This is a genomic window from Aphanizomenon flos-aquae FACHB-1287 (genome assembly GCF_014698755.1).
GTDB lineage: Bacteria > Cyanobacteriota > Cyanobacteriia > Cyanobacteriales > Nostocaceae > Dolichospermum > Dolichospermum flosaquae.
This window is the reverse complement of record NZ_JACJTO010000010.1, coordinates 57,672-112,091: the sequence shown is the minus strand read 5'-3', so window position 1 is coordinate 112,091 and position 54,420 is coordinate 57,672. Positions and strand designations below refer to the sequence as shown.

At 36.2% G+C, this 54,420-nt stretch carries 43 protein-coding genes and 2 pseudogenes (1 of these 45 cut by a window edge); 23 read left to right on the top strand and 22 right to left on the bottom strand.

All coding sequences use genetic code 11. From position 1 onward, the window contains the following. Nucleotides 1-939: RNA-guided endonuclease InsQ/TnpB family protein (locus H6G44_RS07335; protein WP_190595361.1), on the top strand; the 939-nt coding region annotated here is incomplete at its 5' end. Between the two features lie 47 nt (nucleotides 940-986). On the opposite strand, the gene H6G44_RS07330 is transcribed toward H6G44_RS07335, so the two are convergent. Further along, nucleotides 987-4,076 (bottom strand): PAS domain S-box protein, encoded by a 3,090-nt coding sequence (locus tag H6G44_RS07330; RefSeq protein ID WP_190385649.1) that lies wholly within the window; start codon nucleotides 4,074-4,076, stop codon nucleotides 987-989. Nucleotides 4,077-4,639: 563 nt separating this feature from the next. On the opposite strand from H6G44_RS07330, the gene H6G44_RS07325 reads away from it, so the two are divergent. Then, nucleotides 4,640-7,168, top strand: a complete 2,529-nt coding sequence (locus H6G44_RS07325) for a substrate-binding domain-containing protein (protein ID WP_190385648.1) — start codon at nucleotides 4,640-4,642, stop codon at nucleotides 7,166-7,168. Nucleotides 7,169-7,260: 92 nt separating this feature from the next. On the opposite strand, the gene recJ is transcribed toward H6G44_RS07325, so the two are convergent. The 4 genes from recJ to def all read right to left on the bottom strand — a co-directional run bounded on the left by recJ (nucleotide 7,261) and on the right by def (nucleotide 11,437). Continuing rightward, nucleotides 7,261-9,573: a single-stranded-DNA-specific exonuclease RecJ gene (recJ, locus tag H6G44_RS07320; RefSeq protein ID WP_190385647.1), complete on the bottom strand. Its 2,313-nt coding sequence runs from the start codon at nucleotides 9,571-9,573 to the stop codon at nucleotides 7,261-7,263. 43 nt (nucleotides 9,574-9,616) lie between these two features. After that, a complete protein-coding gene (locus H6G44_RS07315) occupies nucleotides 9,617-10,423 on the bottom strand; it encodes a PD-(D/E)XK nuclease family protein (RefSeq protein WP_190385646.1) in 807 nt (268 codons plus the stop codon). Between the two features lie 234 nt (nucleotides 10,424-10,657). Beyond that, nucleotides 10,658-10,861 carry a hypothetical protein gene (locus H6G44_RS07310; RefSeq protein ID WP_190385645.1) on the bottom strand — a complete coding sequence of 68 codons (204 nt, stop codon included), beginning with the start codon at nucleotides 10,859-10,861 and terminating at the stop codon, nucleotides 10,658-10,660. A gap of 12 nt (nucleotides 10,862-10,873) precedes the next feature. Beyond that, on the bottom strand, nucleotides 10,874-11,437 hold the full coding sequence (def, locus tag H6G44_RS07305) for a peptide deformylase (RefSeq protein WP_190385655.1): 564 nt from the start codon (nucleotides 11,435-11,437) through the stop codon (nucleotides 10,874-10,876). Nucleotides 11,438-11,538: 101 nt separating this feature from the next. On the opposite strand from def, the gene H6G44_RS07300 reads away from it, so the two are divergent. Further along, complete coding sequence (locus H6G44_RS07300; RefSeq protein ID WP_190385644.1) at nucleotides 11,539-12,201, top strand: methyltransferase type 11; 663 nt, start codon at nucleotides 11,539-11,541, stop codon at nucleotides 12,199-12,201. Between the two features lie 184 nt (nucleotides 12,202-12,385). Here the strand turns inward: H6G44_RS07300 and aat are convergent, their stop codons facing one another. Beyond that, on the bottom strand, nucleotides 12,386-12,961 hold the full coding sequence (aat, locus tag H6G44_RS07295) for a leucyl/phenylalanyl-tRNA--protein transferase (protein WP_190385654.1): 576 nt from the start codon (nucleotides 12,959-12,961) through the stop codon (nucleotides 12,386-12,388). Between the two features lie 54 nt (nucleotides 12,962-13,015). On the opposite strand from aat, the gene H6G44_RS07290 reads away from it, so the two are divergent. Then, complete coding sequence (locus H6G44_RS07290) at nucleotides 13,016-13,345, top strand: hypothetical protein (protein ID WP_190385643.1); 330 nt, start codon at nucleotides 13,016-13,018, stop codon at nucleotides 13,343-13,345. 98 nt (nucleotides 13,346-13,443) lie between these two features. Here H6G44_RS07290 and rpsN read toward each other — a convergent pair whose 3' ends face one another. The 4 genes from rpsN to ileS form a co-directional block, all read right to left on the bottom strand. Beyond that, complete coding sequence (gene rpsN, locus H6G44_RS07285) at nucleotides 13,444-13,746, bottom strand: 30S ribosomal protein S14 (RefSeq protein WP_027404105.1); 303 nt, start codon at nucleotides 13,744-13,746, stop codon at nucleotides 13,444-13,446. Between the two features lie 229 nt (nucleotides 13,747-13,975). Then, complete coding sequence (gene ppsA, locus H6G44_RS07280) at nucleotides 13,976-17,593, bottom strand: phosphoenolpyruvate synthase (RefSeq protein WP_190385642.1); 3,618 nt, start codon at nucleotides 17,591-17,593, stop codon at nucleotides 13,976-13,978. A gap of 236 nt (nucleotides 17,594-17,829) precedes the next feature. Further along, nucleotides 17,830-18,435, bottom strand: coding sequence for a Uma2 family endonuclease (locus H6G44_RS07275; RefSeq protein WP_190385641.1), 606 nt, complete (start codon nucleotides 18,433-18,435; stop codon nucleotides 17,830-17,832). Nucleotides 18,436-18,505: 70 nt separating this feature from the next. After that, complete coding sequence (gene ileS, locus H6G44_RS07270; protein WP_190385640.1) at nucleotides 18,506-21,415, bottom strand: isoleucine--tRNA ligase; 2,910 nt, start codon at nucleotides 21,413-21,415, stop codon at nucleotides 18,506-18,508. Nucleotides 21,416-21,575: 160 nt separating this feature from the next. Between ileS and H6G44_RS20220 the strand changes: the two genes are divergently transcribed. The 3 genes from H6G44_RS20220 to H6G44_RS07260 are packed head-to-tail and all read left to right on the top strand — an operon-like array spanning nucleotide 21,576 to nucleotide 22,595. Continuing rightward, nucleotides 21,576-22,109, top strand: a complete 534-nt coding sequence (locus H6G44_RS20220) for a hypothetical protein (protein WP_242031665.1) — start codon at nucleotides 21,576-21,578, stop codon at nucleotides 22,107-22,109. Beyond that, nucleotides 22,100-22,321 carry a DUF6883 domain-containing protein gene (locus tag H6G44_RS07265; RefSeq protein WP_338078969.1) on the top strand — a complete coding sequence of 74 codons (222 nt, stop codon included), beginning with the start codon at nucleotides 22,100-22,102 and terminating at the stop codon, nucleotides 22,319-22,321. Before H6G44_RS20220 ends, H6G44_RS07265 begins: the two co-directional genes overlap by 10 nt. Before the next feature lie 22 nt (nucleotides 22,322-22,343). Next, complete coding sequence (locus H6G44_RS07260) at nucleotides 22,344-22,595, top strand: DUF4926 domain-containing protein (RefSeq protein WP_168635317.1); 252 nt, start codon at nucleotides 22,344-22,346, stop codon at nucleotides 22,593-22,595. A 43-nt stretch (nucleotides 22,596-22,638) separates the two neighbouring features. On the opposite strand, the gene H6G44_RS07255 is transcribed toward H6G44_RS07260, so the two are convergent. The 6 genes and pseudogenes from H6G44_RS07255 to H6G44_RS07230 form a co-directional block, all read right to left on the bottom strand. After that, a complete protein-coding gene (locus H6G44_RS07255; RefSeq protein ID WP_190385639.1) occupies nucleotides 22,639-23,964 on the bottom strand; it encodes a hypothetical protein in 1,326 nt (441 codons plus the stop codon). Between the two features lie 132 nt (nucleotides 23,965-24,096). Continuing rightward, nucleotides 24,097-24,550, bottom strand: a pseudogene (locus H6G44_RS20805) (REP-associated tyrosine transposase). Then, nucleotides 24,543-25,181, bottom strand: a complete 639-nt coding sequence (locus H6G44_RS07245) for a DUF4435 domain-containing protein (RefSeq protein ID WP_190385638.1) — start codon at nucleotides 25,179-25,181, stop codon at nucleotides 24,543-24,545. Before H6G44_RS07245 ends, H6G44_RS20805 begins: the two are co-directional and overlap by 8 nt. 7 nt (nucleotides 25,182-25,188) lie before the next feature. Further along, nucleotides 25,189-26,541, bottom strand: coding sequence for an AAA family ATPase (locus H6G44_RS07240; RefSeq protein WP_190385637.1), 1,353 nt, complete (start codon nucleotides 26,539-26,541; stop codon nucleotides 25,189-25,191). A gap of 174 nt (nucleotides 26,542-26,715) precedes the next feature. Next, nucleotides 26,716-27,159, bottom strand: a pseudogene (locus H6G44_RS07235) (REP-associated tyrosine transposase); the annotation flags it as partial. Nucleotides 27,160-27,393: 234 nt separating this feature from the next. Continuing rightward, the gene (locus H6G44_RS07230; protein ID WP_190385636.1) at nucleotides 27,394-28,170 is read right to left on the bottom strand and encodes a DUF5131 family protein; all 777 of its coding nucleotides are present in this window, start codon (nucleotides 28,168-28,170) and stop codon (nucleotides 27,394-27,396) included. A 140-nt stretch (nucleotides 28,171-28,310) separates the two neighbouring features. On the opposite strand from H6G44_RS07230, the gene H6G44_RS07225 reads away from it, so the two are divergent. The 3 genes from H6G44_RS07225 (at nucleotide 28,311) to H6G44_RS07215 (ending at nucleotide 30,725) form a co-directional block, all read left to right on the top strand. Continuing rightward, on the top strand, nucleotides 28,311-28,508 hold the full coding sequence (locus tag H6G44_RS07225) for a DUF4926 domain-containing protein (protein ID WP_190385635.1): 198 nt from the start codon (nucleotides 28,311-28,313) through the stop codon (nucleotides 28,506-28,508). A 251-nt stretch (nucleotides 28,509-28,759) separates the two neighbouring features. Further along, entirely contained in the window at nucleotides 28,760-29,869 is a 1,110-nt protein-coding gene (locus H6G44_RS07220; RefSeq protein WP_190385634.1) for a glycosyltransferase family 4 protein, read from the top strand. 88 nt (nucleotides 29,870-29,957) lie between these two features. Next, the gene (locus tag H6G44_RS07215) at nucleotides 29,958-30,725 is read left to right on the top strand and encodes a Uma2 family endonuclease (protein ID WP_375379336.1); all 768 of its coding nucleotides are present in this window, start codon (nucleotides 29,958-29,960) and stop codon (nucleotides 30,723-30,725) included. A gap of 73 nt (nucleotides 30,726-30,798) precedes the next feature. On the opposite strand, the gene H6G44_RS07210 is transcribed toward H6G44_RS07215, so the two are convergent. From H6G44_RS07210 to mfd, 4 genes are all read right to left on the bottom strand, one after another. After that, nucleotides 30,799-34,644: a DUF2157 domain-containing protein gene (locus H6G44_RS07210; protein WP_190385632.1), complete on the bottom strand. Its 3,846-nt coding sequence runs from the start codon at nucleotides 34,642-34,644 to the stop codon at nucleotides 30,799-30,801. Between the two features lie 143 nt (nucleotides 34,645-34,787). Continuing rightward, nucleotides 34,788-35,348 (bottom strand): hypothetical protein, encoded by a 561-nt coding sequence (locus H6G44_RS07205; RefSeq protein WP_190385631.1) that lies wholly within the window; start codon nucleotides 35,346-35,348, stop codon nucleotides 34,788-34,790. Further along, nucleotides 35,348-36,739, bottom strand: a complete 1,392-nt coding sequence (locus tag H6G44_RS07200) for an AAA family ATPase (RefSeq protein ID WP_190385630.1) — start codon at nucleotides 36,737-36,739, stop codon at nucleotides 35,348-35,350. The genes H6G44_RS07205 and H6G44_RS07200 overlap by 1 nt, the downstream gene beginning before the upstream one ends. A gap of 604 nt (nucleotides 36,740-37,343) precedes the next feature. Next, the gene (gene mfd, locus H6G44_RS07195; RefSeq protein ID WP_190385629.1) at nucleotides 37,344-40,808 is read right to left on the bottom strand and encodes a transcription-repair coupling factor; all 3,465 of its coding nucleotides are present in this window, start codon (nucleotides 40,806-40,808) and stop codon (nucleotides 37,344-37,346) included. 278 nt (nucleotides 40,809-41,086) lie between these two features. On the opposite strand from mfd, the gene H6G44_RS07190 reads away from it, so the two are divergent. The 10 genes from H6G44_RS07190 (at nucleotide 41,087) to H6G44_RS07145 (ending at nucleotide 49,011) form a co-directional block, all read left to right on the top strand. Then, nucleotides 41,087-41,737 carry a hypothetical protein gene (locus tag H6G44_RS07190; RefSeq protein WP_190385628.1) on the top strand — a complete coding sequence of 217 codons (651 nt, stop codon included), beginning with the start codon at nucleotides 41,087-41,089 and terminating at the stop codon, nucleotides 41,735-41,737. Nucleotides 41,738-41,911: 174 nt separating this feature from the next. Further along, nucleotides 41,912-42,232, top strand: coding sequence for a type II toxin-antitoxin system RelE family toxin (locus tag H6G44_RS07185; RefSeq protein ID WP_190385627.1), 321 nt, complete (start codon nucleotides 41,912-41,914; stop codon nucleotides 42,230-42,232). A 3-nt stretch (nucleotides 42,233-42,235) separates the two neighbouring features. Next, complete coding sequence (locus H6G44_RS07180; protein ID WP_190385626.1) at nucleotides 42,236-42,916, top strand: Shedu immune nuclease family protein; 681 nt, start codon at nucleotides 42,236-42,238, stop codon at nucleotides 42,914-42,916. Between the two features lie 107 nt (nucleotides 42,917-43,023). Then, complete coding sequence (gene sixA, locus H6G44_RS07175; RefSeq protein WP_190385625.1) at nucleotides 43,024-43,518, top strand: phosphohistidine phosphatase SixA; 495 nt, start codon at nucleotides 43,024-43,026, stop codon at nucleotides 43,516-43,518. Between the two features lie 87 nt (nucleotides 43,519-43,605). Then, nucleotides 43,606-44,742 (top strand): citrate synthase, encoded by a 1,137-nt coding sequence (locus tag H6G44_RS07170; protein WP_190385624.1) that lies wholly within the window; start codon nucleotides 43,606-43,608, stop codon nucleotides 44,740-44,742. Between the two features lie 493 nt (nucleotides 44,743-45,235). Then, nucleotides 45,236-46,354: an NADH-quinone oxidoreductase subunit NuoH gene (nuoH, locus tag H6G44_RS07165; protein WP_190385623.1), complete on the top strand. Its 1,119-nt coding sequence runs from the start codon at nucleotides 45,236-45,238 to the stop codon at nucleotides 46,352-46,354. Between the two features lie 87 nt (nucleotides 46,355-46,441). Beyond that, nucleotides 46,442-47,026 (top strand): NAD(P)H-quinone oxidoreductase subunit I, encoded by a 585-nt coding sequence (gene ndhI, locus H6G44_RS07160; protein ID WP_190385622.1) that lies wholly within the window; start codon nucleotides 46,442-46,444, stop codon nucleotides 47,024-47,026. Nucleotides 47,027-47,126: 100 nt separating this feature from the next. Then, on the top strand, nucleotides 47,127-47,738 hold the full coding sequence (locus H6G44_RS07155; RefSeq protein ID WP_190385621.1) for an NADH-quinone oxidoreductase subunit J: 612 nt from the start codon (nucleotides 47,127-47,129) through the stop codon (nucleotides 47,736-47,738). A gap of 40 nt (nucleotides 47,739-47,778) precedes the next feature. Beyond that, entirely contained in the window at nucleotides 47,779-48,084 is a 306-nt protein-coding gene (nuoK, locus tag H6G44_RS07150) for an NADH-quinone oxidoreductase subunit NuoK (RefSeq protein ID WP_015080280.1), read from the top strand. Nucleotides 48,085-48,090: 6 nt separating this feature from the next. Continuing rightward, on the top strand, nucleotides 48,091-49,011 hold the full coding sequence (locus H6G44_RS07145; protein ID WP_190385620.1) for an NAD(+) kinase: 921 nt from the start codon (nucleotides 48,091-48,093) through the stop codon (nucleotides 49,009-49,011). Between the two features lie 380 nt (nucleotides 49,012-49,391). On the opposite strand, the gene gntT is transcribed toward H6G44_RS07145, so the two are convergent. Beyond that, entirely contained in the window at nucleotides 49,392-50,738 is a 1,347-nt protein-coding gene (gntT, locus tag H6G44_RS07140; protein ID WP_190385619.1) for a guanitoxin biosynthesis MATE family efflux transporter GntT, read from the bottom strand. A 197-nt stretch (nucleotides 50,739-50,935) separates the two neighbouring features. Further along, a complete protein-coding gene (locus tag H6G44_RS07135) occupies nucleotides 50,936-51,121 on the bottom strand; it encodes a hypothetical protein (protein ID WP_190385618.1) in 186 nt (61 codons plus the stop codon). Nucleotides 51,122-51,726: 605 nt separating this feature from the next. Between H6G44_RS07135 and gshA the strand changes: the two genes are divergently transcribed. From gshA to H6G44_RS07120, 3 genes are all read left to right on the top strand, one after another. Further along, nucleotides 51,727-52,866, top strand: coding sequence for a glutamate--cysteine ligase (gene gshA, locus H6G44_RS07130; protein ID WP_190385617.1), 1,140 nt, complete (start codon nucleotides 51,727-51,729; stop codon nucleotides 52,864-52,866). A gap of 214 nt (nucleotides 52,867-53,080) precedes the next feature. Further along, the gene (locus tag H6G44_RS07125; RefSeq protein WP_190385616.1) at nucleotides 53,081-53,542 is read left to right on the top strand and encodes a tRNA (cytidine(34)-2'-O)-methyltransferase; all 462 of its coding nucleotides are present in this window, start codon (nucleotides 53,081-53,083) and stop codon (nucleotides 53,540-53,542) included. A 776-nt stretch (nucleotides 53,543-54,318) separates the two neighbouring features. After that, nucleotides 54,319-54,420, top strand: partial view of a peptidoglycan DD-metalloendopeptidase family protein gene (locus H6G44_RS07120; RefSeq protein WP_190385615.1) — the 5' end (the start) only. Its footprint extends 2,202 nt past the window's final position; the window shows 102 of its 2,304 coding nt (coding positions 1-102); its start codon is at nucleotides 54,319-54,321; its stop codon lies off the right edge, out of view.

Below are 54,420 nucleotides of genomic sequence, written 5' to 3'. Positions count from 1 at the left end.
GCCTATAAAAACTTTTTTAATTCTTGTAAAGGTAAAAGAAAAGGTAAAAAAATTGGTAGCCCTAAGTTTAAAAAGAAAACAAATCAGCAGTCAGCACGATTTAGAATTGGTGGCTTTTCAATTAAAGGAGGTAAAGTTTATCTAGCCAAAATTGGTAACGTTAGCCCGATTTGGTCAAGAGATTTACCCTTTGCTCCTAGCTCTGTCGCAGTAATAAAGGATTGTGCTAACCGTTATTTTCTCAGTTTTGTAGTAGAAGTTGAACCCGTTAATATTGATGCTAAAAACCAAAGTATCGGTATTGATTTGGGGATAAAAACTTTTGCTGTCATGAGTAATGGAGAAAAAGCCCAAAGTCCCGATTACTCAAAACTAGACAGGAAGATTCATAAACTCCAGAAAAAACTAGCAAGGCAACTAAAAGACTCACAACGAAGAAATAAAACCCGAATTAAAATTGCGAAACTACATAATCGAATCACCGATACCCGGAAAGACTTTTTGCATAAACTATCCGCCAAAATAATTAGCGAGAATGAAGTTATTGTTTTGGAAGATTTGAATGTATCGGGTATGGTTAAAAATCGCAAACTTGCTAGGGCGATTAGTCTTCAGGGCTGGAGAGAGTTTCGGACTTTATGTGAAGCTAAATCGCAAAAATTCAACAGGGATTTTCGTGTTATTAGTAGATGGGAACCGACTAGCCAAATTTGCTCTGAATGTGGCTACAAATGGGGGAAACTTGATTTAAAAATTCGGTCGGTTAAGTGCCTAAATTGTGGGACTGAACACGACCGAGATGAAAACGCCGCAAAAAATATAAATAAAGTCGGGATAGGGTATTGCCACGACTCTAAACGGGCGCAGAGACAGAGTAAGACTACCTCGGTAGCATCAGTCTGTGAAGCGTCAAGAATCACCTCGCCTTCAGGTAGGTGAGTATGTCAACTTACTTATCACCCCCTTAACAACTGACCACTAACAACTCACTTGAGAGCAAAATTTAATGCTTCTAATAATTCTTGATTGGTGTAGGGCTTGGATAAAATCCCTAAAACTTGATTTTCGTTATTTGTTTCCAGTATATTATTGATATTGCGTCCACTACAAGCAATTACTCGTACTTGAGGATTGATTTTTTTCAAGTTGGAGATAGCACAACTTCCATTCATTTCTGGCATCATCATATCTATTAATACTACACTGATATCATCTTGGTGTCGGGCATACATAGCGATCGCTTCCATACCATTTTTAGCAGTAATAGTTTGATAATTGTAGTTTTCCAAAATAGTTTTCGTAACTTCCAGAACTTGGGGTTCATCATCGACGACTAAAATTAGTTCTCCATGACCTGGACACGTTACCCCACAATCAGGTTTTAAAGTGATAATTTCTTGATTTACTGATGGTAAAAACACTTTAAATTGACTACCTTTCCCCAATTCACTATCAACGTTAATAAACCCCTTATGACTTTTAATAGTTCCTATTACTGTTGATAGTCCTAAACCTGTTCCTTGACCAATATCCTTAGTAGTAAAAAATGGCTCAAATATTTTCTCTAACGTTTGGGGTGACATTCCTGTACCCGTATCTGCAACCGTAATCACAATATAATTCCCAACTTTAGCATTATGATTTAGTGGAATCATCTCCTCATGAATATACAAATTTTCCGCAGAAATAGAGATATATCCACCATTAGGCATAGCATGACCAGCATTAACCACCAAATTTATTAATACCTGTTCCAGTTGGCTTTTGTCACCATATACTGTCCATAATTTTGGCGGTAAATGGGTAGAAAATTGGATAGATTGGGGAAGTAAAAATGTTTCTTTAGCTATCTGAATAGTATCCCTAATTAAATCATTAATTTGGATAATCGTATATTTAATTTCCACTCCTTTAGCAAAGGATAACAGTTGTTTAACTAAAGTTGCCCCTTTTTTTGCATTATCTTCAATAGTCGTCAGCATTTGTAGATAATTATCTTTGTCTAAAAAATTATTACCTTTAAGTAATTTAGATTTAAGTAATTGAGCATATCCTAAAATTGGTGTTAAGTTATTATTAATATTGTGAGCAACACCACCGGCTAAAGTACCAATACTTTCCATCTTTTGAGCGCGGACAAACTGCTCTTCCAATCGTTTTTTCTCTGTAATATCAGTGTCTACCGTGAGAATGGATTTAGGTCGTCCGTCAGCATCTAACATTAATGTCCAGCGACTTTGAACAATAATTACCCGATTTGATTGTGTCAGTTTATATAACTCACCCTGCCAAGTTCCTGATATTACTACATTTTTCAGAGGAATTATTTCTTGTTCACAGGAAGTGGAATTATAAAAAATATCCTTAGGATTCTTCTCTAAAACTTCCTCACGTTTCCAACCATATATCCTTTCTGCACCCTGATTCCAAAAAAGGATTTTGGCTTGAAAATCTCGGACAAAAATCCCATCAGTAGCAATGTCTAGAAGAGCAGCTTGTTCATATATTTTCTGTTCATTTTGTTTGCGTTCAGAGATATCTCTGGTAGTGCCAATCATTCGGATTGGCTGACCATTTTCATTATAGTAAACTTTTCCTCTAGAACTCAACCAACGTAGACTAAGATCACGACATACTACCTTATACTCACAGACAAAATCAACTTTTTTCTCAATAGATTGACTTACACAGTTTTGAAAATGCTGACGGTCTTCGGGATAGATTAAATTTAGAAACTCTTGAATAGGAGGACAGGGAGAATTAAGAGGTAAATCATAGATTAGACCCAGAGTAGCAGACCAGAGGATTATTCCTGTTTGGATATCCCAATCCCAGATGCCAATGTTACCTGCTTCTAGTGCTAAGTTAAGTCGGGCTTCACTTTCTTGTAAAGACGCTTGAATATATTCCCGTTCAATGATTTCATGTTGTAATTGTTGATTAGCAATCACCAATTCTGCCGTGCGTTCCTTTACCCGAGATTCCAAGATATCGCTATCTTGACGGAGTGCTGCTTCCAATTTTTTCCTATCGCTAATATCAGTGATTGACCACAATAATCCAATCTGTTCACCATCATGATTAGATATAGGATTCACCCTAATACTAGCAGGAAATAGTTGACTCTTGCGAGGCTGAAAATCCATTTCCCATTCCTGTAATTTCTGCAATTTGCTCAACCGAGATACAAACTGAGAACGGTATTTTTCAGCAATAAACACTACTAATGGCTTGCCAATTAGGTGATCTTGACGCACAAATAATAATGATCCAGCCCCATGATTGGCCTGCTGAATTACACCCAAACTATCAGTTAATAAATAACCATTAGGTGCAAATTCAAATAAATTTTGATAACGCAGCCGCTCCGCTTCAGTAATTTCTCGAGAAAATTGCAGTTGTTCATTTTGTTGACGCAGTTCTTCCTCCGCAATTTGCAATTCTTCTAAAGTTTCCTGAAGTCCTTGATTAAGTTTTAAATCATCATCAACCTGTATTCTTGTCCATTTTTGTAAATGATTATGAGTTTGCCGACGAATTACTTCTAATTCTTGATTAATTGGTCTATTTTCTGTGTTGAACTCTGGCAAATTCTCCTGCAATGCCTCAATTATACCCACCATTCTTTCTACATTTAAGGCTGATAATAAGTTGCTTTTAGTAACAATACCGATTAAATTACCTTGATCATCTACTATTGGTAAATGCTCAAGACAATGCTGCTGTAAGAGTGCAACCACTGTTAAAATATGCTCAGATGTTTTGTGATTAATAGTAATTAGTGGCTGAGTCATCACTTCAGACATTTTCACCGCTGATAGGTTGATATTTAAGGCAATTACCCTCAATACATCTTTAATCGTAAATATTCCTTGTAATTGCCTTCCCTTGACCACTAAAATATAGTCGTTTGGGTCTTGATTTGGATTATTAACTGCAGCTGTTTGATTCATCAAGTTAATAGCATCAGTTACATAACTGTCAGGACTAATCGTTAAGGGAGAATAATTAATAATTTGAAGTAAATTAGGTAAATTAATTAATTTTTCGTCGAATCCATTGGTTAATGCGTCCAATTCTTTCCTCTCATCAGTTTAACTATATTGTACTTAATTAGATTGTCCTTAATTAGATTGTAGACTCAAAACTTTATATATGAAATTTTAATTTTATTCTCACCATTTATTCATGATTATTCATCAATTTTGAACGCGGAGATACAAGTGATTAAAACTTACCCTTTTTTGCTATTTTTACCCAAGGTTTAATACTGATATTTTATATCCTACATTACCCACTTCATTTTGTAGTATGCAAATATTCCTAGGATATTATCGTACACAAAAATACATACATTATCAAGTATTTTTAGTATTAATACTTAATTATTGAATATTTGTTGACAATAATTATTGAAAAAGGCAATACTAAATTATAAAGTACAGAATATCGGTTGCTAAACCCCTAGCTTCCTCCTGCTTCTTGCTGCTGCTTTTTTTCCCGACTCCTTTTTTATTTTCATCACTTGTGTTATTACAGATAAAAACAACTCACCCTGTATAATCCACCTGTCTTACCAATCAAAACAATATTTTGAATATTGGCAAGTAGTTCATTTATATTACTAAATCAGAAATCTATGTGGCAACAACAACAAAAAGATACTGTAATTGTCAAACTGTCCCTATTAATGGCTATAGCTACCAGTTCAATTGTAGCAAATTGCTTGATTTCCTCACCCATTCAAGCAGAATCCAAAAACAGGACACCAGATTTTACCTTACCGGAAAAAGTAGAAACCGGGACTGTGGTTAAAATTGAAGGTTCTCGTAACTCCGAGCTTGTTAACCAAACCCTGAAAAAAGACTTTGAACAGCAGTTTACAGGAACTAAGGTAGAAATTTCTATCAATGACAATCAAGAGTCCATAAAAGCGGTTTTAGATGGTAAAAGGGATTTGGCCTCCCTTGGTCGGGAACTCACCGCAGAAGAGAAATCAGAAGGTTTGAAACAGGTATTAGTTCACCGAGAAAAAATTGCCATCATTGTTGGGATAAATAACCCCTTCTATGGTAGCTTAACTACTGAAAAATTTGCCAAGATTTTCCAAGGAGAAATTACAGATTGGTCAGAATTGGGAAACACCCAAGGTAAAATTAGATTTATAGATCGTCCTTCTAATAGCGATATTCGCAATTCATTTAGTCAATATCCAGCATTTAAATCTGGCCAATTGCTGACAGGTGTTAATGCTGTGCAAATACCAGAAGATAACACAATTAATATTATCAAAGAATTAGGTAAAGATGGCATTAGCTACGCCTTGGCAAATCAAATTTCTAAATTGCCAGATGTGCGGGTATTAAAAGTACAAGACCACTTACCAAATAATTCTGAATATCCTTTTTATCAGTCTTTTGTTTACGTTTATAAAGAAAATCCTAGCCCCAAGGTGAGAGATTTTCTAGGCTTTATTTTAGCTAAACCCGGAAAAGATTCTATCAAAGCTGCCAAAGAAGCAGAAGCGGTTGCAGTTGCGGTTAGATCAATACAAACTGTTTCTAGACCTATTGCTAATGCTTCCACAGGTGATTCTGCGGTTTCTGAAGGTCCTCTAACAATGCCCACAACCTTAGTTACACCCCAACCTGGAGGGGAAATACAATTGGTAAATTTCTTTAATAATCCCTCCATGATTACCAAAAACACAAGGTTTTTATTGCTACTGCCTTTGTTTGTTATTGCAGGATTAAGCAGTTTTTTACCATTGTTGTGGAGAAGAAAAAAGCGCTTATCTAAAGAAGTGCAATCATTCTCAAATTCAGAAACCGATTCTATACCAGATAAAATTATTACTCTGCCAGATTCCGGGGTATTCGCATCAATTATAAATAACAATGGCAACAGTAATGGTAATAGTACAAATCACTATCAAAAAAATAACCCCCAGGAAATTACAGCTATCAGTAATATCGCCGTTATCGACGCGCCACAGACAAATTCCCCTAGAAATCAAATTACTGAGCTATCTGAGCTATCTGAAATTGATTTAGATGATGAATTAGTCTGGAATACAGAAGACCCTGTAATTGTCGTTAATAGTTACTTTCCTCAAATTCCGAATATTCATCAATACACAATTGATGTAAATATTAACACAGACGAATTTACTGATACTTCCTTAGATCTAGCAGAAACACCTGCAACTAGACCTCATGCTATTACATCTCTCTCAGAATTGCTGGGTATCGCTCCCACACCAGTGAAATCAGAAGATTTAAATGCCATCCTTAAACCAGTCAAGAACCCACCACAAAATCAAGATTTATCATCTAACTTACCATCTGAGTTAGGAGAGGCTTTAAACGCCATTACTAGCCCAATTACCGCGAAAACAGTGGTAACAGAAGAGGAAATATCTCCTACTCCATTGTATCCCCTGGACATAAATGAAGCCATAGCTACTGAGTTAGATGTAGAAACAGTGGTAACAGAAGAGGAAATATCCCTTACTCCATTGTATCCCCCAGACATAAATGAAGCCATAGCTACTGAGTTAGATGTAGAAATAGAAACTGGGACTAATATTTATCCGGTCAATGTGACTGGAAATACTAGAATTATCCTCACACCCCGCACTCCGAAATGGGCTTGGCTGTCTTGGTATATTTCTAATGACCATCAACAAATATTACATAATCAAGGATTTAGCATTTTAGCAGTTAGACTGTATGATGTTACTAACCTTGATCTTAGTTATCAGCGTCCTCGGTTCTTGCAACAATACGAATGTGAAACCGCAACATCTAATCGTTATGTGCCTATTCCCAGTGGGGAACGGGACTACATGACAGAAATTGGTTATGTAAATCATGATAATCAGTGGTTGTGTTTAGCGCGTTCTGGTATAGTTCGCATTTTCAGTCGTCCCACTACAGATTTCTGGGTTATTGTTGATACAGAATTGGTTCTTCATGGTGCGACGGAAGAAGGTGCAAATATTAGTATTAATGGTCAAAAAGTCAAAGTCAATCCTGATGGTACATTTAAGTTAACAGTTCCCTTTGTTGATAACTTAGTGGATTATCAGATAACAGCAACTTCTGCGAATATAGAACATACTAAAACCATTGATAAGAAGTTTTTCCAAGAAGAGTACGAGGGTTAAAAACTAGATTGGGGCTTTACAGAACCAAACTAATGATTTTTAACATTGGGTTTTGGGGTTATTTGCGTCAATTTAAACCACGAAAACTACTATTATTTATTCATCATAGCAATGATAATAGATAAAGGTACATGAGAAAAATAATCTCGTTGAAATTGTTCTTCTCTGACTGCGGCTAAAAATTGGTTGATAACCTTATCAGCAGATTTTTGATCATATCTAGAATCCCAGATGATTTGTAAATGATGATCTTGACGTTGAATAATAAACCCTAAATATTTCAATGCTTGAAAACCCAAATATAGACATTGATTACTAATACCTAATTTCTCTAAAAGTTCTACAGAGATAACTGGTTGATTTGTTCGACTGAGATATTTAGCAATACCTACTAAGGTTATCCAAATATCTTTAGGGGTGTGGTTTTGGGATTTTTTCCAAGCAATTACTAATTGTTTTTGTTGTTCAAGAGATTGTTTCCACCACAAACGTAAACTATCCCAACTGGTAGGACAATCTTTAATGATTAATAATGATTTTTCAGATTTTATTTCTCCTAAATTTTCCTGATTTCTCCAATCTAAAATCATTGCCAAATTCGGAGTTTTTATTTCAGTTTCAACATGAGAACGTACCGCAATTAATCTAATTTCATAACGGTTTTTAAAACTGTTAAAATCAATTTCGGCAATACAATCACATCTACCTATAGGTAATTCTTCCTGATAATGTCCCCACCAAATCCCCGGAAAAGGATTATTATTAGAGTTATCTCGGATATTAAAATCAGTTTTAATATATTGGATTTTATTTCCTTTCCAATCCTGTTGATTTTGATGACGAGAATTTTCAAACCAACAATTTTTAATTAGTAATTTGGGAATAGGATTTCCCATTCCACAGGGTTCTAAAAGTTTTAATTCTAAAAATAAATCTTTGCCCAAATCTGCAACCGTCACCACCAAATCAGCTTGTACACTGGGAATGAGATTAATTCCTCCTAAAGATTGGCGTAATTTCTGGTTAATTGCGGCTGTAAATAAAGGGATATTTTCTATTAATAAACTCAAACCTGCTGCAAAGGGATGTCCACCAAAACGGTATAATAAATGGGCTTGTTCTTGAACTAGTTGATATAAATCAACAGAATTAATCGACCGGGCTGAACCTCGCGCTAGAGATAGGCTAGAATCTGTCTGATTTTCCTTTGCTTCTGTACTTAACAAAATTGTCGGTCGCCCTGTTTCCTGGGCAATTTGTCCGGCAACTAGACCCAAAACACCAACCGCCCATTGAGGATCTTCTAAAACAATGATACTGGTAGTTGATAAGTCTAATTGCCTGAGTTTTTTAGTAACTTGCGCTTGCACATCTTTTTGTAAAGACTTCCGACGGGAATTAGCTAATTCTGTTTCTTCTGCAAGTAGTTGACAACGCTGCATATCTCTACTCGTCAATAATTCTACACAAAAACTAGCGTCACCATGAATGCGACTCACGGCATTAATGCGGGGTCCCAAACCAAAGGAAATATCTGTAGGGCGATCGCCACTTTTCTGGCATAATTCTAATAACTTACCCAGACCTGGCCTTCTTCTTTCTTTGGGTAATTTTTTATAATCTGTGTGTAATTGTTGAATTCCCAATTGTGCCAAATACCGACAATCACCACTTAATTGTACCAAATCAGCAATTAATCCCACCGCTACTAAATCTAATAAATCTGTTAATGGATGTTTGGGAATATCTGGCAAACTTATATATAATGCTTCCACCAATTTATAAGCAACTGCCACACCAGAAAGATGATATAAAGGGTGTTCTTTTGCTAAATAACGCGGGTTAATAATTGCAATTACCGGAGGACGTGCTGATGGTAATGTATGATGGTCAGTTATGATGACATCTATTCCTAAATTTTGGGCATAAATGATTTCTGAAATATTTGTACTGCCTGTATCACAGGTAATAATTAATTTACAATCTTGGGCAGCTAAAATATCAATTCCTGGTTTATTTAAACCATGAGATTCTGTTAAGCGATTGGGAATATAATAACTTAATTGGTGATGTTGCTGAAAAAATTCTCCCAAACCATCCCATAATACCGCAGTTGAGGTAATACCATCTGCATCAAAATCTCCCCAAATAGCAACTTTTTCTCCCGTTTTTCTCGCAGTTATTAACCGTTGCAAAGCCAAATTCATTTCCTGTCCAAATTCTCCAGGATTCGCAGGTTGATAAATTTGATAATTAATAAAAGCTGCTAATTTTTCCTCATTTTGAATTCCCCGTTGCCAAAATAATTGAGATGCAAAATTACCACTTGTTGCGGGTGCGTACTTTTTTACTAATTCGATAAACCAATCTGGGGGTTTTTCTGTTGTTGTTAAAATCCATTCCATTGTTAGTTGTTAGTTGTTAGTTGTTAGTTGTTCCCTTTTGATTTTAAAGTGATACTTCTGCGATATTTTCCAGACTAGGAAAGTTTTGGTTGATTTCTATGGTTTGTTGCTGGTTTTTTTGACGTTGACACCGCACAGCATATTGACAAAATTCACAGATTTTATGGGCTTCCTTAATTTGCGGTAATGATATATTATATTCATAATCTTTTACCCAGTTTGTCAGATTGTTTAATAGTTGATTTAATTCCTGTGCGGTTTTTTGATGTTCTGTTTCATTATATAAAAATTTAATATTTTTAGTTTGCCCTTTTGATTGGACAAACCAGTAAGTCATAGAAATATTTTCTAATAAATAATTGCTAGTTTCCGCCATAACATATATATATAGTCTTGTTTGCCAATTTCGGGCTAATATTTCTCGTTTTGACGGTTGGGGATAGGTTTTCCAGTCGAGAATTTGGGCTTGATTTTGGTCAGCAATTAATAAATCATAAATAACTGTGAGCAGGTAATCTCCAATTTGTAAAGTTCGATAATGTTCACTTTCCCGAAAAGTTTGATTATCAATATTAGTTGTAAATATTTCTGGAGAAATATTACTAAAATCAGTCATCCAACTTTGTAATTGAGAATCTGCTTGTAACAAATTATCAATAGGTAAACCCATTTCTCTTTGCTGCATGAGTAAATGAAAGCGACTACCTAAAATTTGATATTCTTCGTGTTTGGGATCTATAGGGGTGTTAAGTTGTTCTAAATAACTATGCTGGAATTTGCGAGGACAAGTTGCGAGTAAGTTGAGATGTCCTTGAGAAAGCCTAAGTATTTTCGTGGAAGTTGGTAGCATGATTCTATTTTATTTACAGCGGATTAACATAAGGGTGAGGTACACTTTTGGCGGTCAAGATGCCCGCACCACAAGAGTTTGATTATTAATATCTGTACTTTATAATACCGGAAACTGCTGTATCTATAGGAGGGAACAGGGAAGAATTACTTATTACTTAGTAAAAAATAAAAGGTAAAAGGCTGAAGTGTGTATTCTTCGTTCATCCTCTTACCTTTTTCGTATACCTGATGCTTATTTCATATTAGCTCGCGCATCCCTGACTGCGGCAATAAAAAAGAATCCCGTGAGCGGAATGCTCAAAGCTAGGATAATGGCAGTAGTTTGGAAACCAAAATCTGGTTCTCCATAACTAAGTTCAAAAACCGAACCAACAGCCGCAATCGCTGCAACACAAGCACCACCTAAAAATAAACCGCTTTTTGGAGTTAAATACACTACTAGACCACCCTATACTACTGGTTTGACCGCTTGATATGAGAAGCCGTTTTTAGATAGCTCCTCGGCTAAATTTAAGGAATTTTCCACACGATCTACAAATACCACACCATTTAGGTGATCTAACTCGTGGAGGATACAGCGACCAAGTAAATCATCTGCTTTTAATGTTTGGGGACGACCATATTCATCTTTATAGGCAATTGTTACCACTTCTGGCCGTTTTACATCTAAAAATACGTTGGGAATACTCAAGCAACCTTCCTGAGCCACACAGACCTTACTGCTCACCTGTTTAATCGTGGGGTTAATCAATACCAATGGAGGATGATCTGGTTCGTCTGGTTTACAGTCAATCACAATTAGCTGTTTATTAATCCCGACTTGAGGTGCGGCCAAACCAATGCCATCTGAACTATACATAGTTTGCAGCATTTCGCGCACAATTTGGCGGAGTTCGTCATCTATTTTTGTAACACGCTTTGCAGGTTGACGCAACACGCGATCGCCTAAGTAGTGAATTTGTAGGGGTGGATTTTTTAACTTTTTCTTCTCGACAGCAATATCAGAGGGCATGGTTCTTGATGGCTTCATAGTGAATAATCTTACTAATCTAATTCTATCGTTAGTAGTCTAGTTCTCAGTTGATATAATCCAATGACGTGCATTAAATCATTATGTTCAAAGAAGAAGCTAGGTGGTTGGCAAATATTATCTATTCTCTCAACCCAAACACTGTATTCCCTATACTCAATATTGGTAGTTCAAACCAAAAATTTAGAGAACATGAACAACCTTGGATTGATGAACTATTATTCAAACCAGCTAGAACAAAAGGGTACTCAGTAATTCATGCGGACGTGAAAAACGATACAGGCGTTGATCTAGTGGGGGATTTATGCGACCTTGATTTTTTACAGAAACTTTCAGAAATGAATATTCAATCTGTATTGTGTTCTAACTTATTGGAACATATAACAAATAGAGAAGAAATATGTCAAATAATTAGCTCTATTATCCCTAAAGCTGGCTATATTTTCGTTACAGTTCCTTATAAATATCCCTACCACCGCGATCCTATAGATACCATGTTTCGACCTGATATCCAGGAATTGGGTAGCCTATTTCCCGATTTCAAAATTGTCAATGGAGAAATTCTTGCCGGAGGTTATTTAGTGCAATCAACTACCATTACACCTGTATTATATACACTTGCAATGGTCATTCGACTGATGTTACCCATTTACCAACCTTTGAGGTGGTTCGATTCTTTAAAATACGCATTATGGTTATTCAAAGATATTTCTGTTAGCTGTGTTGTGTTAGAAAAAGTTAATTAGGAAACAGGCAAGAGTTTTACAGTAATTCCGCTTGGGCAAGATGCCCGCCCCACAAGAGTTTTATGATTAATATCTGTATTTTCTTAGGTTGTAGTTTATTTGCTGTTCGTACAGTCGCTAATAGATAAGAGAGTTGAAAGTCTCTTTGTGTGTAGGTTTTACCAATTACCTATTACCTATTGCCTTAAATTAGGGTACAAGAAGTTAATAAGGCTTGTTTGAGTAAAACTTCATATTCTTCACTACTAACATGATAAGCGCCAAATCTGGCTAAATGAGGATTCATCATTTGCGCGTCAAATAATATAAATTTCCGTTGACGCAATCTTTCTACTAATTTCACCATTGCGACCTTAGAACCTTCAGAAATATTGAAAAACATAGATTCACCAATAAAAGCACCTCCAATGACAATTCCTAAAATTCCCCCAGCTAATTCATCACCTAACCAAGTTTCAAAACTATAAGCGTAACCATTTTCATAAAGTAACCAATAAATTTTTTCTAATTCTGGAGAAATCCAAGTTATGTCACGGTTAGCACATCCAGCAACTACACCCAAAAAGTCACGGTTAACAGCGACTGTGAAGCGTTCTTGGTTGAGAAATCGCTGTAATGACTTAGGATAACGAAAACGGTCATCCAAGGGGATTAGAGTCCGTTCCTTGCTTCCATACCATCCCAGGTTATTACTTTCATCAGACATGAGAAAATAACCTTGGGTATAACCCCGAATAATAGCACCAATATCATATTCCATTTCCATTGTCTTTTTTTGACCCTGACAAACAAATTCTATATAAAATATACACAGATGACTCAAGCAATTCCACCTATTACCCTACCACCTTCGCAAAATCCCCAGCAAGAGGGGGAATGGTTACAACAAAACTTGTTAAGCTGGCTTGATGAAGAGTTTATTCCTGAAGTAATTAATCAAAATATAGCCCAGCGGGCTTCACAGATTTTTGTCAGACAACGCATGGAGGGAGAAAACGATTTAGGTTCTCTGGTAATTGCCATTGTCACAGAGATGGAGTCATTTGATTTTTCTAAAAGCTTTTTTGGAGAGTTTGCGATCGCCAACGCCGTTAGCGATCTACTCTTAGATAGCCTGGGAATTGATCATTGTTGTGGACAATAGTATTTTAGTATTGGTCATTGGTTATTGCTCATTGGTTTATAGCGACTTACTACTAACAACTGACCACTGACCACTGACCACTGACCACTAACTACCAACTACCAACTAGACTTAACAACGCCAGGTAAAAGACCCTCATGAGCCCATTCCCGGAGTACGTTCCGAGATAAACCGAAATCACGGTACACACCTCTAGGACGACCAGTTAACCAGCAACGGTTGTGCTTACGAGTAGGAGCACTGTTACGGGGTAATTGTTGAATTTTACGATGAACTTCTAGTTTCAACAATGGAGATTCTGCGGTTCTAAACTCTTCTAATAGTGCTTCCCGCTTTTCAGCATACTTAGCTACCATTTTGGCGCGTTTTTTCTCGCGCTCAATCATACTCTTCTTGGCCATGAATTCCCTAATCTAATAAAAGACAGCACTCCCAATTGTACACCTTTTTTAGTAATTTGTCGAGAAATAAAATCTGAATCCTTTTCACCTTTTGCTGTGATCACTTACGCAAGTATCACAGCAAAAATTAACAATCCGTTGTCAGTGGTTAGTTGTCAGTTGTCAGTTGTCAGTTTTAAACTATTACCAATTACCAATTACCAATTACCAATTCCCTATTACCAATTCCCTATTCCCCTCTTTCTGCTTTCGCAATTTCTAACATGGTCTTAATAACAGAATCAGGATTTAGACTAATAGAATCTATACCTTGTTGAACGAGGAAACGAGCAAATTCTGGATAATCGCTGGGTGCTTGTCCACAAATACCAATTTTGCGGCCATTTTGTTTAAATGTAGTTATGGCTTTAGCAATTATTCGTTTTACAGCTTCATTGCGTTCATCAAATAAATGTGCTACCAATTCAGAATCTCGATCTAATCCTAATGTTAATTGTGTTAAATCATTAGAACCAATAGAGAAACCGTCAAAAATTTGGCTAAATTCATCAGCTAATAAAACGTTACTGGGTAATTCACACATTACATAAACTTCTAAGCCATTTTCACCTTTAACTAAACCATTTTTTGCCATTTCTGCTAATACTCGTTTTCCTTCTTCGGGGGTACGACAAAAGGGAATCATCAAAATCATATTGGTTAAACCCATTTCATTTCTGACCCGTTTCATAGCCTCACACTCTAAAGCAAAACCTTCACAATAACGCGGATCATAATAACGAGAAGCACCACGCCAACCAATCATCGGATTTTCTTCTTTGGGTTCAAATTGTCTACCTCCTAAAAGATTAGCATATTCATTACTTTTGAAATCAGACAATCTCACAATTACAGGTTTAGGATAAAATGCAGCCGCAATTGTGCCGATACCTTGGGCTAATTTAGTAATAAAAAATTCGGCTTTGTTTTCATATTGTGCAGTTAATTCGCTAATTTTATATTTGGCAAGTTCGTCTTCTAATTTGTCAAAATGTAATAATGCTAAAGGGTGGGCTTTAATATGGTTAGCAATAATAAATTCCATTCTTGCTAAACCAACACCATCATTAGGAATTGCAGTTAAACCCAGGGCTTCTTCAGGATTACCTACATTCATCATAATTTTAGTCCGAGTTCGGGGCAAGTTATCTAAAGTTAATTCTTGAATTTCAAACTTTAATAAACCTGAATAAACTTGACCTGTTTCCCCTTCTGCACAACTAACAGTAATCTCTTGTTCAGTTTCTAAAATTGTGGTCGCATTTCCACAACCAACGATAGCAGGAATGCCCATTTCTCTAGCAATAATTGCTGCATGACAGTTACAAACAACTACAGGAGTATATTTATCCGTGAAAACTAGATAATTATGATGATTCGCAACAGTAATATTATAAACTTCAGCGTCTACTTCATCTACAACTTTAACAACTCGTTGCATCCGAATATCACCTTGCAGAAGTTGTTCAAATTGACCTATTTCACGGAGTTGTTTATCAGAAATTAGGAGATTTTTATCTTTTCTAAGTTTGATTTCTCCTGTTACATTGTCATCAAATAGTTGATTAGTAGCAAAGAAACGGGTTTGAATAGTTCTTGGAGTAACTTCTCCCTTGACTCGTTGGGTATATTCTAAAATTTGCTCTAATTTTTCTACAATTTGGACATTGTAGATATGACGATTTATGGTAACTTGAGGAACAATATTAATTTTTAAACAAGCAATAATGACAGCTTGTAGTAAGTTTTCTTCAGAGATATAGATGTTAATGCGATTATTAGCATAGAAACCATCACCATCAATTACACCCCCTAAAAAGTGATAAGAAACTTCTGAAGTGTTTTCTAGGAGAATTTGGGTAATCTGTTGTTCTTTTTGTTTTAAGTCGTAAGCTATAGCTTTAGAATAAACACGATAAGCTGTAGCTTGTCCTTTTACCTGTTTTCCTCGGACGTAACCTGAAGATACTGGTTTCTCACAAGGAGTAAAAGATTTACCATAAACAGTATTCATTTTGTCATTCATAGTAACTATGAATGCTTGTTTTTCTGGTAAACATTTTTGAATAAACTGGACTTCCCCACGAGTTCGACTAGTGTAAATTGAACCGTCTGTGATGATTCCCCCAATCAGATAAGCTAAATCAGCTTCTTGATTTTTGTTGTCACCCAATGTGGGAATATTCTGAGATACAAGCACCATTTCCTGAGTATCTAACATTTCTTGAATCTCAGTTTTGGTATATTCACCATTCCGAAGGTTGACCATTTTATGATCAGGAGTTAATCGCAGGATATTATCTGTGACTTTCCCAGTTTGAGATACACTCACACCAATTGTTTTAGATGTTCGTTTCATGGCATCTTCAATGGGTTTCCATTCCATTTGATGGGTTTTGGTGTTGAGGGCTAAAGTTGATAATCCTTGATATCCTTGTTCATAAATCTGCTGAATGGTCATAAAACCTTGATTGGTGAGAATTTTTGTCTCTCCATCAAAACAAGTCCGTCCCCCAGAGTTAGTGACAATAGCGCTGGCTTTTTTCATAATCGGCTCCCAGTCGGGGTCTGTGCGATTGGTAACTAGCACTTCTCCAGCTTGAAAGAGATTAATTTGTGATACATCTAGAATTACTCTAGCTTGACCTTGACCGATCATTTCCCCCACACTTCGACCTGTTAATAAAACTTGACTTTTTTCCTTGAGTTGATAAGTTTTGAGAACGGTTTTTGATTTTTGAGATTGAACGGTTTCTGGTCTAGCTTGGACGATGAATAATTCACCTGTTATCCCATCTTTTGCCCATTCAATATCCATTGGTGTGGTTATTCCTCGAATTTGGGAATAATGATCTTCAATGATACAAGTCCATTCAGCTAGTTGTAATATTTCTTGATCATTTAGAGCAAATTGATGACGTTCAAGTTGAGAAACGGAGATATTTTTAGTTAATTTTGATCCACCTAGATCATAAATCATTTTAATTTCTTTTGTTCCCAAACGTTTTTGGAGAATGGGTTTATATCCTTGTTTTAAAGTTGGTTTAAATACTAAATACTCATCGGGATTAACAGCACCTTGGACAATAGTTTCACCCAAACCATAAGCAGCGGTAATTAAAGCGGCATTTTTAAAACCTGTTTCGGTGTCTATAGAAAACATGACTCCAGAAGATGCTAAATCAGAACGTACCATTTTTTGGACACCCACAGACAAAGCTACTTCAAAATGATCAAAACCTTTAATTTGTCTGTAGGAAATTGCCCTGTCTGTGAAGATAGAAGCAAAGCATTTATGGCAAGATTCTAACAAGCTTTTAATGCCATGAACATTCAAATAAGTTTCTTGTTGTCCCGCAAAACTAGCATCTGGTAAATCTTCGGCCGTGGCACTAGAACGCACAGCCACATCAATATTAATACCGTATTCTTGACATAAACTTTGATAGGATTTAATGATCGCTTCTTGCAATTCTAGCGGAAATGGAGTTTCTAACATTAATGATCTGGCTTTTTTTCCACATTCCCGCAGATTATCCATATTTTCCACATCTAAATCTGCAAAAATCTTTCTTAATTTTACCTCTAAACCAGCCGCAGTAATAAAGTATCTATAAGCATAAGCAGTTGTCGCAAAACCATGAGGAACTTTCACCCCTTTGGAACTTAATTGTTGAATCATTTCCCCTAAAGAAGCGTTTTTACCACCTACCAAGGGAATATCTGCAATTCCCACGGAATTAAAGGGTAATACTAAAGCTTCTTGATTAATTTGGCTATGTTCTTGGTTGTGTCCAATTTGCAGCATATTCTGAAATTCCTTAAATATAATGTTATTTAATTCAGAACCGAATTTAAATGTATATCTTTGAGGATGTTGCTGATATATTTGTATTCTAGACTATAATTCGACTTGAGAATAATATGGCGAAATAATACGTAATATATATAGAGCTTGCACGTGACCTAAGTATAAATTAATCCTACTCTGTTATCTCTGCGGCTCTGCGTGAGACAAATTCATACTTTTATTTAATTTATTTATCACCAAATCTCACTTAAATCTAACACAAATCCTGGCAAAATATCCTCACCAGTTAATGTTTGAGGATTATCTAATTCTTGAACTGCACAATTAGGACGATAAATAAATACTTGGCGTTGTTTTCTATCAATTAACCAAGCTAATTGTGTGCCATTGTCTATATATTCTTGCATTTTTTCCTTTAATGTAGATAAACTATCATTTTCTGAACGCAATTCTACTACAAATTCGGGACAAATAGGCGCGAATTTCTTTCTTTTCTCTGCGGGTATTATTTCCCATTTTGTGCGTTTTATCCATGCTGCGTCGGGAGAACGGACTGCACCATTAGGTAGGGTAAAACCACCACTAGAACCAAATCCTACTCCTGTACCATCTTGCTTTATCCAAATACCTAATTGGCCAATTAAGTTAAAATTGCGTTGACCTGTTTCTGAATCTGTAGGAGACATAATCAATAAATCTCCAAGGTGGTTACGTTCAATTCTCAAATCACGGTTTAACTGACAGAAATCAAAAAACTGATCATCTGGCATGATCATATTTGGTAGCATTTGTAATACCATTGGTAATATTTCTAAATCTACAGATAATTGTGTGTTCATGATCATTAAAAATGGTAAGATGATTCAGATCCCCGACTTCTTTTTAGTAGAAATCGGAGATATTATGGTTCTAAAACTCTCCAGCTAAAGCAGGAATACACCGTTCACAGAGTAAAGGATGTTCTGCTGATTCACCAACATGGGGAGAATAATTCCAACAGCGATCGCATTTCTGATATAATTTACCATTATGCTCTTGTTCTGCGGCATTGACTACCCCAATATCCCAATTATCTTGACCTTCAACCCGCAAAGTTTTCAATCCTTTTAATGACCTTCGTGTGTCTAATAATTGCACCTTGGAAGTGAGGAACAAATACCGCAATTCATCAATACCATTCCCGCAAACATTTAAAGGTTTGATAGCAGCGCGTAATTCTTTATCACTTAGATAAATTAAAGCAATAGCTTCTAAAGAAGAACCAATTAGTTTTTCTACCCGCGCTTGTTCTAAAACCTTATTAACATCACTACGAATGCGTCGCAGTGTTTTCCAAAATTCCGCTAATTCGGGATGATCCCATTCATCATTAACTTTGATCCAACCAGCTTGAAAAACTGATTTATGAGCCGTTTTATAGGGAATAAATTGCCAGATATCTTCCGCAGTATGACACAAAACCGGAGCGATCGCTTTCGCTAAATTTTCCAAAGCAATTTGCAGAACTGTTTGACAACTACGACGACGGAAAGCATCAGCAGAACTGATATATAATCTATCTTTCGCAATGTCTAAATAGAAATTTGACAAATCTACAACACAGAAATTCTGTACAGTTTGAAAAAAGCGGAAAAACTGGAAACTATCAAAAGCTTCCGTCACCTCATTAAACACCTCACGAATGCGATGCAGCATATATTTATCCAAATCGGGTAAATCTTCAAAAGCTACAGCATCCTTCTGAGGATCAAAATCATGCAAACTACCCAATAAAAACCGCGCCGTATTGCGGATTTTATTTCTTACATCAGCTAATTGCTTGATGATATTACCACCCAAACGGACATCACCAGAATAATCTACCGAAGAAACCCACAACCGCAAAACATCAGCGCCATAAGCGGGTTCTTTTTTCTGGTCTTTTCCACCCAAAATCATTAATTGCGGGTCTACCACATTTCCCACAGATTTGCTCATTTTTCGTCCATGTTCATCCAAAACGAAACCATGAGTTAAAACAGTTTTATAAGGTGCAATACCATTAACCGCTACACTAGTCAACAAAGAAGATTGAAACCAACCTCGATGTTGATCAGAACCTTCCAAATACATATCCACAGGATAACACAACTCTGGTCTTTGTTTAGCCACCGCTGCCCAGGAAGAACCAGAATCAAACCAGACATCCATTGTATCAGTACCCCGGCGGTAAGTCTTGCCATTATTGCGGTATTGTTCCGGTAATAACTCCTCTACAGACAACTCCCACCAAGCATCAGAACCCCTTGTATTGATGATAGCTTGAACATGATTAATCGTGTCTGCATTCAGCAAAACTTCCCCAGTTGCTTCATCATAAAACACCGGAATGGGAACACCCCAAGAACGTTGACGAGAAATACACCAATCGGATCTTTCTGCTACCATAGGCGTAATGCGGTTTTCACCTTGGGGAGGAATCCAGCGTACCGAGGAAATAGCCGTTAAAGCCTCATCCCTAAATCCTGACACAGAAGCAAACCATTGTTCAGTAGCGCGGAAAATCGTCGGTTTTTTCGTTCTCCAGTCATAAGGATACTTGTGAGGATATGCTTCCTCCTTCAACAGAGAACCAACCTCATGCAAAGCGTCAATAATCGCTTGATTGCCTTCGCCCAAAACATTCAAGCCATAAAACTTACCAGCTTCATCCGTAAAATTACCACTATCATCAACAGGAGCAAGAATCGGCAAGCCGTAACGCTGACCAACGATGTAATCTTCTTGACCATGACCAGGAGCAGTATGTACCAACCCTGTCCCCGACTCAGTAGTGATATAATCACCACCAACCACAACCGGACTTTCACGGTCAAAAAGAGGATGACGATAAATAGTACCTTCCAAATCCTTGCCGACAAATTTGGCTTTTACCGTTAACTCACAATCCAAAACCGCAGCCAACCTATCAACCAACTCAGCCGCCACAATCAGATACTTGCACTCTCTCCGTGCCTCTGCGTCTCTGCGTGAGACCTCCACAACCGCATACTCCAACGCACCATTTACAGCCACAGCCAAATTACCGGGGATAGTCCAGGGGGTAGTAGTCCACACAGCCACGCCCAAATCAGGCAGGAACGGCTCTAAAACTGATTTTAATAGTTCTGTAACCTTCACCACCGGAAACGCGGCGTAAATGCTGCGAGAAACGTGACCTTCAGGATATTCTAACTCAGCTTCTGCTAAAGCGGTTTTAGAACTAGGACTCCAGTGTACAGGCTTGAGACCGCGATAAATATAACCTTTGAGGAACATTTCCCCAAAAACGCCAATTTGCGCGGCTTCGTATTCTGGCTGTAGAGTTAAATAAGGATTTTCCCAATCACCCCAAATCCCATAGCGTTTAAAACTTTCTCGTTGCTCATCTACGGTTTTTAGTGCGAACTGTTTCGCTTTTTGACGCAATTGCAAAGGAGTGAGATTTTGGCGTTCTGCCTGTTTCATATTTTGCAGAACTTTTAACTCAATAGGCAACCCGTGACAATCCCAGCCAGGAACGTAGCGAATCTTACGACCTTTTAGCAATTGGTAGCGGTTAATAATATCTTTGAGAATCTTATTTAAAGCATGACCAATATGTAATTGACCGTTAGCATAGGGAGGACCATCGTGCAGTATAAATAATTCGCCGGGGTTGTTTTCAGCCAGTTGAGAATAAATGTTGTTTTCTGCCCAGAATTTTTGGATTTCCGGTTCACGCTTAATGGCGTTTGCCCGCATATCGAAGTTAGTCTTGGGTAAGTTGACGGTGTCTTTGTATTTTCCAGTTTCGGTCACAGGTTCATGCCTAAATGTAGGTGTGCAGGTTATCCGATCAATTATAAATCGTCGGTTGGGTTGAAGAACGAAACCCAACAGCAGTTATCGGTATTTTGGGGTTAATTTTTTGTTTTTACTGCCTTAATTTATGATACGATTGATGCGTTAATACATGAGAATGGCAACAAATATGATAAATCCAGGGGAAAAACTGAAAGCATTGTTGATAAAAATGCTTTATTATAATGAACTTCATAAGAGATTTATTGAAGCTACCGAAGAAGAGGAAACACAGTATCTCCAGGAAGAGATTAAAAAAACACTCACAGCAATGAAACAGGATAACAAAGACGGTAATCTTGCCTTTGCTAAACAGAAAGAGATTGGTGAATATGAATTTTATCAGTTGTTAGTAGATAGCCTTGGAGCGAAACAAGCTGAGGAATTGTGTAAAGAAGCGGTATGGGATATGAATATGGTAACTAGGGCGGTAATTAGGGCGTTTGCCCCTCTGCCTGAAGTTCGCCAAAAACTTGAAGAGGAAGGATTCACTCTGGAAGATATTGAAGATATTATCAGACTAAACTCAAATCTGCTTCCCAATGCTGAAAATGCAGTTGTTGACATTCGTAAATTGCGTGACTACTCCTTGATCGAGATCATTCTACAGGAAAGGATAAAGCTCGTCTCTTTTCATCAATTTTGGGTATGACTGCTGAAAATGCTGAGGAATTACGCCAGATTATTTTAGAAAAAGTCAAAACTCAAGAAGTTAGCTTGAATAGGTATGATGAACATGGACAACGCTACACACTAGACTTTACTCTGGAATGGCAAAATAGAAGTGCAACTATTCGCACTGGTTGGATTATTAAATCTGGTTCTGATATTCCAAGATTAACATCCTGCTATCCTTTATTATAAAAATACCTGGAGATTATAGAAAATGAGCAAAATTCTTGCACCCGATCTACTAGATGTAGTAGCACTCACAGTTGATTTACCTGAATATAACTTGCTGCGTGGTCAAGTTGGTACAATAGTTGAATTATTAGCCGATGGCGCTGCGTTTGAAGTAGAATTTAGCGATAGTAATGGACAAACTTATGAATCTATTGGGTTGCGTCCAGAGCAAATTATGGTGTTACATTTTGAGCCAACATCACCTAATTTAGTGCCGGAAATGGTTACAGCGTAAATAGTTGTAGGTTGGGTTTATTCCATAAACCCAATCCAATTTTTTAACCTTGTTCTTCAACCTGCATCTGATTTTTCAATATGTCAGCTTGAATAGTTCGAGCTTTTGCAATGGTGCGACAATGATTAATTAACTGATAAGCTGGGTTTTTTCCCCTATCAACAATTTCCTGTAATAAATCTTCAACTGCTTTATTCCATGTTCCTTTTTCAGCAGCTTCATACAATGCTTTCTGTAAAGATGTATGTGCTTTCTTTCCAGTTCCAACTTGATCAATATTTTGCGGTAACTGATCTTTATTTTTAACTATTTTATTAGTTCTAATTTCATCAGATATAGGTGATTCTTTTTTAAATTCCACATCAAATAATTGAGCAAATTGTTTTGCTATTGCATCTATTGATGAAGAGAAATTTGTCCAGACAATAGCGGGAAGAAATGGAATTTGTCTATCTGACCATAATTCCTTGTATATTTGCCAATCTTCTTGAGCTTGAGATTTGCTAGATTTAATTTGTAATGGATAATTTTTGTCATGGACTTTCACAATTAAATCCCATTTTAATTTAATATCAGCAATACTATTTTCACCTGTGGGATAAGCTGTGATATTTTCTAACTTTTCTAAAGCTAACATAACTCTTTTAACTGAAGCATCACCAATTTCATATTCAGGTGTATCTGTAGAATATAAAGTATTAGCACTATAGTCTTTACAAACAACATCTAATATTCTTTTGGGTATGGGATAAAGTTGATCATTTCCATAAAAACCAAAATTACCTTCTGGATCTTCATATCTTGGAAATAGTAAAGGTTCTCCTGCTTCTGGAAGCCAATAAACTTCTTTTTTAATTGCAAATAAAAGGGGATTAATAACTATGTTTAAATAAGATTCTTCTTTGATTTGAATAACTTGGTAATTACTAATATTAATTCTGGATATATCAAAATACAAACTCAACGTTAATTGTTCATCTATGCCTTCTATTTCTGATACTAAATCATCCCATTGCGAATAATCATCATCAATTTTATATCTAATTTTATTAGGTAAATATGTTTGATAATTATAAACTTGTGGCTGACTTAAATCTAAGATATTACCATTTTGTAAAGCTAATAAATTATGAGTTATTGACTTATCGAGATATTCATGATCAATAATTTTCTGAAAAGGAATAATCCCACTATAAATAGTATCTCCTACTCGATTCTCCAGTGTGGAAATACTGCCCCCTGCTCCTTTAAATGTACAAATAATATTCCTCCTACCTCCATGTATAGTATTTCTACTTTCATTTAGGTTGGGTTTAATTCCTAATCTAAGTTCAACTATATTATCTAACATAAACTGCATAAACTGCATATTCAAAGAACGCAAATTATCCTATCATATTCTGGTAAATGTAGCAAATGTAGGTTGGGTTGAGGAACGAAACCCAACATCACCCATTGGTATTTTAAATTTAATGTTGGGTTTCATTTCATTCAACCCAACCTACTCATTACCAATATCATCATCAAAAATAATTTCCTCACCCGCACCCCACATCATGTCATACATACCTTGACGCACAGCACGGTGAAAACTGGAATATTCCCAATCCTTTGGTGCTGTTACCAAACCATGTTTCACAGGATTATAATGAATATATTCAACGTGATGAAAGAAAATCTATTTCATCTCTGATTAAATGTTCCCAAAAACGATATTGCCATATAGCCCGTTGTTTTTTCTTTCTTCTAGATACAGATATATTTTCTGGTGAAATAGTTTCACATTGACGACTAAAATAACTTTTAATTAACCGCCAACGGGTAGAAAAATCATGATCATTTTCTGGTAAAGTCCAAATACAGTGGAGATGATCAGGTAAAATAACAACAGCATCTATAATAAATGGATGTTTCCGCATCACATAACCAAAGATATTAATTTTACATTTATTCAGTAAGACGAATAAGTAAACTCTGAAACATTGTTTCTATATCAAATTGAAATTCAGTCTTTGCTTTATTCCAATTACAGCATTTGCCGAAATTATCTAACATATCAATATTTATGTTTAGTGATTCTCTAGCAGCACGAATTAGAAATAAATCTTCTAAGACTTTAGATAATTGATTGAGTATATCTATTGCTCTTAATTCAGATATACGTAGAGATAAAAGCAAGAATTTATTTAAAACTGTTTCATTAAAAAGATACATTTCCAAACATGAATAATCAGTGAAAAATAATAAATTGCACTGATAAGTTATATCGAATAACCAATCAAAATCTTTATCTGCAATACAAATAACATGAGGAGTAGTTTTTGGAAATTTATCCTGTAGGTACAAAGCAAGAGTAATAACACGACTACGGTTGTTATCTTTTAACTGAAGCTCAAATAATCTTTCAGCAGAAATATCAACTGTCTCAATTTCATAAACAACAATGTTTTGTATGCCTCTGTTTCTTAAAAACCATTCTAAAAAAAGTTTATCTGTTTTACCTTCAACATATATATCATGGAAATCAGGCTCAAGTTCATATCTGGCAACAAGTTCATCAAGCGTGTGTCTTATTTCATTTTCCATTTTCACTTTATTGCTCCGTCTTCACAAGCTTGATAACATGACCCTTGTATTGAGTAAGCAACTCTATTGAATGAGTAGCTAATATAAATTGAACTTGACTGCCTTTTGTTAACTCAAGTAATGCGTGAATAAGTTGACGTTGCCATTTTACATTTAAGGATATTTCTGGCTCATCAATAATAAAAATTGTTGCTTTATCTCGTGCAGTAAGAGTGTTACAAAAAAGTAATAGAAGTTGTTTTTCTCCTGAAGATAGTTTTTCAGGAGATAATTCTAGATTTTCATCAGTAAATATTTTTATTCCATCTCTGACATGAAGCTTTATATATTTATCATGAAAAAATTTATTAATGGTACTTTCAAAAGTAGTCAATAAATTTTGTGTATTTTGTAGTGCATCAAATCTTGCAGATACACTATCCAAATATGGTTTTAAAACACTCGATATAAGTGTAGATTTTCTTTTTGAATTTGATTCCAATATATTAACAATATTTTGACTATCCAATGGTGACATTAAGCCAAATCGAGAAAAATCTTTACTACGATTGTCTGCATTTATTAAGTCTTTAATTAATATTTCAAGTGGTTTTGGCAATTCTTCCATAACTTCTTTTTCTGAATTTTGAAGAATTTCAGTAATAATTTCTTCATAGACGTTGTGTACATTTGCTTCTCCTTGACTTGTCCCTGTTAATGTTTGATCACTAATCCATTTTTGAGTTCTTTTAATGGATGTTTTTAAAACTATATCTCTGTTAATTAAAGAATAATCATCTAATACATCAAAGCTTGATGAAGTAGTTCTTCTTTTTGAGAATAAAAATTCTCTATGTTTTTCATATAAATCATTATCATCATCATCTGGTAAGATATCACTTTTTAAGATTCTATCATCACCTAAAAAGAACATATTTAATTGAAGTTCTGTTAATTTCTCACAAAATTTATCACTTGGCAAGTGTTGTTTTCGTTTATCATATTCATAGTCCATTAGTTCATCAAAAATACTAATTTTATTCTGAAAAATTTGCAATTGAAATGAACCAACTAACTCTGAATTACCTCGACTAGCAATAAAACTATTACCATCAGCAAGAATTAACGAAAATTTGCTAAAAGGAATTTGGGTTAAAAATTTACGATGTCCAGGATGTGGTGATAGCAAATGAAATAAAAGCTTTAAAATCGTGGTTTTACCAGAACCATTATCTCCATAAAGGATCATGAGAGAAGAGTCTACTTCATTATGAGTATCTTTTTTTGATAATGTATAATTATATCTACCAAAAAGTTGCTCTACCTCAATACTTACAATGGAAAGGGGAGGACTATTGGTTTTAATATCAATCATCTGCATAACTGTTTCACTTTCTTAACGAACGAATAGATTGATTACATCAAAGGCTTTGATTCTTACTTAGAATACTACAATTATACTAAAAAATAGTGGTTCTACCGCTCCTTTTATAATATTTTCAGAAAAATACGGCTTAAACCCTTATCTTGATTAGATTTAAGGCTTTAATACTCTTCAAAATGGGCGAACTCGGAGCAGTAGAACCATAATTTCCTCACCCGCACCCCACATTATGTCATACATACCTTGACGCACAGCCCGATGAAAACTGGAATATTCCCAATATTTTGGTGCTGTTACCAAACCATGTTTCACGGGATTATAATGAATATATTCAACATGATTTTGAAAATCAATTTCATCTCTAATTAAATGTTCCCAAAACCGATATTGCCATATAGCCCGTTGTTTTTTGTTTTTTCTAGATATAGATATATTTTCTGGTGAAATAGTTTCACATTTACGACTAAAATAACTTTTAATTAAACGCCAACGGGTAGAAAAATCATGATCATTTTCTGGTAAAGTCCAAATACAGTGGAGATGATCAGGTAAAATAACAACAGCATCTATAATAAATGAATGTTTCCGCATTACATAACCAAAAGCATCTCTTAATTAAGCTTGTTGTAAGAGATTAGTCATAGTTTTTTGTCGCCATTATCAAAAATTTTGGTAAGTTGATAAAACTAGATTAATTTTATCACAAACATTTTATCTTTCATAAGAAAACTTTATTTTTTATTAACTGTAAATTTATTTTAAATGAAATTGTGCTTTGTACTACATAACTATCTGTTAATGAACGAAGAAAAAATACCTTTGGAGATTCTGTTAAAGTTACATTTCCACCTAAGCAGTAAGTTGCAAATTTTCTTTTTTTAATGCTAATTTTCGTGGAACTTGACCCCATTTTTTCTGATGTTCTTGCCAAGCTTCTGGCATTTCATCCCATATTCTACCATCTAATAACTTACCACCAGCTTTAGAAGTTCTACCACCAATTTGCTTAAAGAAAAATGCAACTTCTGCTTTTTGGCATTGGTCACGAATGTCTTCAGCCCATTCAATATTCATTGGACGATGTTTTTGACCAGATTCTCCACCAACAATGACCCAATCAATATTTGTGAGGTCGAGATTTAATGAACCTAACAATGGTTCACAGGAAAGAAAACGCACATTTACAGGAACTTGACGAAGTAAATCAATACGAGAAACATAACTTTGATTTTCTACTGATACACCTAACCAGATATTTTTATGAAATTCTAGATGTGGTGCTAATTCAACTAATCTTTCTGGTCTTTTTGTTAATATTTGATATATGTGATGAGGTGTAGCATGAATCACTTTAAACACATTTTTAATAAAATCTAAAGGTACTTCTTCATGAAAAAGATCACTCATTGAATTAACAAATATTCTACTGGGAGTACGCCATTTTAAAGGTTCTGTTAATCTTTCTGGATGTAGAGTTAAATCAAATCCATTTTTAAAATTATTAGGAAAGCGTTTAGTAATAGCTTCTGCGTAGCAATGCACACAACCTGGACTAACTTTGTTACAACCAGTTGTAGGATTCCAAGTTTTATCTGTCCACTCAATACCTGTGTTTATACTAGACATGATGATTTAACCTTAGTCAGTTATGAATTTTGTAAGTTATCTGAATTTGATGTTTTAATTCGTATGTACTATAATATAACAGATTTTATGAGTATCAAAAATAATTTCCTCATCCTTATCTAATCGTCAATTATTCCCAAATGATTAAAAATCAGTTTAATTTACTAGACGTAGTAGCACTCACAATGGATTTACCTGAATATAACTTATTACGTGGTCAAGTTGGTACAGCATTTGAAGTAGAATTTAGCGATATCAATGGACAAACCTATGGATCTGTTGGGTTGCGTCTAGAGCAAATTATGGTGTTACATTTTGAGCCAAAATCACTTAATTGAGTACAGGAAGATGAATCAGGGTTTTGTATGTAGTTTTCACCAGGATATACATATTATCTAATTGGGAAAAGTAATTATAATAAACCAAAAGACAAGGAAATAATTATCGTACAGAATGTTTTAACTTTAACAACCACCCTCCCTATTAACATTACTTTATAAATTTGATATATGCTTCATGAAATACATTTTGAATATATGACTTTATATATCATAATTAGGAATAAGTTTTGACACACATTTTTAAATTTATGCGAATCATACATATACTAAATCATGTCCAGGAAATTGGCAATGGTATTGTCAATGTAGCAGTAGATCTAGCTTGTTTACAATCTCAATCTGGTGATCATGTAGCCGTAATTTCAGCAGGGGGAGAATACGAAAAATTATTAAATAAATTCGGTGTTAAGCATTACAAAATCAACCAAAATCGCCAGCCAATAAATATGATTAAGGCCGCGATAGCTTATCGGGCAATTTTGCAAGAATTTCAGCCAAATATAGTTCATGCTCACATGATGACGGGTGTGGTTTTAGCGAGTGCTTTAAGATGGGGAAATAGATATACTTTAGTGGCTACTGTCCATAATGAATTTCAACGGAGTAGTCTATTGATGGGTTTAGCTGACCGAGTAATTGCTGTTAGCAAAGCTGTCAAAAATTCAATGGTAAAACGAGGAATTTCTGAACATAAATTACGGGTAGTGTGTAATGGGACTTTAGGTAGCCCTCGAACTCGGAAAATATCAGATTATCAACCTTTAAATTTACAAACTCCAGCGATAGCGAAGCGCTCCGTAGGAATCGCTACCGTGGCAGGAATGTATAAACGTAAAGGTATTACTGAGTTAATTGCTGCTTTTGAGAAAGTTGCGACATCTTTTCCCGAAGTGCATTTATATGTGGTGGGAAATGGTCCAGATAAACAAATATTTGAATCTCAAGCCCAAGCAACTGCTGTTAGTAGTCAGATTCATTTTGAAGGGTTTCAGCCTGAACCACAACGTTATTTACTAGCCTGTGATATTTTTGTCTTAGCTTCCCACCGTGATCCCTGCCCCTTGGTACTTTCGGAAGCGAGGGAAGCAGGAATGGCTATTGTTGCGACTGAGGTAGACGGCATTCCAGAGGCGTTGGATAATGGGAAAGCAGGGATATTAGTTCCGGCTCAGGATAGTCATAAGTTGGCTGAAGCATTAATTAAACTATTGAGTAATCCAAATACGCTTCAAGAGTGGAAACAGCGATCGCAGGAAAATCTAGAATGGTTAAATGTTACCCGTGTACATCAAGAAACATTGACTGTATATAAAGAATTAGGTTTTCAGGAGAGTTTTTCGACTACACAACCTAATTAATATTAAACCATACACCAAAGGGCGTTCAATTCTGTTCCCTGCTATAATAAATTACAAAAAATCCTCATAATAGGGAGTTAGAGTGATGGTGGCTACTCCAATCTCAACCGTTCCAAAACTATCAACAATCGCAATTTCTTGGGAAGCATTACCCGAAGATTTTATCTTAGAAGAAGAACCTGTGGAAAACACTGCACAGCCATTAATTGCCGGAGCATTGCGAGAAGGTCTGGAATTAAGCGGATATATTCAACCCACCATGCTTATAGCGGCCAATTTGGGCATCTGTGCCACCATGGATGGTAAACTTGTTATCAAAGCGCCAGATTGGTTTTTTGTGCAGACGGTTTTACCCTTATCTGGAGTGACAGATAGACGTAGCTATACACCCCATCTAGAAGGGGAAATTCCCCGGGTTGTGATGGAATTTTGCTCAGATCCAGACGGGAAAGAATACTCAGCTAGACGCACTTTTCCCTCCGGAAAATGGTTTTTTTATGAACAAATTCTCCAAGTTCCTACCTATGTAATTTTTGATCCCCTGACGGCTACATTAGAAGTTCATCAAATCGAGTCAGGACAGTATAAATTGCAGCCAAAAGACGAAAATAATCGTTACTGGATTACAGATATGGGATTATTTTTGGGATTGTGGCAAGGAGAAAAGGAAGGTCGCATAGGTTACTGGCTACGGTGGTGGGATCAAGCAGGTAATTTATTACCATGGGCTGTAGAAAAGGTAGAACAAGAACAGCAACGAACTGAACAGGAACGTCAACGGGCTGAACAAGAACGTCAACGGGCTAAAAGGTTAGCAGAACAGTTACGCGCACTAGGTATTGATCCAATTGATTAAATGTGCGGGTTCTAAAATTGTTGTAGAGATGTTTCATGGAACGTCTCTACATTCTTTTTCGTGAGATGTCTAATCAATCCCAATTTGCAAACTCATCACTAATATTGCGAAGTATAGCAGTGATTTGAGTACGTCGGGTTTCAAAATTAGCAGCAATGTAAATTAACAAAATACCAACTAATAAACCAACAATCCATTTTAAAAAAGAATAACTCAGACTGAAAATTACTAATTGGTAAATGCTGGTAATTAAAAAAGTACCTGTACCAACATAAAGAAAAGCGCGGACTTTTAAACCTAAGCCAGCGAAAATAGTAATCATACTAAAAACTCCGGGGATAAAAGGTAAATTTTGATAAAACAAAATTGTCCAACCGCAAATTAAACCACTTCCTAACATTCGTAAACTTTGACGTAGGGGTTTTATTGTTGATAATTTAAGTTGTTCATCCACCTCAGCGATATATAGTAAAGATAATCCAATAGGTATCACATAGGAAAGAGAATCTCTCAGGTTTAAATCATTAAACCAAGTAAATAACGCCCAATCAATTAATATCAAACTGATGTATGTAAACCGGATTTGTGTTGCTGCTTTCGCTAAAAAGATGTAGTAAGCAGCAACGATAATTAAAGTAATAGGATAAGTTTTTAGTCCCGTTGTGCCTAAGATGATTAATGGGAGAACATAAGCTGTGCGTTGCCAAGGTATTTTTGACCAACCCAATCTTCCCCAAGGTAGGATATAAAGGAAGTAAGCAAATAGGCAAGATATCGCCCCATTCCAAGGTAATAATTGTTCAGATATTGTTCGTCCTATTGGTAAGCTTTGTAAATAGATACCAATTATTCCTGCTTCTATTAAACCCAAATAAACCCAGACTTCCTGATTTGTTTCTTGAGAATTTTCTCTTCCTTGCCAAATCGCATAGCGGACTAAAAATAATCCAGTTCCTAAGACAATAGAAAAGTTAATTTGGATAGATAAAGTAATAGCTGATAGGAATAAAATACTACTCCAAGCCCAATGGATATGGGCAATATTTTTTAATTCTCTTGGAGTTAAACAAAGATAACTAATCAGCCAAGGTGTGAGGATACGGTAAGCATACATAATGCTAGTCCCCAGGGCTGACATAGCAATTAAGCCATCACCTAACACCCCTCCTCTTGATAGGGACATTTGATAAAATAGGAGTTCGTAGGCGGAAATTGATAACCCGATAATACCAAAATAAAGCAGAAGTTTAAATGCTTCCCTGCGTCTTCCTACTCCAATCAGAATTAAGGCTACACCCAAGGAACAAAAACCTGTAAAATCTGCAAAGGTATTTAACCGGAAAATGACACTAAATGCACCATAAATGAGGGGAAGAATATTAAAACTATTAGGTAATGTTTGTAATTGATGTTTACGTCGCCACCATTCACCAAATAGCTGAGTTGTTAACCCTAGAATAATGTTACCTATGGCTATTCTCATAACTGAATGTTCGCCAAATCCTAATATTTCCGCTGTTAATAATTCTAAACACCAACCAATACCATAAAATGCTGCTTCCTTCGATTGTCCCCAACTGCGATAGAGAATTGCCACTAAAATTATCGCTGTGGTAATAACATAGAAATATTCTGTTTTGATAATGCCTTGATAAATTAAGCTGGAGTGGAGAGTTAAGGCTGATAATTCTATTGTACATAATGCAATCGCCCATTTATCACTAGCGACTGCATAAATTATCGCTAATTCTGTAACTTTGCGTAAAAGTACACCACGCCATAGCCATAAACTCAGTATTGTTAATGCAGTAACAACAAACCAACCCGATATTGTTAATTTAATTAAACCAAATACACCTTCCCATAACAATGCTGTCAGAAAACTCAACCCAAAACCAATAATTGTTCCTGCATATATTTGATTTCTTAAATAGCGAGTATTGACTAACATTACTGCTACATTTACACCTACACCCACACCCAAACCAATTAATCTAATTCCTGGTAATGGTAAAGTTAATAATTGAGAAACACCCACAGCTAAGACAGTTAAAAAACTGTTGGTAGTACGATTTGGTTCAGTATTACGAATAGCTAAAGCTGTTAATGTTAAAGGTGTAATTAACCAAATTATTCCCCAAGAGGTTCGATTTTGTAAATTACCATACCAATAACTTTCAAGATTTACCCACAATAAAGAAAAACTGAGTGCCGCTAATACTAAACCAATATACCATGCACTGCGTCGCCAGATACCATTACCAAGACTAAATCCCCATTCAGCTATCATGATAGCTAATAGAATACCAGCCCAAATTTCTTTATTTAAACTTGGTAAAAACCAATTAATACTAGAAATCAGTGTCAATATTCCCATACCATGAGTCAAGTATATCAGGGAAGGAGAAAAAGCTGTACAGCGTTGGATAAATGTCGCTAAAGTAATAGTAGATAATAAAAAGTTGATTGTTCTTAATGTGGGATTTACTAAACTAATTATTGTTAGACAAATTCCTAAAAATAAAGTAAGATATTCTCCAAAATTTGCTATTTCTTGATTTTCTTGATGATATAACTTATTTGTTATCCATAACATCAAAATAATATAAGCAAATAAAGCAATACTCAATAATGCCCAAGGTTCATTTTGAGAATTAGTTAAATGAGTTGTCGTACTAATTACTAATCTTTGTAATTCATTAGGTACTAACCGCCAACCTAGCCAAATTGTCTGTAAACCAATTAAGAAAATAGCTAAAAAATCAACTTTTAACCTGTATCTTTGTAATCGAATACTAAAAATCCACAAACTTAAGCCACTCAATATGATAGCTTGGTTTGGTTGGGTAATGACTGAAACTAACCAACCTAATAAAAGTAAAATTTCTCCTAATTTTTCCCAAAGTTCAGAAGAATTTGTAGAGAGATTTTTTTCTGATAACCAAATTACTAAACTACCACAAATCCCAATCGCTAAACCTAATTGAGTAATATTAACTCCAGCTATAAAAATAGCCCTTGTCAGTAAAGTTAATAAAGCATAAATCAGGAAAGTAAAATATAAACTAATTCCCCATTGCGAAGTTTCTGTATTTGTACTTTCTTCTGATTGGGTTAATTGATTGTAAACAGTAATAGTAGTTGTTCCTATCATTGCTAAATAAACAGCAATGAGTGGAAAAACTGATAACTTCCAACCCCAATGTAAATAACTCAAACCGATAATATTGATTAAAGGTAATTTACCACTGGGAAAATTATTAATAATATTGCGGTTTTGACAAAGTTGATTAGTAATAAACGTCAGGGTTAGCGACGCAATTCCCATCACAACTAAGTTTAATGGATTTTGCCACAGACTAAAGCTATCCATTGCCCAAAAGTTGATAGGAACTAATAGCAATGTGACGATTAATAATGTCTGTGCAGTTAACCTTAAATTGCTTTGTTTACCTGCCCAAAGTGTAAATCCACAAAAACTCAAGGTATAGGCAAATAAAACTCCATACTGTCCAACTGCGGGGAATCTTTCCCACTGACTTGCAGCTAAAACACCGGAGGAAAGCACTACTAAAAATACGCCTAAAAACAGCAACCACCTTACACTTAATTCTTCACCCAAAGATTGCAACATCGAATTAACAAAGCTGGGTTTTTTAGGTACTGTTGGTATGACAGGTAAAGTGGGAATTAATGGTTTTCGTGGGGGTGTGCTAAGGGTGAAAATTTCCTCTGGTTCTGATGCAGTTTGAGGTGTAAATACTACAGTGCAAGTGAGATATTGACGGGCTAATTGTTTAATTTGATCATCAGATATTAAACCGAGTTGTAGTAAGTCATCTAATCCTAATAATAAGTCAGGATGATTAGATGGTAGTTTAATGGGAATTTTCTGGGATGGTTCAAAAGGTGATGTCATAAATTGCAACCTTGTAAACTTATATCAAAATTAGTCATTTCGATGATTACTAAAATATATCACTCACATTAGGAAAAGCCAAGATTGATAAATTTTAATTTTTCACCAATTAAGTTTATTTCACTACATAACTATCACTATCATTATTTTTGGCAATGGACTAAATCATTAAATTGAAAAAATTTACCTGAAATCTGGCGTATTTCTAATTTTGAAGTGGACTTTTGATTAGGGTCAAACCGTGTTTTTGTTTTTTGCGTGATGTTTTTAATGCTGATAAACCGCCATTTATAATCTTTAAGAAAATTCGGATGATCCCAAAATGATTGACCAATTTCCCGACAATAGGCAACAAAACACTTTGCTCCTTGAAGTTGTTCAGTAATATCTTTCATTGTTCCTCCTTTTCTTGCTTTCATTTCAATACAGATAATTGTCTGTTTCTTACCAGTATCAGCAATGATAATAAAATCTGCACGTTTACATTCACCATTTTTTCCTTTGAAAATTGTATCAAGTGACTTAAATTCCTCTGGATTAATAATTATGACATTATCATCATCCGGCATCCCACGAATAGTTACATAGTAATTGGGGGGTTTAGGCTCTCTGAGTATGACCTTATTCCGTCTGTCAAGATCATTTTCTAATGATACCGTAGCGGTTTCCTTGATCATTTCTTTCAAGATAGCAATATCAGACATTACTCTTCACTCCAAAAAATTGCTTCCTGAATCCGATTCATCGTTTCAATTGTTGTATCAAAACTCCGAGCTTCAATACCCAATTCTGGGTCGATATCCGCAGGTATAAGAGTTTGACATTTAGTTTTTTTTGTATTTCCCTCTAGTTTCATATTTGCTTCTTCCGCAATGTAAACTTTAATTTTTTCAGCAGTAATCAGTTCTTCTGGCCGATAACCTTCTTGTTCAGCAATTCGCTGGAGATAGGGTTTATCATGATTAAGCATGATTAGAGTATTCAGTTCTTTAACGATGTAATCGCTGTGGGTAGTGATAAAAACCTTAATACCCACGTTAACCAGTCGAGCAAAAAGTCTGGCTACTCGGCGTTGATTTTCAGGGTGTAGATTTAATTCTGGTTCATCTACCATCAATAAATCACCATGTTGTGCTTCGTATTTTAGATAAAAGCCAATGTCTAATAAAGAACGCACAGCACTAGAACTTTCATCCATAGAAAGCTTAACTTTTTTACCCTTAGGTACATAATAAAGCTCATCGTTGCGGGTGACAGTATACTCACCACCAATAATATCAGTAAAATCAGCTAATAGATCAGGATATTCATCGGTAATGAAACTATTTTTTTTAACAATGGTTTCAAGTTTACGAGTAAAATCCACATTCGTTTTTATCGGTAGAGCATAATCATCATACTCTTTCAGTAAAAGTTCCATTGTATCAATATTTTCGTCAGCTTGACCAATTTCTTCTAGTAAACGATTTTTAGCAAAATTCAACTCTTTGCGAAAAATGGCCGCGCCAGTTCGTTCAGCACTAGCAATAAAAGGACGAGGGAAAAACTGAGCAAAAATAATATCTTTTATAGCATTAGCAATTAGAAATTTAATGAATTCATGTGGTATTTTTACCTTGTCTTTTTCAACAAGAAGAGTAACAACTAATTCTGTACTTTCTTCACTTTTAGTAATAGAGAAAATTTCTGCATTAGCTGATCCCATTTTTCGATCAAATTTGTTTTTTAATTTAATATCTTCAGTTTTTATTTCTAGACTGATGTTAAATTCTGTATTTTTAAATCTGTCAATTGGTGCTGCAAAAATTTTCGGTAATTCCTGGGTATATCTCTCACAGGCTTTAATTATAATCTGCTCAGATTTTTTAACATATTCTTGGATATCAATACGAATTACACCGTCAGCAAGAAGTTCCTCAATTTTATCATCGTTGACTTGAATTGAAAGTATTCTTTGCCAAGTATATAAAAAGCCAAATAAAGCATAAGTTGCGTAGGTTTTTCCGGTATTGTTACCACCACAAATGATCGTCAAGTCACCAAGAGTAAATTCTGCTTCTCGTAAAGTACCAAGATTTTTGACTTTAATTTTCATTGTCCTATTTCTTTAACTATTAACCATTATTCTATAATATCACTTCCTTGACCATAGATAATGCCTTTTTTAGTATTCGTAGGTTGGGTTGACGCAAGGAAACCCAACATCCCACATTCCGCATTTCATAATGTAGTATTAGCACTTGAAGTAATTGATGAAATATGTTTTTTACACATATCAAAAAATAAAATCAGGGTAATATTCGCGTATTACAAGCAAAATGAAGTGTAGAAAATCAGCAATATGATTAAAGGAAACTCAAGATAATTAATACTGTTGTTGGGTTGCGCTGTCGCTTAACCCAACCTACAAAATCTTGACCATAGATAATGCCTTTTTTAGTATTCGTAGGTTGGATTGACGCAAGGAAACCCAACATCCCACATTCCGCATTTCATAATGTAGTATTAGCACTTGAAGTAATTGATGAAATATGTTTTTTACACATATCAAAAAATAAAATCAGGGTAATATTCGCATATTACAAACAAAATGAAGTGTAGAAAATCAGCAATATGATTAAAGGAAACTCAAGATAATTAATATTTTTGTTGGGTTGCGTTGTCGCTTAACCCAACCTCCAAAATCTACAAAATCAAACTCAAGGAGTTTCAGAAATTGCACCTTGCATTTTCATAAAAGTATCTATTAAAGTCTGCAATTGTTGATCTGCTTTAAAGACTCCTAAACCTCTTGCTGTGACTTTTCCAGGAGAATAAACAAATCTGGTTTTCATATTTGAAGTTAACTTTTCTGCTAATAAATTCCAAGCTGGTTCTTCCATGGGTGTTTCTAAAACAATATGCTGTTTATTCTCTGGTTTAATACGACTAAATCCCAAATTTTTAGCTAATTGTTTTAATTCCATAACTCGCAATAATTGATTTGCAGGTACAGGTATAGTACCATATCTATCAGTCCATTCAGCAGCGATTTGTTTTAATTCATATTTTGATTTTGCTGTAGCTACAGCGCGATAAGCACTCATTTTCTGATCAAGATCAGTAATGTAATTGGAAGGAATAAATGCAGTGACATTAAGATCAATTTGCGTATCTTCAACTTTCGGTATTTCTTGACCTCTAATTTCTCGAATTGCTTCCTCTAACATTTCCATATACAAATCAAAACCAATTGCATCCATTTGACCAGATTGTTCTGCACCTAGCAAGTTTCCTACCCCGCGAATTTCCATATCTCGCATTGCTAATTGATATCCAGAACCGAGTTGAGTAAATTCTTGAATTGCTCTTAATCTTTGTCTAGCAGCATCAGATAATTCTCGTTGTTTGGGGTAAAATAACCATGCGTGAGCTTGAATTCCTGCACGACCAACTCGACCTCGTAATTGATATAATTGAGATAAACCAAAACGGTGAGCATCTTCAATTAAAATTGTATTAACTCGCGGAATATCCAAACCAGATTCAATAATTGTTGTACAAACAAGAATATCCGCGTCATTATTTCCGAAGGTCAACATAGTTGATTCTAACTCACTTTCATCCATTTGACCATGAGCGATCGCAAATCTTCCTCCAGGGATCATTTCCCGTAAATTTGCAGTGGTTTCTTCAATTCCTTCTACTCGTGGAACTACATAAAATACCTGGCCACCTCGATCTAATTCTTGACGAATTGCACTTCTCACAATGTCAGAATTTAAAGGTGCGAGATGAGTTTGAATTGGTCTTCTAGTTGGAGGTGGAGTTGTAATTAAACTCATTTCTCTAATTCCCGACAATGACATATATAAGGTTCTGGGAATAGGAGTAGCAGAAAGAGTTAAAACATCAACTTCTGTTTTCAGACTTTTGATTTTTTCCTTTTGATTAACTCCAAATCTTTGTTCTTCATCAATTACTAAAAGTCCTAAATCTTTAAATTGCACACTTTTTCCTAATAATTGATGTGTACCGACAACTATATCTAATTCTCCAGTTGCAAGACGTTTTTGAATATTCCGTTTTTCTTCCGCACTACGAAAGCGATTGAGTAAACCTACATTAATTGGATAAGGTGCAAAACGTTCTTTAATTGTGTGATAATGTTGTTGAGTTAAAATTGTCGTTGGGGCTAAAAGTGCGACTTGTTTTCCTGCGGTAACAGCCTTAAAAATCGCCCTAATTGCCACTTCTGTTTTGCCAAAACCCACATCTCCACATACTAACCTATCCATAGGTCTTTCACTTTCCATATCTCGTTTTACATCTTGCACCGCTTTTAGCTGATCTATGGTAGGTTGATAAGGGAAAGAATCTTCCATTTCTTCTTGCCAAGGCATATCTGCGGGATAGGAAAACCCCTGTTGTTTAGATCGTGCTGCATACAATTTTAACAAATCTACTGCTAATTTCTTAATCGCTTTACGGACTTTATTTTTAGTATTATCCCAAGCTTTTCCGGTCATTTTATGCAGTTCTGGAGGTTTATCTACATTAGTTCTAAATCGAGATAAAGAACCAACCTGATCAGCAGCAACTCTTAATAAACCATCTGCATATTGCACAACTAAATAATCACGAGTTTCCTCGTTAATTGTCAGACTTTCTAATTTGACAAATTTGCCAATTCCATGACTACGATGAACAACAAAATCCCCTGGACGTAATTTATTAGGATCAACTTGTTTAGATGTCGCTTGACGACGTTTGCGAACATAACCAAAATTAGCTAAAGAATGTTGTCCATAAAACTCTCTATCAGTGACAATAACTAACCGATAAGAAGGTAAAATAAACCCTTCTAATTCTGCCAAACCAGAATATTTTAGAGCAATAGGTGTATGATTAATTTGCAGTTTATCAATAGCTTGATAATCACGGGGATTAGGGATAAACTGCGCGGGACAATCGTGTTCTTGGAGGAGAGAAACCGAACGGGAAGGTTGAGCCGAAATTATCCAAATTGCAAAATTGCGTTCTCTCTCGTTTCTAATAGTTTCCCCTAATTTAGCAAATTGATGAGGAGTTACAGGTAAGGGTCTACTTCCTAAATTTAAACCACTACTTTCTTCTGATAATTCCGATAAATATAACTTTTTAAAATTACTAATTTCTGCTATACACTCATCAAAATTGCGATGAATTTTAGGTAATTCAACGGACAACTGACCACTGACAACTGACCACTGACTATTAGCATTTTCTACCCAGCGATCGCTATGAGCATAACATTGTTCTGGTTCATCAATGACAACGAGAGTATTTTTAGGTAAATAGTCCAGCAATGAAGCGGGTTTTGTAAAGGCCAACCCCAAAAATCGCCGACTTCCTTCTTGTAGAGACGTTTCATGAAACGTCTCTGCATTTGGTAAATTCTTCAGTCCGTCTAAAATGATGGGTGCGAAACTTGTGGGGGTGAGAGTAATTTTTTCCACCTTATCCAAGGCTGAACGCTGAGTAGAGGGGTCAAATTCCCGAATTTGTTCAATTTCATCACCAAACCATTCCAAGCGCACAGGCAACTCTGAAGACACCGGAAACACATCCACAATATCCCCCCGTCTGCTCCATTGTCCTTCAGTTTCCACCAGGGGAACTCGTGCATATCCCAAAAGAGTAATTTTCTCAGCAAATCCATCTAAATCAAATTCCATCCCTTTGGCTAAAGTTATACAAAATAATTTAAACGCCGAGGGAGGTGGCAAATGTGGCTGTAATGCACCTACAGTAGCAATTATGGCAGTTTTTTGTTTTAGCAACTGACCACTAACCACTGACGACCGACCATTGACCAAATCAGCTAAAACCTGCATTTGTCCCCAACTCAACTCATTTTCCGGGTCAAAGGGTTCATAGGGAGAAGCTTCAGAAGTAGGGTAAAAGTGGACAGTTTTCCATCCCATTGCCTCCATTTGGGCAAAAACCCGGCCAGCCTCCTCCAGTGTAGCACAGAACACACACAAATCCTGATCTTCATAGTTTGCTAATGCTGAAGCTACCAGTCCCTTAGGGAGACGAGAAATCCCATTTAACCGCAATTCCTGTTGTTTGTTGAGTTTGCTAATGAATTCTGCGGTAAGAGGCGATCGCGCCAAAGCACGCACAATAGAAGAAAAGGCCATAAGTTTTACGCTAAATTAGAAGTTACTGCCGATATTAAAATCTAGAAGCAGTTTATATTAACCATTTTAAAAGTTTTCATCGCACTCTAGACTATCAATCGAAAAGAATCAAGCTAAACTACTTACATATAGCAAATTATGGTATAATATCATCTTATTAGCACCTTTAAACTCACTGAGGCTGAACTGATTGAGGATTTAGGTCATGCCTAGTGTTATTGTTGACACTTTAGTAAATTTCAAGTAAGTTAAATTTTAGATGTTATTAGGTGAACAAAATGAAGGCTTATCAAGAATTAAAATTAAAATTAAAAGAAGTGAGCGATTCCGAATTTATTGATATTATTATAAATTTTACTCAACAGGTTAAGAATTGGACTTATCTCGAAAAGGAATCTAAAGAACATATAAAAGAACATATAGAAGAAACTAGTAATTCTTCATGTATCTTGTTTTTAGATGATGACCACCACAAACCAACCTTTCTTATTACTAAAAGAAAAGATCAGTTTTATTCTATAGTAAATATTTTTAATTCGCAGCACGGTCATATACCAATGCTAGAATATAATGCTTTATTAAGACATTTTTATCAAGATTTCAAGGGCTTTATTGATTCTAATAGGCATAAAATTTCCATTGAAATATCAAAAGAAGAGATTGGATTAAAGGAAATAATTTCATCTACAAAAGCAAGAGATTTATTTGAAACATACCTGAGCTTTAGCCCTCTTAGCTATCATCTTAATGATAAGGAGCGACTTTATTTCTTTATTTGTGCTGCTTCGCGTTGTAAAAAGAATATAAATATTGAACTGCTCAAGCAATATCTTGTTGAGGAGCTAAACTGGTCTCAGGAAGATGCTAATTGGTGTCGTGAAACAATTGACCTTGGATTACAAATTTTGAAAGCAAATAAGCACTATTAATATTTGTAGTGCAATATCTCATTTCCGTAGCTCAGATTATCATTAATAACACGGTAAAAGGTTAATTTGAAAAACTGTGAGGTGATTCAAATACATAATCTTCCAAAACATATAGTAGTCAAAGTCTTAATAGTAGTATAATATGGATATTATTTAGAAAAATTCTGTCATGTTATGAATTCAGGTATTGAATCTAATAACCAACGGCTAAACAATAACCAAGTAGTTTTACTTGATAAAGCACAAATAGCACTTGATGCTTTACCAACCAGAGATCAAGGAACAGTTATACGTGCAATGAATTGCTTAGAAGAAGATCCTTTTTGTTCACAAACTCAAACTTATAAGCTGAAATCTATTCCCAATTATTTCATTGCGCGAGCAGGTCTAAAATATAGAATTATATTTAAATTTCAAGATAGGGAAATAACTATTATTGATATAGTTAATCATGACCGTCTGGAGAAATTCTATGGCTCATTGAAAGAGGTATAGAACGTGAAAGGACTAGACTCATTCAATTTAGACATTAAAAAGTGCTTAGTTGAGCTTGAAGAATTTGAAAAGTTACTTCTCAATAATAAAGAATTAAAGGAAAGTAAGGATATACTTCCTTTTTTCAAACAGAGATTACATTTGTCTGCATTTATTGGTTTTTACGTTCCTCAAATCATTAGATTCAACCAAATTAAACATGAATTTACATTTTTTGGAGACTTTCTAGCCGATTTAGCCATTGGTGATTCTGTCAATAATACTTACTGTTTCATTGAATTTGAAGATGCTACAAAAAATAGTATTTTTGTAAACAAAAAAGGAAAAACTACATCAGAGTGGTCGGCTAGATTTGAACATGGATTTAGTCAAATCATTGATTGGTTTTGGAAAATTGATGATTATAAGAATACGTCTTTAGCTCGTTCTATTTTTGGCAGTGAGAATATAGAATTTTACGGGATTCTTGTTATAGGTAGAGACGCTTTTATATCTCCTATTGATAAAGCAAGATTGAATTGGCGTTTAAATAAAGTTTTAGTAGATTCACGCAAAGTAATTTGCATAACATTTGATCAACTAGCTAGAGATATGAGAGATAGACTTTCACTATATCCGCTGATTTATGAAGCTGAATCAGAGGCTGAACAGAATATTTCTACAGATGAAAGCAATCTATCGTAGATTGGGTTAAACTGCAAAACTGCTGACTCTTACCCTCTTCTTTGCGCCTTTGCGTCTTTGCGTCTCTGCGCGAAACAAAAATAATATAAAAACACCCAACTAAAAACATGGAACTATACTTAATCCGTCATGGTATCGCAGAAGAACATCAACCAGGACTAAAAGACGAAGAACGACAACTCACCCCAGAAGGAAAAGAAAAAACCGAGAAAATAGCCCAGAGATTAGTCAAACTCAGTTTTAACTTTGATTTAATACTCACCAGTCCCCTAGTTCGTGCTTACCAAACAGCAGAAATACTCATTGCTGCTGGACTAAGTTCCCAGTTAGAAACATCAGATCATCTGAGCTTTGATGGTAATATTCAAAATTGGTGGCAAGAATGGCTTAAACCCAGAAAATATCCCCAGAAAACTAAACTAGCATTAGTAGGCCATGAACCTAGTTTAAGCCATTGGGCAGAAATTCTCCTCTGGGGAGAAGCAAAAGAAAGCCTCATCCTCAAAAAAGCAGGTATGATGGGAATAAAACTACCAGATGATGGTTCTCCCTTGGGTCGTAGTCAAATGTTTTGGTTAACACAACCCAAGTACCTACTATAATAGTTGTTACATCTGCAACTGTCATAGTGAAAATAGTCTCTGATGAGTTAATGTGAGCAGATATTTTACAAAGTAAATGGTGTTGCCATGACGGTGTGCGAATACAAGCCTGGTTTAGAAGGCATTCCCGCAGCCCAATCAAGCATTAGTTATGTAGATGGGCAAAAAGGAATTCTAGAATATCGTGGTATCAGGATTGAGGAATTAGCAGAAAAAAGCACATTCCTAGAAACTGCATATCTTTTAATTTGGGGTGAATTACCAACCAAAGAAGAACTAAAAGCATTTGAGTATGAAGTTCTCTTTCATCGTCGCATCAAATACCGCATTAGGGATATGATGAAATGCTTTCCTGAAAGTGGTCATCCTATGGATGCTCTTCAAGCTTCTGCTGCTGCTTTAGGTTTATTCTATTCTCGCCGTGACTTACATAATCCGGTCTATATTCGCAACTCCGCTGTCCGGTTAATAGCGACTATTCCCACAATGGTAGCAGCCTTCCAGTTAATGCGGGAAGGAAACGACCCCGTTAAACCTAGGGACGGTCTAGGCTATGCGGAAAACTTTCTGTATATGCTGAATGAGAAAGAACCTGATCCCTTATTCGCTAAAATATTTGATATTTGCCTAATACTCCATGTTGAGCATACAATGAATGCTTCCACATTTAGTGCTAGAGTCACAGCTTCAACCTTAACAGATCCCTATGCAGTAGTAGCTAGTGCCGTAGGTACTTTAGGTGGACCATTGCATGGTGGAGCGAATGAAGAAGTAATTCAGATGTTAGAAAACATCGGTTCTGTAAAAAATGTTATCCCCTATGTAGATGATCTTCTCCAACGCAAAGCCAAAATTATGGGTTTTGGACATCGTGTTTACAAAGTCAAAGATCCCCGGGCTACAATCTTACAAAACTTAGCAGAGCAGTTGTTTGAGAAGTTTGGCTATGACGAATATTATGAAATTGCCGTAGAAATGGAAAGGGTAGTTTCTGAAAAACTGGGTGACAGAGGGATTTATCCTAATGTTGACTTTTATTCCGGTTTAGTGTATAGGAAAATGGGGATTCCTACAGACTTATTTACACCAGTATTTGCCATTGCTCGTGTAGCTGGCTGGTTAGCACACTGGAAAGAACAATTGGTAGAAAACCGGATTTTCCGTCCTACCCAAATTTACGACGGTCGTCATGAAGTTGCTTACACTCCCATTGACCAACGTTAACTGACAAACAACTCAACTCTAGATTTTGGATATTCAATTCAAGTCCTCTAGTGGACAGATTAATAACCGTCCTATCTACCATTGGAGCTTGTAGTCCAAAATCAGAACCCGCCAAAATTGGCAAATTTACAACAGCAGCCAATCCCAGAAAATCAGATAATTTGCATACAGCAGATAACCGTTGCCAGTCTGGAAGCGGCTAGTTTGTTCTGTCTGAAAACTGGATAGTTAAACATAAAGCCCATTTTCCCACTCACGAATCATCAATTTCCAATCCTAACCATAAGTAGAAGTTGTCTTGTGGAGTCTGATGGGGAAAACCATCCAAGGATATACTAAACTCATGAATTAACAGTATTGAAGGGAATAAACTTCAATCGGGTATCATCGTAAACATTGCAGGGACTGTACTTAAAGCTGAAGAACAAAAGATGAAAATCACTGATTTCATTTTTAATAGTTCATCAGAACGTTGACTTAAAGAGCAGCAAACATGAATCCAGGAATTGACCTCCAAGGAACTTTTATTCAATCTGTCAAGGACTTAGGCGTACCCCCAGGAGCGGCCAAAGCCCTTTGGATGCCATTACCAATGGTATTGATGCTAATTGGGGCTACAGTAGGCGTACTAGTTGCGACCTGGCTAGAACGGAAAATTTCCGCAGCAGCACAGCAACGAATAGGTCCTGAATACCAAGGACCTTTTGGATTACTAGTGCCTGTTGCCGATGGTTTGAAATTGGTGTTTAAAGAAGATATCATCCCCGCCAAAGCAGATCCTTGGCTATTTACCATTGGTCCAATTATTGTCGTCTTACCAGTATTTCTGTCGTATTTAATTGTGCCATTTGGACAGAATATCATCGTTGCTAACGTCGGTATGGGCGTATTCTTGTGGATTGCATTATCCAGTATTCAACCCATTGGCTTATTAATGGCAGGTTATGCCTCCAATAATAAATATGCCTTATTGGGAGGTTTACGGGCAGCAGCCCAGTCCATTAGTTATGAAATTCCCCTAGCACTAAGTGTACTAGCGATCGCCATGATGTCCAATAGTCTCAGCACCGTTGACATCGTCAATCAGCAATCTAACTTTGGGATTTTCGGCTGGAATATTTGGCGACAACCATTAGGTTTTATGATCTTTTGGATAGCTGCCCTGGCAGAATGCGAACGCTTACCCTTTGACTTACCAGAAGCTGAAGAAGAACTAGTAGCCGGGTATCAGACCGAATACTCAGGGATGAAATTTGCCCTTTTCTACCTCAGTTCCTACATCAACCTCGTACTTTCCGCCTTACTAGTAGCAATTTTGTACCTTGGTGGTTGGCATTGTCCCATACCCCTTGACATGATTACTGGTTGGTTAGGAGTCAGTGAAAGTGACCCAGCAATTCAGGTAGTCACAGCGGTTATAGGCATTACCATGACCGTAATCAAAGCCTACTTACTGGTATTTCTTGCTATTCTGATCCGTTGGACAGTACCACGGGTAAGAATTGACCAATTGCTAGACTTAGGGTGGAAATTCCTTTTACCAATAGGCTTGGTAAATCTCCTATTAACCGCCGCATTTAAACTAGCCTTCCCCTTGGCCTTCGGTGGTTAAACAGCAGCAGTCAGTGGTCAATGTCATTAACAATTGACAACTGACAACTGACAACTGACAACTGACAAAGAAAGAGAGAGACACAAAATGCTCAAGTTCCTCAAACAAGTTGGTGATTACGCCAAAGAAGCAGTACAAGCAGGTCGTTATATTGGTCAAGGACTATCTGTGACTTTTGACCACATGAGACGGCGACCAGTTACAGTCCAATATCCCTACGAAAAATTGATTCCCGGTGAAAGATTTCGCGGTCGCATTCACTATGAATTTGACAAGTGTATTGCTTGTGAAGTCTGTGTACGTGTTTGTCCTATTAATCTCCCTGTAGTTGACTGGGAAATGGACAAAGTAGCTAAAAAGAAAAAGCTCAAACACTACAGTATTGATTTTGGAGTTTGTATCTTCTGCGGTAACTGTGTGGAATACTGTCCCACCAACTGTTTATCCATGACAGAAGAATATGAACTCGCCACTTACGATCGCCATGAACTTAATTACGATAATGTAGCTTTAGGACGTTTGCCCTATAAAGTTACAAATGATCCCATGGTGAAACCATTGCGGGAACTTGCTTACCTCCCTAAAGGTGTCATGGACCCCCACGGAGTACCCGCTGATGCCCCCCGCGCTGGTTCTCGTCCAGAAGACCTTGTAGAAAGTGGTAATGGGTAATAGGTAATGGGTAATGGGTAATCAAAATTTTTCCAATTACCAATTACCAATCACCAATTACTACTCAATATTTATTAAACATCAATAAGGATAGAAAACAGTGAATCTAGCAGAAGGAGTACAGTCTGTATCACTTGGCATTCTTGGTGTAATGATGATTGGGGCAGCACTAGGTGTAGTGCTATTCTCTAACATTGTTTATTCCGCCTTTTTGCTGGGAGGTGTATTCATCAGTATGGCGGGAATGTACCTGTTGCTAAATGGTGATTTTGTCGCATCAGCACAAATACTAATTTATGTTGGTGCAATTAACGTTTTAATTCTGTTTGCCATTATGTTGGTCAACAAAAGACAGGATTTTTCACCATTACCCAGCGCCGGATTACGAAAAGTATTTACAGCTATAGTCAGTTTTGGACTATTTGCTCTTTTAAGTACAATGGTATTAGCTACCCCTTGGGCTAACTCAAATAACGGGAAAGTTAATCAAAATTCCATCATTGTGATTGGTGAGCATTTCTTTAGCGACTTTTTGCTACCCTTTGAGTTAGCTTCTGTCCTCTTGCTCATAGCCATGGTAGGCGCAATTATTTTAGCCCGTCGTGAATATCTACCCGACCAATTGCCAACCTCTGACCTAACACAAACAATTTTAACCCTACCAGAACGCCCCAAAGAACTCATCGGCACTGGTAGAAGTTCTGACAACTGACCACTGACAACGAACAACTGACAACTGACCACCGACAATCATGCAACTCCAATACTTTCTATTACTAGCCGCAGCTTTGTTTTGCATTGGTATTTATGGTTTAATTACCAGTCGCAACGCAGTCCGGGTGCTCATGTCAATTGAGTTATTACTAAATGCTGTTAATCTAAATTTAATGGCATTTTCTAACTTCCTTGATTCAACCTTAATTAAGGGTCAGGTGTTCACAGTTTTTGTGATTACCGTGGCAGCTGCTGAAGCGGCGGTAGGGTTAGCGATTGTTTTAACAATTTATCGTAACCGCGATACCGTTGACATGGAGCAGTTTAATCTTCTGAAATGGTAATAATGCGTGCAACTCAAGCAGGTAATCATTGCTTATAAAGCTCGAGATCCCCAGAGTAAACGCTGGGCAGAACTCTGTGCTAAACAACTAGAAAATCGTCAGTGTCAAGTATTGATGGGACCTAGCGGGCCGAAAGATAACCCCTATCCGGTTTTTTTGGCCTCTGCTAATCAACCCATTGATCTGGCCTTGGTACTGGGTGGTGATGGTACTGTCTTAACCGGCGCTAGACATTTAGCCCCAGCCAATATTCCTATCCTTGGAGTCAACGTCGGCGGCCATTTAGGATTTTTAACTGAGTCAGTAGACGAGTTTCAAGATCCAGAAATAGTTTGGGACAGGCTGTTAGAAGATCGTTATGCTATTCAACGGCGGATGATGTTACAAGCAGCGGTATATGAGGGGACTGGATCAAATTTAGAACCAGTAACCGAAAGTTACTGGAGTTTAAATGAGTTTTGCGTCAAACCCGCTTCTGCTGACAGAATGATTACCTCAATTCTAGAAATGGAAATTGATGGTGAGATAGTTGATCAATATGTGGGAGATGGATTAATTATCTCTACTCCCACAGGTTCTACTGGTTATACTGTTTCCGCTAGTGGGCCAATTATTCACGATGGTATGGAGGCAATTACCATCACTCCCATTTGTCCCATGAGTCTTTCAAGTCGTCCCCTTGTCTTACCTCCTGGTTCTGTGGTCAGTATTTGGCCTTTGGGCGATTATGATTTAAGTACCAAACTATGGATGGATGGTGTGTTATCTACTTCTATTTGGCCAGGACACCGTGTTGATGTGCGAATGGCTGATTGTCGCGCTAAGTTTATTGTGTTACGGGCAAATAATTCATATTATCAAACTTTGCGGGAGAAGTTACTTTGGGCGGGAACAAGGGTTCGCTACAACAATAATCACCGCAATTGATGTTTATGTTTATTTTCTAAACTTTTGCCCCGGTACGCCCATAATCGTCAATTCATTTTCGCCCCCAGTTTCAATATATTTGGGGGTTTTTTATGTCTATTCTTACTGGCAATTTAAAGTATGAACTATAGCAGGATTGACATACTCACCGTCCTAAAGGAGCGGTGATTCTTGACACTTCACTGGAACACGCCACAAGTGGTCTTATCGTCCCTCTATGTCCGTTTAAAGTCTCCCAATGCCCTATGGCGACTATACCCAAATTATAACATAAAGCCGTCCTAGAAGGACGGGGCTTGTATCCCAGATTTTTGGTCAACGAAGTTTCATCAACACCTAATAACTCTCTTTTGTGAGTTTTTGTAATTAAGTGTATTAATTTAATTTAATATGGTCTCGATCTTCAACTCTTTGCTTTTCACCAGATATACTCCAAGAATCACCATTCTAATCACCATAAACATAGACATAGCCAACCACAACATATGGTTATTGTGATAAAACCATGTTGATATAGCTAGAGGGATAAATCCCGCCAAGGTACTGATTAAGAAAGTATTGCGGAGAACAACCCCTTCCGCTAGACCCGTAAAGTATCCCTCCAGAACTAAACAAATTGAGGCACACCCCAGAACCACTAATAACCAAGGAACATAGGTCCTAATTAGCTCTATGATTTCGCTGTGGTTGGTTAACAACCCAAATATGGTTTGTGGAGAAAGGACACAAAGACCAGCGCAGGTAAGTCCTATGGAAAGACTAGTTCCTATTGCTATTTGCAATAAAGGCAAATACTTATGAGTTGTCTGTTCACCTTTAAATGTTCCAGTTAAAGCAGCGGTAGAAATTCCTACACCATTAAAAATATCTATAGTCAGCAGTAACACCTGTAAAAGTAAGGCATTGCCAGCAAATATCATTGTATCCATTGTTGTGCTCAAACAGGAAAAAATGACGTAGGTGAATGCAATAGTTAAAGACCTCACAAATAGATTTCCATTCAACCGAGCAATGGATTTGAAACCTGACGATTCCAAAATTTGCTCCTTTAATGCTCCTACCTCTTTTAAAGGGACATCACGGAGTAAGAAAATTAACCCCGTCAACAACATTAAATATTGGCTAATTCCAGCAGACATTCCGGCTCCGGTACTTGCCCAATGCCACTGGTTAATATATAGGTAGTCTTGCAGTATATTAACCACATTGTAAACAATGGTCATTAGCAATACCCTACTACTTTTTTCCTGTCCAATAAACCAGCCAATTAGTACATAGTTGAGTAAAACTGCTGGTGCGCCCCAAATACGGGCATTAAAGTAGGCAAGACCAGCATCCTTGACCTCTCGAGAAGTAGTAAACAGTGCAAACCCCAAATTCCCTAAGGGTTCATGTATAACCAGAATGAGTATCCCCAAACCTAAAGCGATCGCACTATTCCGTATTCCTACTAGTAACATAGCCTCTCGGTCATCTTCACCAACAGCTATTGCTGTCATGCCTGTAGTTACTAAACGTAAAAAACCTACACTAAAGTATATATAATCAAAAAGAATTGCACCCAGAGAAGCACCTGCAAAATAGCGGATATCTGTCAAATGACCTAGAAAAACTGTACTGGTAAAACCAGCTAACGGTATAATAGTACAAGATAAAATATTAGTAAGGGTAATTAGATAAAAGCGAGAGATAAATTGGTATTTACCTGACAAGGGGAATAATAGCATCGTATAAAAATCCCGATTTGAAGAGGTTTTGCCCTACAGAGAATTTCATAAATAACCACAAATATGAAATTATATGATTACGATTCTTTGACCACAGCAGAATTTTGCAGTAAAATCCTATTTAAGCATAGCCTAGCGGTAAATTTAAATCTTTATCTCATGTTATGTGCAATATGCTGTATTCACTGCTACTGCAACTAACTTAACAAGCCGCTTTTTCTAAACCCCTCAGCAGTATATGCTTCTTCAGAAACACCGCTGTTCTCCAAGCATTTTAAAGTTGCACTTGCTGCTTTTTTAATACCAAGCATCAGTCTTGTTTGAGGATAGGATTCTTCCACCAATATTTCTATTTCTTTATTTTCTAAACCCAATACTTCCAAATAATATTTTATTGCAGTAATATCAGGTTCTAGAAAAGCGAAAATAATTTCTGGTAAAACCGGACTAATTATAGATTGATCTTGAGGTTTAAGTTAGAACCACAATATATTTTTTAATAAACTAGCAAAGTACGCGTGGTGACGACTTTCATCCCTAGCGTGATCAAGAATCATTATGACTTTCAAAACTTTCACTAACTTGCTGATCAAATCTCCAGTTACCATGACTAGCTAGAATTAAATCTTGACATACTCAACTGAATTACTCATATTTTCACAGTTTTATTTTGCTATTTTTACATTTTTACTTAAAGTATTTCTCTATAGTAACATTATCACATCTACTACCACAAGTCAATACTTTAAAAGCAGTAAACCAAAAAGTTTTTTCTCAAGGATGATGGCTTTACCTTAACCGGTGACAATGTGGCTAAACAGCTTGTTTTATAAGGGGTAGAGCCTGAAAGCTACGTTGAAAAAAGAGGCGTATAAGGAGTAATTTTTATTACTTTTTTCTGGGTTAAATTGATATGTACACAAAAAATGCAAAAAATCGTCTAATTAGATACAATTTATAAATATTGCCAGAAGCTTTGGAGAATAACATGATCTTATTAAAAGGCTTTGAAATTGAGATGTACACTGGTACACCTCAAGGTGAAATTGTGGGACTATCGGACAAAATTATGGCCGATTTAGATGGATTTATGCGTGAACCGGATAGCCGGAATGTGGAGTACATAACTCAGCCATCTATGAGTTATGATAATTTGTTGTGTGCCTTATTAAGTCCTAGAAGAAAGTTACGGAATTATCTCCAAGGTTTAGATAATTATACTTTGATACCGGGTAGTACATTATCTTTGCAAGGAAGCCAACGCTTTTTCCGTTCTGACCCCACGAATCCCTATCATGATTACATTGAACAAACCTATGGCACAAAGGTAGTTACAGCCAGCGTCCATATCAATGTTGGTATTAGTGATCCAGAAGTATTAATGCGTGCCTGTCGAGTGATTAGAATGGAAGCACCTCTATATCTAGCTATGAGTGCCTCATCTCCTTTCCTGGATGGTAAAACCACTGGTTATCATTCGACGCGCTGGGGAGTATTTCCTCAAAACCCTGATTATATTCCCTTATTTGCTAGTCATGCGGATCATATTCAATGGGTAAATGAACAGTTGACAGCTGGGACAATGCAAAATATACGGCATTTATGGACATCAGTGCGTCCAAATGGCGATCGCCGCCCTTATGATTTAAATCGGCTAGAATTGCGAATTTGTGATTTAGTTACAGATCCTATTGCTTTATTAGCGATAACTGCTTTACTAGAAGCGCGATTAATCCAAATTATTAACGATCCTACCATTGATCCTTTAAATCAAAGTCCGTTTTCCCCCGCAGAATTGATTAGTTTAACCATGAAGAACGAAATGGCCGCTGCCATTAATAGTCTTGATGCCCAATTACAGCGGTGGCAAGATGGTAGCATTATTCTTGCTAGAGATTGGATAGGAGAAATTTATCAAGAAGTTGGGATTATTGCGAAAAAACAGGGCTTTAGTTGTTTTCTATCCCCCTTACTAAAAATCCTGCGAGAAGGTAATGAAGCCCAACAATGGTTACAATTGCATGGAGTTGGCGTTGATATTCAGCGTGTAATTACTCAAGCGATTATTGCTACTCAAAAACGGGAAACAGAACTAGAAAGTAAACTATGTTTATCTATGAGGGAATAGGGAATAGGTAAGAGGAAATAACCGACAACTGACAACTGACCACCGACAACTGACCATCGACAACTGACAACGAATCCTCCCAGTGAATGATTTAAAAAAATAATCCATGAGAAATACTTCATACATATAAAAAAAAACTATATATCGTTTCTAGATTTTGGTAGATTTTTACACAGAAAGAATTTTCTGAACATACAATTTAGATGAGCCAAAGATGCCCCAGATAGTTTTAGTCAACCCACAGATTCCCCCGAATACTGGCAATATTGCTAGGACTTGTGCCGCTACAGGCACGGAATTACATTTGGTAGGTCCCTTAGGATTTGAAATTAGCGATCGCTATCTTAAACGAGCGGGTCTAGATTATTGGCCTTACGTTAAACTCAACTATCATGAATCCATAGAAGCATTTAAAAATGTACATAAACAACGCGGGGGTAGATGCTTAGGTTTTAGCGTTCGTGGTGACTTTAATTACATTAATTTTCAATTTCAAGCGGATGATTGGCTGTTTTTTGGCAGTGAAACAGCAGGGTTACCAGAGCCTATTCTCTCCACCTGTGACTCCACATTGTACATTCCCATGTACGAACCTGGAGTGCGGAGCTTGAATCTATCAGTCAGCGTGGCCATAGGATTATTTGAAAGTCGTCGTCAGTTAGGCTATTTAAAATAACTTATTATTCACCAATAAAAATCTGGAACTAAGTGTGATAGAAACAGATTTATTAGATCAACCACACCAAAATCTGTTATGCTATTGTTGTGTAACATACTTTCACAAGGAGGTACATAGTAATAAATACTGAGATACTCCTCTGAAAATAACATAAGAAATTTGTATAGATATTTTCAGAGTGATCTAACCATGAAGGATAGACTTGAGAGAATGCTCAACCTAGGATCAAAAAAGAGGAAATTACCAAAGACCTTGACTATCAATGATTTCGATGAATTTGTATTCAAAAATACAAAAAAACCATGCAAAAATCACAGGTATTGTATACGGTTGTTTTTTAGGGAACAATAGAAGTAAAGTCTGCTATTGATAAAACGGATTTAGTCAAAAAATCTTGAAAGTGTCTACAGTAGGATGATTGCATTTACAGAAATTGTCAAAGCTCATGAACTAACAGCAACAATAGACCTAGCCAAGTTATGATATTTGTTTAGTTCTATGCTTTTACAGTAATAATGAGTGAAGACAGTAGATAACTGTCAAGAGCGAACATCTTTAGGTTGTGAGGAGTGACTTAGACAAAACAGCACCGAAAAATTCAAGTTTTAGCAAGGTGTATGACTTGTTTAAATCAGAGAAGCAAGTTAATCTTGCGTGAGTGTCTCTGGTGAATGTGATCTTGATATGTGGTTTGATGTAATCTCAATCAGGAATTAATATCCAACTTAAAAATCAAGACCAGTTAAACGCTAGTGATTATTAGGAGGTCGTCTTTGAAACGAGCATTAAAAAAAAGAGAGAAGGCTGTGTTGAACAATAACCCCAACAGCAATGAGGCCCAGGTAGAGCAAACAAGTTATGAGATCAATCCCAAA

Bases quoted from the DNA above. Each gene is read 5' to 3' on its own strand.
- H6G44_RS07325 (WP_190385648.1), top strand. From the start codon at position 4,640: ATGTGGCAACAACAACAAAAAGATACTGTAATTGTCAAACTGTCCCTA.
- recJ (WP_190385647.1), bottom strand. From the start codon at position 9,573: ATGGAATGGATTTTAACAACAACAGAAAAACCCCCAGATTGGTTTATC.
- H6G44_RS07315 (WP_190385646.1), bottom strand. From the start codon at position 10,423: ATGCTACCAACTTCCACGAAAATACTTAGGCTTTCTCAAGGACATCTC.
- def (WP_190385655.1), bottom strand. From the start codon at position 11,437: ATGCCCTCTGATATTGCTGTCGAGAAGAAAAAGTTAAAAAATCCACCC.
- H6G44_RS07300 (WP_190385644.1), top strand. From the start codon at position 11,539: ATGTTCAAAGAAGAAGCTAGGTGGTTGGCAAATATTATCTATTCTCTC.
- aat (WP_190385654.1), bottom strand. From the start codon at position 12,961: ATGGAATATGATATTGGTGCTATTATTCGGGGTTATACCCAAGGTTAT.
- H6G44_RS07290 (WP_190385643.1), top strand. From the start codon at position 13,016: ATGACTCAAGCAATTCCACCTATTACCCTACCACCTTCGCAAAATCCC.
- rpsN (WP_027404105.1), bottom strand. From the start codon at position 13,746: ATGGCCAAGAAGAGTATGATTGAGCGCGAGAAAAAACGCGCCAAAATG.
- ppsA (WP_190385642.1), bottom strand. From the start codon at position 17,593: ATGCTGCAAATTGGACACAACCAAGAACATAGCCAAATTAATCAAGAA.
- H6G44_RS07275 (WP_190385641.1), bottom strand. From the start codon at position 18,435: ATGAACACACAATTATCTGTAGATTTAGAAATATTACCAATGGTATTA.
- H6G44_RS20220 (WP_242031665.1), top strand. From the start codon at position 21,576: ATGGCAACAAATATGATAAATCCAGGGGAAAAACTGAAAGCATTGTTG.
- H6G44_RS07260 (WP_168635317.1), top strand. From the start codon at position 22,344: ATGAGCAAAATTCTTGCACCCGATCTACTAGATGTAGTAGCACTCACA.
- H6G44_RS07255 (WP_190385639.1), bottom strand. From the start codon at position 23,964: ATGCAGTTTATGCAGTTTATGTTAGATAATATAGTTGAACTTAGATTA.
- H6G44_RS07245 (WP_190385638.1), bottom strand. From the start codon at position 25,181: ATGGAAAATGAAATAAGACACACGCTTGATGAACTTGTTGCCAGATAT.
- H6G44_RS07240 (WP_190385637.1), bottom strand. From the start codon at position 26,541: ATGCAGATGATTGATATTAAAACCAATAGTCCTCCCCTTTCCATTGTA.
- H6G44_RS07230 (WP_190385636.1), bottom strand. From the start codon at position 28,170: ATGTCTAGTATAAACACAGGTATTGAGTGGACAGATAAAACTTGGAAT.
- H6G44_RS07225 (WP_190385635.1), top strand. From the start codon at position 28,311: ATGATTAAAAATCAGTTTAATTTACTAGACGTAGTAGCACTCACAATG.
- H6G44_RS07220 (WP_190385634.1), top strand. From the start codon at position 28,760: ATGCGAATCATACATATACTAAATCATGTCCAGGAAATTGGCAATGGT.
- H6G44_RS07210 (WP_190385632.1), bottom strand. From the start codon at position 34,644: ATGACATCACCTTTTGAACCATCCCAGAAAATTCCCATTAAACTACCA.
- H6G44_RS07205 (WP_190385631.1), bottom strand. From the start codon at position 35,348: ATGTCTGATATTGCTATCTTGAAAGAAATGATCAAGGAAACCGCTACG.
- H6G44_RS07200 (WP_190385630.1), bottom strand. From the start codon at position 36,739: ATGAAAATTAAAGTCAAAAATCTTGGTACTTTACGAGAAGCAGAATTT.
- mfd (WP_190385629.1), bottom strand. From the start codon at position 40,808: ATGGCCTTTTCTTCTATTGTGCGTGCTTTGGCGCGATCGCCTCTTACC.
- H6G44_RS07190 (WP_190385628.1), top strand. From the start codon at position 41,087: ATGAAGGCTTATCAAGAATTAAAATTAAAATTAAAAGAAGTGAGCGAT.
- H6G44_RS07185 (WP_190385627.1), top strand. From the start codon at position 41,912: ATGAATTCAGGTATTGAATCTAATAACCAACGGCTAAACAATAACCAA.
- sixA (WP_190385625.1), top strand. From the start codon at position 43,024: ATGGAACTATACTTAATCCGTCATGGTATCGCAGAAGAACATCAACCA.
- H6G44_RS07170 (WP_190385624.1), top strand. From the start codon at position 43,606: ATGACGGTGTGCGAATACAAGCCTGGTTTAGAAGGCATTCCCGCAGCC.
- nuoH (WP_190385623.1), top strand. From the start codon at position 45,236: ATGAATCCAGGAATTGACCTCCAAGGAACTTTTATTCAATCTGTCAAG.
- ndhI (WP_190385622.1), top strand. From the start codon at position 46,442: ATGCTCAAGTTCCTCAAACAAGTTGGTGATTACGCCAAAGAAGCAGTA.
- nuoK (WP_015080280.1), top strand. From the start codon at position 47,779: ATGCAACTCCAATACTTTCTATTACTAGCCGCAGCTTTGTTTTGCATT.
- gntT (WP_190385619.1), bottom strand. From the start codon at position 50,738: ATGCTATTATTCCCCTTGTCAGGTAAATACCAATTTATCTCTCGCTTT.
- gshA (WP_190385617.1), top strand. From the start codon at position 51,727: ATGATCTTATTAAAAGGCTTTGAAATTGAGATGTACACTGGTACACCT.
- H6G44_RS07125 (WP_190385616.1), top strand. From the start codon at position 53,081: ATGCCCCAGATAGTTTTAGTCAACCCACAGATTCCCCCGAATACTGGC.